General features: G+C 67.3%; 64 protein-coding genes and 1 pseudogene (1 of these 65 cut by a window edge). 40 read left to right on the top strand and 25 right to left on the bottom strand.

The genetic code is table 11. The annotated features are described in order from the left end of the window. A protein-coding gene (locus DR046_RS23200; RefSeq protein ID WP_135227247.1) for a hypothetical protein crosses the window boundary here: on the bottom strand, nucleotides 1-750 show its 5' portion. The gene continues 375 nt to the left of window position 1, outside the view; only the first 750 of its 1125 coding nucleotides appear in the window; its start codon is at nucleotides 748-750; the stop codon falls past the left edge of the window. Then, the gene (locus DR046_RS03075; RefSeq protein ID WP_135227246.1) at nucleotides 719-1918 is read right to left on the bottom strand and encodes a hypothetical protein; all 1200 of its coding nucleotides are present in this window, start codon (nucleotides 1916-1918) and stop codon (nucleotides 719-721) included. The genes DR046_RS23200 and DR046_RS03075 overlap by 32 nt, the downstream gene beginning before the upstream one ends. Nucleotides 1919-2143: 225 nt before the next feature. On the opposite strand from DR046_RS03075, the gene DR046_RS03070 reads away from it, so the two are divergent. From DR046_RS03070 to DR046_RS03035, 8 genes are all read left to right on the top strand, one after another. Further along, complete coding sequence (locus DR046_RS03070) at nucleotides 2144-2350, top strand: DUF6511 domain-containing protein (RefSeq protein WP_115379868.1); 207 nt, start codon at nucleotides 2144-2146, stop codon at nucleotides 2348-2350. Continuing rightward, nucleotides 2350-3096, top strand: a complete 747-nt coding sequence (locus DR046_RS03065; protein ID WP_115379866.1) for a hypothetical protein — start codon at nucleotides 2350-2352, stop codon at nucleotides 3094-3096. Before DR046_RS03070 ends, DR046_RS03065 begins: the two co-directional genes overlap by 1 nt. Further along, nucleotides 3057-5450 carry a phage/plasmid primase, P4 family gene (locus tag DR046_RS03060; protein WP_209313542.1) on the top strand — a complete coding sequence of 798 codons (2394 nt, stop codon included), beginning with the start codon at nucleotides 3057-3059 and terminating at the stop codon, nucleotides 5448-5450. The genes DR046_RS03065 and DR046_RS03060 overlap by 40 nt, the downstream gene beginning before the upstream one ends. Before the next feature lie 145 nt (nucleotides 5451-5595). Further along, the gene (locus DR046_RS03055; protein ID WP_115379864.1) at nucleotides 5596-6084 is read left to right on the top strand and encodes a hypothetical protein; all 489 of its coding nucleotides are present in this window, start codon (nucleotides 5596-5598) and stop codon (nucleotides 6082-6084) included. Next, nucleotides 6081-6281, top strand: a complete 201-nt coding sequence (locus tag DR046_RS03050; RefSeq protein ID WP_115379862.1) for a hypothetical protein — start codon at nucleotides 6081-6083, stop codon at nucleotides 6279-6281. Before DR046_RS03055 ends, DR046_RS03050 begins: the two co-directional genes overlap by 4 nt. Then, nucleotides 6274-6654, top strand: coding sequence for a DUF6362 family protein (locus DR046_RS03045; protein WP_100929097.1), 381 nt, complete (start codon nucleotides 6274-6276; stop codon nucleotides 6652-6654). The genes DR046_RS03050 and DR046_RS03045 overlap by 8 nt, the downstream gene beginning before the upstream one ends. A gap of 406 nt (nucleotides 6655-7060) precedes the next feature. Then, nucleotides 7061-8389: a site-specific DNA-methyltransferase gene (locus DR046_RS03040; protein ID WP_115379860.1), complete on the top strand. Its 1329-nt coding sequence runs from the start codon at nucleotides 7061-7063 to the stop codon at nucleotides 8387-8389. After that, a complete protein-coding gene (locus DR046_RS03035; RefSeq protein WP_245190788.1) occupies nucleotides 8386-8676 on the top strand; it encodes a DUF7220 family protein in 291 nt (96 codons plus the stop codon). Before DR046_RS03040 ends, DR046_RS03035 begins: the two co-directional genes overlap by 4 nt. On the opposite strand, the pseudogene DR046_RS03030 reads toward DR046_RS03035, so the two are convergent. The 3 genes and pseudogenes from DR046_RS03030 to DR046_RS03020 form a co-directional block, all read right to left on the bottom strand. Then, nucleotides 8629-9009: pseudogene (locus DR046_RS03030) on the bottom strand (YkvA family protein); the annotation flags it as partial. The gene DR046_RS03035 and the pseudogene DR046_RS03030 overlap by 48 nt on opposite strands. 91 nt (nucleotides 9010-9100) lie before the next feature. Continuing rightward, on the bottom strand, nucleotides 9101-9688 hold the full coding sequence (locus DR046_RS03025; RefSeq protein ID WP_115379856.1) for a DUF3489 domain-containing protein: 588 nt from the start codon (nucleotides 9686-9688) through the stop codon (nucleotides 9101-9103). A gap of 96 nt (nucleotides 9689-9784) precedes the next feature. Beyond that, the gene (locus tag DR046_RS03020) at nucleotides 9785-10093 is read right to left on the bottom strand and encodes a hypothetical protein (RefSeq protein ID WP_115379854.1); all 309 of its coding nucleotides are present in this window, start codon (nucleotides 10091-10093) and stop codon (nucleotides 9785-9787) included. A 113-nt stretch (nucleotides 10094-10206) separates the two neighbouring features. Here DR046_RS03020 and DR046_RS03015 point away from each other — a divergent pair, with 113 nt between their 5' ends. The 8 genes from DR046_RS03015 to DR046_RS02980 all read left to right on the top strand — a co-directional run bounded on the left by DR046_RS03015 (nucleotide 10207) and on the right by DR046_RS02980 (nucleotide 17952). Next, the gene (locus tag DR046_RS03015) at nucleotides 10207-10803 is read left to right on the top strand and encodes a hypothetical protein (protein ID WP_115379852.1); all 597 of its coding nucleotides are present in this window, start codon (nucleotides 10207-10209) and stop codon (nucleotides 10801-10803) included. Next, nucleotides 10751-12766 carry a phage terminase large subunit family protein gene (locus DR046_RS03010; RefSeq protein WP_115379850.1) on the top strand — a complete coding sequence of 672 codons (2016 nt, stop codon included), beginning with the start codon at nucleotides 10751-10753 and terminating at the stop codon, nucleotides 12764-12766. The genes DR046_RS03015 and DR046_RS03010 overlap by 53 nt, the downstream gene beginning before the upstream one ends. A gap of 2 nt (nucleotides 12767-12768) precedes the next feature. Beyond that, entirely contained in the window at nucleotides 12769-12978 is a 210-nt protein-coding gene (locus tag DR046_RS03005) for a phage head-tail joining protein (RefSeq protein WP_028030714.1), read from the top strand. Beyond that, nucleotides 12978-14534, top strand: coding sequence for a phage portal protein (locus tag DR046_RS03000; protein WP_115379848.1), 1557 nt, complete (start codon nucleotides 12978-12980; stop codon nucleotides 14532-14534). The genes DR046_RS03005 and DR046_RS03000 overlap by 1 nt, the downstream gene beginning before the upstream one ends. A 4-nt stretch (nucleotides 14535-14538) precedes the next feature. Continuing rightward, nucleotides 14539-16602: a prohead protease/major capsid protein fusion protein gene (locus tag DR046_RS02995; RefSeq protein WP_115379846.1), complete on the top strand. Its 2064-nt coding sequence runs from the start codon at nucleotides 14539-14541 to the stop codon at nucleotides 16600-16602. 77 nt (nucleotides 16603-16679) lie between these two features. Next, complete coding sequence (locus DR046_RS02990) at nucleotides 16680-17015, top strand: DUF2190 family protein (RefSeq protein WP_115379845.1); 336 nt, start codon at nucleotides 16680-16682, stop codon at nucleotides 17013-17015. Next, nucleotides 17015-17326 carry a head-tail joining protein gene (locus DR046_RS02985; RefSeq protein WP_115379843.1) on the top strand — a complete coding sequence of 104 codons (312 nt, stop codon included), beginning with the start codon at nucleotides 17015-17017 and terminating at the stop codon, nucleotides 17324-17326. The genes DR046_RS02990 and DR046_RS02985 overlap by 1 nt, the downstream gene beginning before the upstream one ends. Next, nucleotides 17323-17952 (top strand): DUF6441 family protein, encoded by a 630-nt coding sequence (locus DR046_RS02980; RefSeq protein ID WP_115379841.1) that lies wholly within the window; start codon nucleotides 17323-17325, stop codon nucleotides 17950-17952. The genes DR046_RS02985 and DR046_RS02980 overlap by 4 nt, the downstream gene beginning before the upstream one ends. Here DR046_RS02980 and DR046_RS02975 read toward each other — a convergent pair. Beyond that, entirely contained in the window at nucleotides 17949-18431 is a 483-nt protein-coding gene (locus tag DR046_RS02975; protein WP_135227245.1) for a hypothetical protein, read from the bottom strand. The genes DR046_RS02980 and DR046_RS02975 overlap by 4 nt on opposite strands. 84 nt (nucleotides 18432-18515) lie before the next feature. On the opposite strand from DR046_RS02975, the gene DR046_RS02970 reads away from it, so the two are divergent. The 14 genes from DR046_RS02970 to DR046_RS24740 all read left to right on the top strand — a co-directional run bounded on the left by DR046_RS02970 (nucleotide 18516) and on the right by DR046_RS24740 (nucleotide 31457). Then, complete coding sequence (locus DR046_RS02970) at nucleotides 18516-18935, top strand: acyl-CoA transferase (protein WP_115379837.1); 420 nt, start codon at nucleotides 18516-18518, stop codon at nucleotides 18933-18935. A gap of 24 nt (nucleotides 18936-18959) precedes the next feature. Next, nucleotides 18960-19901, top strand: a complete 942-nt coding sequence (locus tag DR046_RS02965; protein WP_115379835.1) for a phage tail tube protein — start codon at nucleotides 18960-18962, stop codon at nucleotides 19899-19901. Then, nucleotides 19901-20338: a phage-derived protein YdaY family protein gene (locus DR046_RS02960; protein ID WP_115379833.1), complete on the top strand. Its 438-nt coding sequence runs from the start codon at nucleotides 19901-19903 to the stop codon at nucleotides 20336-20338. The genes DR046_RS02965 and DR046_RS02960 overlap by 1 nt, the downstream gene beginning before the upstream one ends. A gap of 68 nt (nucleotides 20339-20406) precedes the next feature. Further along, a complete protein-coding gene (locus DR046_RS02955; protein WP_227417887.1) occupies nucleotides 20407-20565 on the top strand; it encodes a DUF7697 family protein in 159 nt (52 codons plus the stop codon). Beyond that, a complete protein-coding gene (locus DR046_RS02950; protein WP_115379831.1) occupies nucleotides 20558-22975 on the top strand; it encodes a phage tail tape measure C-terminal domain-containing protein in 2418 nt (805 codons plus the stop codon). Before DR046_RS02955 ends, DR046_RS02950 begins: the two co-directional genes overlap by 8 nt. Continuing rightward, nucleotides 22975-23601, top strand: a complete 627-nt coding sequence (locus DR046_RS02945) for a DUF2460 domain-containing protein (protein ID WP_115379829.1) — start codon at nucleotides 22975-22977, stop codon at nucleotides 23599-23601. The genes DR046_RS02950 and DR046_RS02945 overlap by 1 nt, the downstream gene beginning before the upstream one ends. Further along, nucleotides 23598-24482: a phage/gene transfer agent baseplate hub protein gene (locus DR046_RS02940; protein WP_115379827.1), complete on the top strand. Its 885-nt coding sequence runs from the start codon at nucleotides 23598-23600 to the stop codon at nucleotides 24480-24482. The genes DR046_RS02945 and DR046_RS02940 overlap by 4 nt, the downstream gene beginning before the upstream one ends. Nucleotides 24483-24490: 8 nt before the next feature. Beyond that, nucleotides 24491-24925 carry an NlpC/P60 family protein gene (locus DR046_RS02935; RefSeq protein WP_115380365.1) on the top strand — a complete coding sequence of 145 codons (435 nt, stop codon included), beginning with the start codon at nucleotides 24491-24493 and terminating at the stop codon, nucleotides 24923-24925. 9 nt (nucleotides 24926-24934) lie between these two features. Next, entirely contained in the window at nucleotides 24935-28900 is a 3966-nt protein-coding gene (locus tag DR046_RS02930; RefSeq protein WP_115379826.1) for a baseplate multidomain protein megatron, read from the top strand. A 10-nt stretch (nucleotides 28901-28910) separates the two neighbouring features. Then, nucleotides 28911-29987 carry a DUF2793 domain-containing protein gene (locus DR046_RS02925; RefSeq protein ID WP_115379824.1) on the top strand — a complete coding sequence of 359 codons (1077 nt, stop codon included), beginning with the start codon at nucleotides 28911-28913 and terminating at the stop codon, nucleotides 29985-29987. Between the two features lie 19 nt (nucleotides 29988-30006). Continuing rightward, nucleotides 30007-30294, top strand: coding sequence for a DUF6127 family protein (locus DR046_RS02920; RefSeq protein WP_085378178.1), 288 nt, complete (start codon nucleotides 30007-30009; stop codon nucleotides 30292-30294). Between the two features lie 74 nt (nucleotides 30295-30368). Further along, nucleotides 30369-31043, top strand: a complete 675-nt coding sequence (locus DR046_RS02915) for a YcbK family protein (RefSeq protein ID WP_115379822.1) — start codon at nucleotides 30369-30371, stop codon at nucleotides 31041-31043. Next, nucleotides 31040-31297, top strand: coding sequence for a hypothetical protein (locus tag DR046_RS02910; RefSeq protein ID WP_115380363.1), 258 nt, complete (start codon nucleotides 31040-31042; stop codon nucleotides 31295-31297). The genes DR046_RS02915 and DR046_RS02910 overlap by 4 nt, the downstream gene beginning before the upstream one ends. A gap of 28 nt (nucleotides 31298-31325) precedes the next feature. After that, nucleotides 31326-31457, top strand: a complete 132-nt coding sequence (locus DR046_RS24740) for a hypothetical protein (protein ID WP_306418022.1) — start codon at nucleotides 31326-31328, stop codon at nucleotides 31455-31457. A gap of 50 nt (nucleotides 31458-31507) precedes the next feature. On the opposite strand, the gene DR046_RS02900 is transcribed toward DR046_RS24740, so the two are convergent. From DR046_RS02900 to DR046_RS02890, 3 genes are all read right to left on the bottom strand, one after another. Continuing rightward, nucleotides 31508-32137 carry a transmembrane anchor protein gene (locus DR046_RS02900; RefSeq protein WP_115379818.1) on the bottom strand — a complete coding sequence of 210 codons (630 nt, stop codon included), beginning with the start codon at nucleotides 32135-32137 and terminating at the stop codon, nucleotides 31508-31510. A 16-nt stretch (nucleotides 32138-32153) separates the two neighbouring features. Next, entirely contained in the window at nucleotides 32154-32798 is a 645-nt protein-coding gene (locus DR046_RS02895) for a HupE/UreJ family protein (RefSeq protein ID WP_115380361.1), read from the bottom strand. Between the two features lie 146 nt (nucleotides 32799-32944). Beyond that, nucleotides 32945-33298: a hypothetical protein gene (locus tag DR046_RS02890; protein WP_115379816.1), complete on the bottom strand. Its 354-nt coding sequence runs from the start codon at nucleotides 33296-33298 to the stop codon at nucleotides 32945-32947. A gap of 86 nt (nucleotides 33299-33384) precedes the next feature. Here DR046_RS02890 and DR046_RS02885 point away from each other — a divergent pair, with 86 nt between their 5' ends. Then, entirely contained in the window at nucleotides 33385-33645 is a 261-nt protein-coding gene (locus DR046_RS02885; RefSeq protein ID WP_115379814.1) for a metal-sensing transcriptional repressor, read from the top strand. 8 nt (nucleotides 33646-33653) lie between these two features. Continuing rightward, on the top strand, nucleotides 33654-34973 hold the full coding sequence (locus DR046_RS02880) for an MFS transporter (RefSeq protein WP_115379812.1): 1320 nt from the start codon (nucleotides 33654-33656) through the stop codon (nucleotides 34971-34973). A 15-nt stretch (nucleotides 34974-34988) separates the two neighbouring features. On the opposite strand, the gene DR046_RS02875 is transcribed toward DR046_RS02880, so the two are convergent. From DR046_RS02875 to DR046_RS02845, 7 genes are all read right to left on the bottom strand, one after another. Beyond that, the gene (locus tag DR046_RS02875; RefSeq protein WP_115379810.1) at nucleotides 34989-35462 is read right to left on the bottom strand and encodes a DUF411 domain-containing protein; all 474 of its coding nucleotides are present in this window, start codon (nucleotides 35460-35462) and stop codon (nucleotides 34989-34991) included. Nucleotides 35463-35494: 32 nt separating this feature from the next. Next, the gene (locus tag DR046_RS02870) at nucleotides 35495-36721 is read right to left on the bottom strand and encodes a permease (RefSeq protein ID WP_209313541.1); all 1227 of its coding nucleotides are present in this window, start codon (nucleotides 36719-36721) and stop codon (nucleotides 35495-35497) included. Nucleotides 36722-36809: 88 nt separating this feature from the next. Next, entirely contained in the window at nucleotides 36810-37442 is a 633-nt protein-coding gene (locus DR046_RS02865; RefSeq protein WP_115379808.1) for an SCO family protein, read from the bottom strand. After that, nucleotides 37442-37900: a copper chaperone PCu(A)C gene (locus DR046_RS02860; protein WP_115379806.1), complete on the bottom strand. Its 459-nt coding sequence runs from the start codon at nucleotides 37898-37900 to the stop codon at nucleotides 37442-37444. The genes DR046_RS02865 and DR046_RS02860 overlap by 1 nt, the downstream gene beginning before the upstream one ends. Nucleotides 37901-37931: 31 nt before the next feature. Further along, the gene (locus tag DR046_RS02855; protein ID WP_115379804.1) at nucleotides 37932-38585 is read right to left on the bottom strand and encodes a DsbA family protein; all 654 of its coding nucleotides are present in this window, start codon (nucleotides 38583-38585) and stop codon (nucleotides 37932-37934) included. Continuing rightward, on the bottom strand, nucleotides 38582-39004 hold the full coding sequence (locus DR046_RS02850; RefSeq protein ID WP_115379802.1) for a disulfide bond formation protein B: 423 nt from the start codon (nucleotides 39002-39004) through the stop codon (nucleotides 38582-38584). The genes DR046_RS02855 and DR046_RS02850 overlap by 4 nt, the downstream gene beginning before the upstream one ends. Further along, nucleotides 38997-39602, bottom strand: a complete 606-nt coding sequence (locus DR046_RS02845) for an SCO family protein (RefSeq protein WP_115379801.1) — start codon at nucleotides 39600-39602, stop codon at nucleotides 38997-38999. Before DR046_RS02845 ends, DR046_RS02850 begins: the two co-directional genes overlap by 8 nt. Before the next feature lie 167 nt (nucleotides 39603-39769). Here DR046_RS02845 and DR046_RS02840 point away from each other — a divergent pair, with 167 nt between their 5' ends. The 7 genes from DR046_RS02840 (at nucleotide 39770) to DR046_RS02810 (ending at nucleotide 44481) form a co-directional block, all read left to right on the top strand. Further along, on the top strand, nucleotides 39770-40195 hold the full coding sequence (locus DR046_RS02840; protein WP_115379799.1) for a MerR family transcriptional regulator: 426 nt from the start codon (nucleotides 39770-39772) through the stop codon (nucleotides 40193-40195). 1 nt (nucleotide 40196) lies between these two features. Further along, entirely contained in the window at nucleotides 40197-40523 is a 327-nt protein-coding gene (locus tag DR046_RS02835; RefSeq protein ID WP_115379797.1) for a YnfA family protein, read from the top strand. Nucleotides 40524-40591: 68 nt separating this feature from the next. Continuing rightward, nucleotides 40592-41359 (top strand): transglutaminase-like domain-containing protein, encoded by a 768-nt coding sequence (locus DR046_RS02830; RefSeq protein WP_115379795.1) that lies wholly within the window; start codon nucleotides 40592-40594, stop codon nucleotides 41357-41359. A gap of 36 nt (nucleotides 41360-41395) precedes the next feature. Next, nucleotides 41396-42196: a ZIP family metal transporter gene (locus DR046_RS02825; protein WP_115379793.1), complete on the top strand. Its 801-nt coding sequence runs from the start codon at nucleotides 41396-41398 to the stop codon at nucleotides 42194-42196. Further along, nucleotides 42186-43142: a cation diffusion facilitator family transporter gene (locus DR046_RS02820; protein ID WP_115379791.1), complete on the top strand. Its 957-nt coding sequence runs from the start codon at nucleotides 42186-42188 to the stop codon at nucleotides 43140-43142. The genes DR046_RS02825 and DR046_RS02820 overlap by 11 nt, the downstream gene beginning before the upstream one ends. Then, nucleotides 43123-43485, top strand: coding sequence for a SpoIIAA family protein (locus DR046_RS02815; protein WP_115379789.1), 363 nt, complete (start codon nucleotides 43123-43125; stop codon nucleotides 43483-43485). Before DR046_RS02820 ends, DR046_RS02815 begins: the two co-directional genes overlap by 20 nt. 510 nt (nucleotides 43486-43995) lie before the next feature. Next, complete coding sequence (locus DR046_RS02810) at nucleotides 43996-44481, top strand: cell wall hydrolase (protein ID WP_115380357.1); 486 nt, start codon at nucleotides 43996-43998, stop codon at nucleotides 44479-44481. A gap of 308 nt (nucleotides 44482-44789) precedes the next feature. Here DR046_RS02810 and DR046_RS02805 read toward each other — a convergent pair whose 3' ends face one another. From DR046_RS02805 to DR046_RS02790, 4 genes are read right to left on the bottom strand one after another with little or no spacing between them, the layout of a single operon-like run. After that, nucleotides 44790-45704: a LysR family transcriptional regulator gene (locus DR046_RS02805; RefSeq protein ID WP_115379787.1), complete on the bottom strand. Its 915-nt coding sequence runs from the start codon at nucleotides 45702-45704 to the stop codon at nucleotides 44790-44792. Between the two features lie 10 nt (nucleotides 45705-45714). After that, entirely contained in the window at nucleotides 45715-46995 is a 1281-nt protein-coding gene (locus tag DR046_RS02800; protein WP_115379785.1) for a TRAP transporter large permease, read from the bottom strand. Further along, a complete protein-coding gene (locus tag DR046_RS02795; protein ID WP_115379783.1) occupies nucleotides 46992-47495 on the bottom strand; it encodes a TRAP transporter small permease in 504 nt (167 codons plus the stop codon). The genes DR046_RS02800 and DR046_RS02795 overlap by 4 nt, the downstream gene beginning before the upstream one ends. A 7-nt stretch (nucleotides 47496-47502) precedes the next feature. Beyond that, nucleotides 47503-48447: a DctP family TRAP transporter solute-binding subunit gene (locus DR046_RS02790; RefSeq protein ID WP_245190787.1), complete on the bottom strand. Its 945-nt coding sequence runs from the start codon at nucleotides 48445-48447 to the stop codon at nucleotides 47503-47505. A gap of 272 nt (nucleotides 48448-48719) precedes the next feature. Between DR046_RS02790 and DR046_RS02785 the strand changes: the two genes are divergently transcribed. Beyond that, a complete protein-coding gene (locus tag DR046_RS02785) occupies nucleotides 48720-49604 on the top strand; it encodes a polysaccharide deacetylase family protein (protein WP_115379778.1) in 885 nt (294 codons plus the stop codon). A 464-nt stretch (nucleotides 49605-50068) separates the two neighbouring features. Here DR046_RS02785 and DR046_RS02780 read toward each other — a convergent pair whose 3' ends face one another. The 5 genes from DR046_RS02780 to DR046_RS23930 all read right to left on the bottom strand — a co-directional run. Further along, complete coding sequence (locus DR046_RS02780; protein ID WP_115379776.1) at nucleotides 50069-50458, bottom strand: cupin domain-containing protein; 390 nt, start codon at nucleotides 50456-50458, stop codon at nucleotides 50069-50071. A 122-nt stretch (nucleotides 50459-50580) separates the two neighbouring features. Beyond that, entirely contained in the window at nucleotides 50581-50967 is a 387-nt protein-coding gene (locus DR046_RS02775; RefSeq protein WP_115379774.1) for a ParB/RepB/Spo0J family partition protein, read from the bottom strand. Next, the gene (locus DR046_RS02770) at nucleotides 50964-52274 is read right to left on the bottom strand and encodes a recombinase family protein (protein ID WP_115379772.1); all 1311 of its coding nucleotides are present in this window, start codon (nucleotides 52272-52274) and stop codon (nucleotides 50964-50966) included. The genes DR046_RS02775 and DR046_RS02770 overlap by 4 nt, the downstream gene beginning before the upstream one ends. Beyond that, nucleotides 52271-52723 carry a DUF2924 domain-containing protein gene (locus DR046_RS02765; protein WP_115379770.1) on the bottom strand — a complete coding sequence of 151 codons (453 nt, stop codon included), beginning with the start codon at nucleotides 52721-52723 and terminating at the stop codon, nucleotides 52271-52273. The genes DR046_RS02770 and DR046_RS02765 overlap by 4 nt, the downstream gene beginning before the upstream one ends. Nucleotides 52724-52937: 214 nt before the next feature. Beyond that, nucleotides 52938-53353 (bottom strand): hypothetical protein (locus tag DR046_RS23930; protein WP_209313540.1); only part of this gene is annotated, 416 nt, incomplete at its 5' end.

Here is a 53353-nt window from a genome sequence, read left to right as displayed (position 1 = left end):
TCGCGCGTCTGTCGGCAGCGCCCACGCCAGATTGGACACTGCGTGATCCATCCCGCCCGTAATCTGTCCGCGGAGATCGGCGAACACTACGGTCGATGGCTGGCAGAGCTGGAAATGCCCGCGGTCGTCAAGGTCGACCAGATCCTCAAGTCCCATGCGCACGACGCCTTCGCGATCCAGAGCGGTGGCAAGTTGCGCGGGGATTGAGGACAAGGTCGGGGCAAGCAGCAGTTTGGGACCCGGGTGGGTGATCACCTCGTCAAATTGCGCCGCGTCCTCGCGTGCCAGCGGCCCCGGCACCGTCAGGAAAACAGGAAAGCCTCGGCCTGCAAACACATCATGTGTGCCGATCCTGAACACCGGTCGACGGTCGAAACTTGCAGGCCGGTTGGACAGGTCGAGTGCGGCAGCAATGCTTCGCGCCAATCCGACACGGTCGAGGCCGTAGATCATGATGTCGTTCTTGTTCAGGTCGAGATCGGCGCAGGCCTTAGGGCTGTCACCACAGACAGCGCGGATGGTGCCGTCGTCGTGGTGCACGACTTGGCGGGGGCAACCCTCGCCGCCCGGTGAAGGACAGGCGATGCTTGTCGCTGGCGTTCCGGTCGATCGCACCAGTGGCAGAGGACAGCCGGGCTCGTTGACAACCACGCAGCCGAATTCATTGCCCAACAGGCAGGCCCATTCGCGCCGGTCTGTCGCTGCATCGGTCAGCGCATCAAGCGCTTTCCAGAACTTCGAAATCCGCATCGTCATCCGCCCCTGCCGGAATCGCCCAGAACCCGCGCGCTTTCAGCCAAGCTTCGATGACTTCTTCGTCCGAGTCCCGTTCATACCTCGCGATATTCGCGGGCCTGATCGTCACGGACCGCTCCTTCTTGCTGTCCTTGAACGCGAACTTGAACGTTGCATGCGTGAACGAGCCGCCAGAAAGCCGTTTCTCCCAATTCTCGTCAAACGACTTGAACAGATCCTCGCACTTGCGGATCTCCATCTCGGAGATCTTACCCGGCCAACGACGACCGAACTCCACGAAACGCACACCGGCAATCCCCTCGATATCCCCATACGCCATTGCGGCCGGTCCCAGTTCGCGCAGCGGATCGAGTGTGTAGCGCTCGGAACGATCGAAGTAATCCTCGCTGCCGAACAGCGTCTCGCCAAAGGTCCTGAGGTAAAGTTCCCGCTCGCCCTTCGTCCCGGCGTTCACGCCGATCTCGTCGGTCACGCTGTCGTAGATCAGCACGTCATGTTGTTGGGGCCGATAGAACGCGATCCCGCTTTCACCGTCGTCCTGGTGCTTTCCTTCCCGGCGCATCGGCATGCCGTGCCGCACGAGCAGCCAGATCTTCTCGCCTCGCGGGAACGCGAATATCCGACTGTTGCGCCCCCTGCGCTTCACCTCGAACCAGTTGTCCATCCGGTCCTGCATGGTCTTCGCGATGGCGTCGGTAATTACCGGGAGTTCGGCAGCCTTTCCCATTGGGCGGGAACCGGCGAAATACATGAAGTTGGAACGCTGAAACGCCACCGTTTCGGCATGCTGGCGCTGCAGCAGCATGGGTTGAGCAAGCCAGATCTGGACCGAAACATCGGCCACCGAAACCTCGTGATCCTTGTCGATCTCGATTCCGGCAGCTGCGGCACGGTCGAGCAGTTCGTCCATAGCCTCATGGGACGCGGTTTCGTGCACGTAATAGAGCGCGTTGACCATGTCCTCGGGCACCGACGCGTCCGGATTCATCAGGACACCCGCGATGGCTTCGAGCGGCATGTCATCTGTCGACCATGCGGCGACGTCGAGTTTGCGGGACTGAAAGTAGTCCTTCCAAGGCTCAAGAAATGCCTTCAGTCGCGCGGGCGCGATCTGCTTGAGGCGATCCGGGTTGCTGAAAATCCTCGGGTTAAATGCTGGCATCGGCCTCGCTGCTCCTGAAATTGTCGTCGGTTCGCAAGATTAGGAAGGAATCGCGCTCGCCACAAGATTGTGTTCCCGTAAGGTTCCCTAAGCGCGATCCGACAGTCCGAGACCCCCGCCGGTAGGTGAGGAGAGCATCTGGAGCTCTCCCATGAACAGCATCTATCCGGCGCGCCGCGCCATCCCGCATTCCCGCATGCCAGCGCCCACTAGCGGGGTCGGCGCATGATCGATCCCGACGAACGCGAACAGGCAGCCCTGCGCGCCGCCCTCCGCAACATGGCCGAACTGATGGCCGAGATCGGGTGGACCACGCGGTTCGCCGATCTCACCGAGGCGCAGGCGCTCGCACTCTCGACGGCCGCCGTCGACGGTTTCCAGGAGGCGATGCAGATGAGCGCGCCCCGGCCCGATCCGGAGGTGCCGTTCTGATGGACGCCGGTTTCGATTTCAACCATCGGGAGAAGCCGCCCAGTTTCGCGGACGGCGTGAACGCCTGCATCGACACCGCCCTCGTCGCGGAACAGGCCGAAGGTCCCCAGCGCGACTATCTCGGGGGAAGCCGGCTGGGCGACATCTGCCAGCGCAGGCTGCAATACGAATACCTGAAGTCGCCGAAGGACCCGGGCGCCGGGTTCTCGGGCAAGTCCCTGCGGATCTTCGCGCTCGGGCACGTTCTCGAGGACCTGGCCATCGCCTGGCTGCGCAAGGCCGGGTTCGACCTTCGCACGCGCAATCGCCATGGCGATCAGTTCGGCTTTTCGGTCGTGGGCGGACGTGTGCAGGGCCATGCCGACGGGGTGGTCGTCGCCGCGCCGAACGGCATGACGGTTCCGGCGCTATGGGAGTGCAAGTCGGCCAACGCCAAGAACTGGCGCGAGATCGCGAAGCACGGCGTCGGGAAGGCCAAGCCGGTCTACGCCGCGCAGATCGCGCTCTATCAGGCCTATCTTGGCCTGACCGAGGCGCCCGCGTTCTTCACGGCGATCAACAAGGACACCTGCGAAATCTGGCACGAACTCGTGCCGTTCGATGCCGCACTCGCGCAGTCCGCCAGCGACAAGGCGGTGACGATCCTGCGCGCCTGCGATGCCTGTGAACTTCTTCCCCGCCACACCGCCGACCCCGATCACTTCGAATGCCGCTTCTGTGCGTGGCGGGAACGGTGCTGGGCATGACGGTCCCATCCGATACCAGCGTACCCGACGACGTCGCGGCCGACGCCGAAATGATCGCGATCTATGCCGACGTGGTGTTCGGCTACTGCGATGGCTGGGTGCCAGTCCGTGCGCTGGCCGAGAAAGGCGCGGGCGATGGTCCGCCGCATGTGCCCTTCATCGAAGCGGACGCGACGCTCGCCGCAAAACTCGCGCTTCAGGCGACATGGGCGAGCGACGCCGGCATGGCCCTGTTCGTGGCGCCCGGTACGGTCGCGGCTCCCGGCGACGCACGGGCCGAGAGCATCATGCAGACGCAGGTGGTGCTCGTCGATCTCGACAATGGCGACATTTGTGCGAAGCGCGACCATCTCGTGCAGCATCTCGGATGCCCGACGCTGGAGGTCGCGTCCGGGGGCGTCACCGCCGTGGGCCAGCGCAAGCTGCACCTCTACTGGCGTCTGACCGAGCCCGCCGAAGGCGAAGACATCGCCACGGTCTGCCGCGCCCGACACATGATCGCCGCGAAGGTTGGCGGCGACCCTTCCTTTCGGTCCGCACACCAGCCGATCCGCGTGGCGGGATCGATCCATGCCAAACAGGGTCTTCGGCGGCTGGTGCAGATCCTGAACCACGATCCTCGCGATCACGACCTTGGCGAGCTGCTCGAGGCAATCATCGCGATGCCGCCGCTCGAAGGCGAGAACGGGCTCGACTTCAACATGGCCGCCACCGAGCGCGGCAGCGTGACCGAGTTGTTCGGCCGCCAGGTCCGCGAAGGCGGCGTGGATGGCACCACCCGGTTCGACGCGCTGTCGCGCGTGATCGGCTACTGGATCCGCCGTGCCCGCGAAGGCCACGTGCCGCGCGAACAGGCGTGGGAGGAAATCGTCTCCTACAACACGGCCCGCGTTGTCCCTCCCTGGCCGGAGGATCGGCTGCGCGAGGAAGCCGAACGCCTCTGGAAACGCGACGCCGCACGCAACGGCGAGATCGATGACGAGGATGACGGTCCCGATGGCGGCGGCCCTGCTGGCGGGGGGCATGATGGGCCAGTGCCGGTTCGCTTCACCGAGGATGCGCTCGCCGCAATCTTCGCAGCCCGACATGCCGAGACATGGCGCTACGTCGCCGGCTGGGGGCAATGGCTGACCTGGTCGGGCAAGCTCTGGCGGCGCGAGGAGACGCTGCAGGCCTTCGATCTGGCCCGGATGATCTGCCGCGAGGCGGCGTCGCGCGCCGGGTCTGCGCGACTGAAGGCGAAGCTTTCAAGCGCCGCGACCGTCTCTGCTGTGGAGCGGCTTGCCCGTTCCGACCGCCGCCATGCAACCACGACCGAGCCGTGGGATCGCGATCCCTGGCTGTTGAACACGCCCGGTGGCGTGGTCGATTTGCGCAGCGGCGCCTCGCTGCTCCACGACCCCGGCCTCTTCATGACCCGCATTGCCGGGGCATCGGTCGCCGACGCCTGTCCGGTCTGGCTCGTCTTTCTCGAAACCGTCACGGGCGGGGACGGCGAACTGCAATCCTACCTGCAGCGAATGGCGGGCTACTGCCTGACCGGCGTCACGACCGAGCACGCGCTGTTCTTCCTCTACGGCACCGGCGCCAACGGGAAATCCGTCTTCGCCAACACCCTGACCGCCATCCTTGGCGACTACGCCACCGTCGCGCCGATGGACATGTTCATGGCCACGCAGGGTGATCGCCACCCGACCGACATGGCCGGGCTGCGCGGGGCACGCATCGTCACGTCCATCGAGACCGAACAGGGCAGCCGCTGGGCCGAGAGCAAGCTGAAGGCGCTGACCGGCGGCGACAAGATCACGGCCCGTTTCATGCGGCAGGATTTCTTCGAGTTCATCCCGCAGTTCAAGCTGCTGATCGTCGGCAACCACAAGCCCTCCATCCGCAACGTCGACGAGGCGATGAAGCGTCGCCTGCACATGGTGCCGTTCACGGTCACCATCCCGCCCGCACGGCGCGACAAGCACCTGGCGGACAGGCTGCTGGCCGAACGCGACGGGATCCTCGCGTGGGCGCTCGAGGGCTGCATCGAATGGCAGCGGACAGGGCTGCGCCCACCGCCCGCAGTGATGGCCGCGACAGAGGACTACTTCGAGGCGGAAGACGCCATCGGTCGCTGGATCGACGAGCGCTGCTCTGTCGGGTTGCACCTCAGCGCCAGCACCTCCGCGATGTTCGCCGACTGGAAGGCGTGGGCCGATGCGAACGGCGAGTTCGCAGGCTCGGTCAAGCGCTTCTCGGAAGCCCTGATCGTCCGGGGATTCGAGCGTCACAACACCCGCGCCGCGAAGGGATTCCGGGGCATCGCCCTCGATGACAGCAACTCTGACCTTTTTTCGGGAGAATAGGAAAATGCCTATGAAATCAGAGAGTGTGACGGATGTGACGGATCATAACTATAAGACCGTTACGCGCGCGCATGTGCGCGCCTGTGGAGCGGATAGGGAACCATCCGTCACATCCGTCACACCCGTCACCAACCCTCCTGTTCGGATGGAGGACGGCGGCGGACTGCTACCTTGCATCCTCGCGCTCGACCTCGGCACTTCGACCGGCTGGGCGATCCGCGGCCATGACGGTCTGATCACCAGCGGCACCGTCTCGCTGCGTCCCGGCCGCTTCGATGGCGGCGGCATGCGCTACCTGCGCTTCACCAACTGGCTCACCGAGATCGACCGGCTCTCCGGGCCCGTCGCTGCCATCTGGTTCGAGGAAGTCCGCCGCCACGCGGGCACCGACGCGAGCCACATCTACGGCGGGCTCATGGCCACGCTGACCGCATGGGCGGAACTGCGCGGCGTGCCCTACGAGGGCGTACCGGTCGGCACGATCAAGCGCCACGCCTCGGGCAAGGGCAACGCCGACAAGGCCGCGATGGTCGCCGCCGTCCGCGCCCGCGGCTTCAGCCCGGCCGACGACAACGAGGCCGACGCCATCGCCATCCTGCTCTGGGCGATCGAGACGAAGGGAGGCGTCGCATGAGATGGCACCCCCACGGCTACGGCGGCCGCCGCCGGGATCCCGAGCAGGTCAAGCGCGAGGGCTGGCAGGAACAGGGCGTCCTCGCGGTCTCCGCCGATGACGACCGCCTCACCTGGCCCGAGCGTGAACTGGTCCGCCAGCTGGGCGAGAAGCTCTACGGCCCGCGCCCTTCCGAACGGGAGGTGCGCCATGGCTGATCGCGAATGGACCGCCGAGTGCGTGGCCGATCATTTCGAGGAGGCGTTCCGCACCCTGCGCAAACTGCCGCCGGTGAAGGCGCAGGGCTACTTCAACACCTGGCCCGACATCGTGCGGACCAGCCGCGAGATCGCGGCGATGGAACCGCAGCCGATGCGGGTCTGGCCCTCGGCCGCCGCGATCACTCGGCTCGAGCAGACCTTCGACTGGGTGCTCTGGATCGAGGAAGCAGAGCGCAAGCTGGTCTGGTCGCGCGCGGCCCGCGTGCCGTGGAAGCAGATCAGCGGTGAGCTCGGCTGCGACCGCACGACCGCATGGCGTCGCTGGCAGCTGGCGCTGACCAAGATCGCTGCGCGCCTGAATGCGCAGTGACTCCAATGTGTTGCAACACTTTTCCCTTCGACATCTGCAACAAATCCATGCTATTCCGAAGGCAAGATGGGGAGAGTGCGCTGGAAAGCTCGCTCTCCCCTTTGCGTTGACGGGGGCCTTCTGGACCCCGGTATCCAGCGAGGGTCCGGCCGGGGTCCAGCCCAGGGCAGTTTCCGGTTCCTTCCTGGCGATATTCGTATGCTGGCGGGCGAAGCGCGGGACATCGCCAGCGACAGGGCCGGATTTTTGGGAAGCCACCCGGAAGCCGGAGCCGCTCGCGCCCCGCGCAAACACCAATGAACGCTGGCCTTCCGACCGGACACCTCTGGTGGCCGCTGGACCCCGCTTGGAGTCCAGCCCGGCATCCGGAGTCCGGAAGCCGCCTAACCTAGGAACCTTGCCCACCATGACGCTGAGCTTCGCCCCGGACGCGATCGAGACGTGGCCGCTGTCGCGCCTGCAGCCCTACGCGAAGAACGCGAAGGCGCACGGCGCGGACCAGGTCGCGAAGATCGCCGCCAGCATGGCCGAGTTCGGCTGGACAGTTCCCTGCCTTGTGGCCGAGGACGGCGAACTGATCGCGGGCCATGGGCGGGTGCTGGCCGCGACGCAGCTGGGGCTGACCGAAGCGCCAGTGATCGTGCTCGGGCATATGACCGAGGCGCAGCGGCGGGCCTACCGGATCGCGGACAACAAGCTGACCGAACTCGGCAGCTGGGATGAGGCGCTGCTGTCGGCCGAACTGAACGACCTGCTGGCCGAAGACTTCGACCTGTCGCTTGTCGGCTTCTCCGACGGCGAGTTGGACAAGCTGCTGGCGTTCGTGCCGGAGGGCGAAGGCGACGAAGGGAGTGGTGGTGCCAGCGTGCCGCCGGTGACCATCCCCGAACCGCCGCGCAATCCGGCCTCACGGACCGGCGATCTCTGGATCCTCGGTGACCACCGGCTGCTCTGCGGCGACAGCACCAGCGCGGCCGATGTGCACCGCCTGATGAACGGCGAGCGGGCGATCCTGTTCGCCACCGACCCGCCGTACCTCGTGGACTACGACGGCTCGAACCATCCGACCCGCAACAAGGATTGGTCCGCGTCCTATGGCACGACCTGGGACGACTCTTCGCAGGGCGCGGAACTCTACGACGGCTTCATCGCGGCGGCCGTTGCCGAGGCCATCGCCGAGGATGCGGCCTGGTACTGCTGGCACGCCTCTCGCCGCCAGGCGATGCTGGAAGCCTGCTGGGAGAAGGCAGGCGCCTTCGTCCATCAGCAGATCATCTGGGTGAAAGACCGCGGGGTGCTGACCCGGTCGCATTACCTCTGGAAGCACGAGCCCTGTTTCATGGGCTGGCGCCGCCCGAACCGCCCGCCGAAGGTCGCCGAGGAAACGCTGCCGTCGACATGGGCGCTGCCCAGCTTCGCGAAGGACGATCGCCCCGATCACCCGACGCCGAAGCCGCTCGACGCGTTCGGCATCCCGATGCGCCAGCACGTCGCCCGCGGCGGGCTCTGCTACGAGCCGTTCTCGGGCTCCGGCTCGCAGATCATGGCGGGCGAGGCAAACGGCCGCCGCGTCTTCGCGATGGAGATCAGTCCGGCCTATGTCGATGTCGCCGTGGAGCGCTGGCAGGCCGAGACCGGACGCGAGGCGGTCCTCGACGGTGACGGGCGGACATTCGCGCAGGTGAGAACCGAGCGGCTGGGTGAGACCCCGCAAGATCAGGACGCGGCTGCATGAAGCAGTCACGCCTCATGTCGCTGGTCGAATCCGTCGCCAACGTGATCGTCGGCTACGGCGTCGCGGTCGTCACGCAAATCCTGATCTTCCCGGTCTTCGGGCTGCACACGACGCTGGCGCAGAACCTGAAGATGGGCGCGGTGTTCACGGTGGTGAGCATCGCCCGATCCTTCGCCCTGCGACGTCTTTTCGAGGCGATCCGGGTGCGGCACGTCCCGGTGCGGGGCCCGCGGGTCGGATCACCCACCCGTCGCGAGAGCTTCGGGCCAAAACAGCCACAGGAGTAGTCCGCCGCTGAGCAGCCAGACGCCGACAATCACCGCGACCGCGATCCGGCTGTTCGGCCGCCCCTCGATCAGGAGAGCTTCCTGCCGGAACTCTTCCATCAGGTCGGCGGGGATCATGCGGACGACCAGCAGGATACCGATCGGCAGCAGAAGCAGGTCATCGAGATATCCGATCACCGGGATGAAGTCCGGAATGAGATCGATTGGAGACAGCGCATAGGCCGCAACGGCGGCTGCCATCGCCTTGACGTACCAAGGCGTCCGCGGATCGCGTGCTGCGATCCACACCGCGATGACGTCGCGCTTGACCTCGCGCGCCCATTGTTTGGCTCGATCGATCATGACGCATTCTTACGCTGTTTGACGAAGTGGCGGGAAGCTCCCTCCCGAGAGCCTCCCGCGTCGTGACCCCGGCCCGGATGCGTCAGGCGGCGGGGAGCTTGTAGACCCGTCCGCGCCCCTCGACCTTCTCGGAGGTGACTTCAAGCCCGAGCTTCTTCTTCAGCGCCCCGGCGAAGGCGCCTCGAACCGTGTGCGGCTGCCAGCCGGTGGCGGCGACGATCTCGTCGATGGTGGCGCCGCTCTCGGCGCGGAGCATCTCGATCAGCTTCGCCTGCTTCGTGCCGGTGCGCGGCGTGCGCGCCTTGGGCGCGGGGTCGGTTTCGGCGGGAGCGTGCTGCGAAGCCTCGGTGCTCGGCACCTCGTCGGCGCCCGTGAGCTCGCTGTCGCCGCCTTCCGGCTCTACCCCTATGGCGGCGAGGCCGGCGTCGGTGATGTGCAGGAGGATGGCGCGGCCGTCCGCGTCGTTGCGCCAGATGCGGTTGAGCGCGGCGTCGGCCTTGGTCTGGGTGTCGGACGTTGTCTCGGCGATCAGCGCGCGCGAGAGCAGCGCACTGACCACCTTCGCTGCGGCGCCGCCGCGAAGCGAGCCGGGAAGCGGCAGGACGTTCCGGTCCTCGCGCTGCGCGGCGGCGCTGAGGATCACGAGTTGGGTGTCTGAAAGCTTGGTCATGGGGTCGTCTCCGTCATCGGGGCCGCGACCGTCGCGACCCTTCTACGACCCCGAGCCGCGCAGGGCGCGCGGCGGGAGTTCCGGCGGTGCCGGAGATCAGCGGGCGTGCTCGCCCTCGCCGAAAGCGCTGTCGGTGATGCGCTTCAGGAGGCAGGCATAGTGTTCGAGAGTGCCGACCATGGCCCAGCCCGCCTCGTCGGGAGCGCAGTTGAAATGATCGTCGCTGAGCGCCTGCAGGCGGGCGAGCATCTCGTCGATCTCGCCCTTCTTGCCGATGAAGGCGGCGAGTGCGTTCGACCGGTTCCTCGAACCGGTGGCGGAACCGGTCTCACCCTTGTTCCGGCGCGCCTTCTCGGCGCGGAGATTAAAGCGCGGGGTGGTTATCGGGTTCAGGCGGGTTGTCATCGTGGTGGCTCCGTGGCTGAGTTGCATCGTCCTTATGGGATGGACGTTCGCTCCACGCGCCCGGCTTATCAACTCGATAAGCACATGATCTTGAATGATAAACGGAGCCGTCGATGCAGGGCGTGAGCGAGCGCCAGTACGCCGCCCACGTCGGGTTGTCGCGGGGCGCGATCCAGAAAGCAAAGGCCGCCGAGCGGCTGGTCCTCTATCCAGACGGCAGCATCAACGCGGCCGCCAGCGACGCCAGGCGTGCCGAGACGACGGACCCGTCCAAGACCCGCAAGCCGCCCGCGCCGAAACTGAAGCCCGTCCCAGAGGCGGCGGTGGCAGCTGTCGGCGACACGCTCCGCGAACAGGGTCTGGCGGTCCCCGCCGTCGGCGGCGGCACGACCTTCCTGCAGGCCAAGACCGCGAACGAGGTGCTGAAGGCGCAGGAGCGGCGCATCCGTCTGCAGAAGCTGAAGGGGGAGTTGATCGAGCGGGCCCGGGCGCTGGCGCTGGTGTTCCGGCTGGCGCGGGAGGAACGGGATTCATGGGTGAACTGGCCCGCGCGCGCGGCGGCGCTGATGGCGGCCGAGCTCTCTGCCTCTTGCAGCGAGGCGACGGGCCAGCAGATGACCGTGGAGCCGGCAGCGATGCAGAAGGTCCTGGAGAAACATGTACGCGCCCACCTCGACGAACTCGCCGAGGTCCGGCCCGACTTCCGATGAGCGTGACGATGATCTTGGCGGCCTGACGGACTTCGACGGCGCGGGCGAGATCCTGCGCGCCTGGGGCAACGGGCTGCGGCCTGACCCGGACCTGACCGTCTCGGAATGGGCGGACCGGCACCGGATGCTCTCGGGCCGCGCCTCGGCCGAACCGGGGCGGTATCGCACGGTGCGTACGCCCTACATGCGCGAGATCATGGACCGGCTGTCGCCCGGCGATCCCACGCAGCGTGTCGTGTTCATGAAGGCGGCGCAGGTGGGCGCGACCGAGGCGGGCAACAACTGGATCGGGTTCGCCATCCACCAGGCGCCGGGGCCGATGCTGGCGGTCCAGCCGACAGTGGAATTGGCCAAGCGCAACTCGCGCCAGCGGATCGACCAGCTGATCGACGAGAGCCCGGAGCTGCGGGAGCGGGTCAAACCGGCGCGGTCCCGTGACGCGGGCAACACCATGCTGTCGAAGGAGTTCGCGGGCGGCATCCTGATCATGACCGGGGCGAACTCGGCCGTCGGGCTGCGCTCGACTCCCGCGCGGTACATCTTCCTCGACGAGGTCGACGCCTATCCGGCCTCGGCCGACGAGGAAGGCGATCCTGTAACGCTGGCGGAAGCCCGGTCGCTGACCTTCGCCCACCGGCGCAAGGTGTTCCTCGTCTCGACGCCGACGATCCGGGGCCTGAGCCGGATCGAGCGGGAATACGAGGCCAGCGACCAGCGCCGGTTCTTTGTGCCATGCCCGCATTGCGGTGCGATGCAGTGGCTGAAGTTCGACCGGCTGCGTTGGCAGAAGGGCCGCCCGGAGACAGCGGAGTATCACTGCGAGGGTTGCGACGCGGCAATCGCGGAGCACCACAAGACGGCGATGCTGGAGGGCGGCGACTGGCGGGCGACCGCCACGGCCGCCGATCCGACCACGGTCGGGTATCACCTCTCGGCGCTCTATTCGCCGATCGGCTGGCTGAGCTGGGAGCGGATCGTGCGGGCATGGGACGCAGCGCAGGGGTCCGACGAGGCGATCAAGGCGTTCCGGAACACGATCCTCGGCGAGACTTGGGTCGAGACCGGCGAAGCGCCTGACTGGCAGCGGCTCTACGACCGCCGCGAGCGCTGGACATCCGGCACGGTGCCTGCGGGCGGGCTGTTCCTGACCGCCGGGGCCGACGTGCAGAAGGACCGGATCGAGGTCGATGTCTGGGGCTGGGGTCGCGGGCTGGAAAGCTGGCTCGTCGATCACGTCGTGATCGAGGGCGGGCCCGACCGGCATGACGCATGGTCGGAGCTGACGGCGCTGCTCGACCGAAGCTGGCCGCATGAACGCGGCGCGCATCTCAGAATCGCGCGGCTCGCCATCGACACGGGCTACGAGGCTCCGGCGGTCTATTCCTGGTCGCGGGCGCAGGGGTTTGGGCAGGTGTCGCCGGTCAAGGGCGTCGAGGGGTTCAGCCGCTCGAGCCCGGTGTCGGGGCCGACCTTCGTCGACGCGACCGAGGGCGGAAAGCGCCTGCGGCGCGGGGCGCGGCTCTGGACCGTGGCGGTGTCGACCTTCAAGGCCGAGACCTACCGGTTCCTGCGGTTGGCGCGGCCGACCGAGGAGGAGATGGCCGACGGGGCCGCGTTCCCGCCCGGCTCGGTGCATCTGCCGCACTGGGTCGAGAACGAATGGCTGAAGCAGTTCGTCGCCGAACAGCTGGTGACGGTGCGCACGAAACGCGGCTTCGCCCGGCTGGAATGGCAGAAGCTCCGCGAGCGGAACGAGGCGCTGGACTGCCGGGTCTATGCCCGCGCCGCCGCCTGGATCGCGGGCGCGGACCGCTGGCCCGACGAGAAATGGCGCGACCTCGAGGATCAGCTCGGGGCCGCGCCCACCGACACCGATCCCGCGGGACAGATCAACCGGCCGGGACAGGCCCCGCAGGGCAAGCGCCGCTCCGACTGGCTCGGGCGGCGGGAGGGATGGTTCTGAACATGACCGACTGGACGGAAACCGAGCTTTCGGCGCTGCGCCGCGCCTATGCCAGCGGCACGACCCGGGTCAGCTATGACGGCAAGTCCGTCGACTACGGCTCGGCCGAGGATCTGCTGGCGCGCATCCGCACCATCGAGCGCGCCATCGCGGGCACCACACGGCCGCTGCCGGTGGCGGGGCTCGCGGGCTTCTCGCGCGGGGATCGGTGATGTCGGCGACCTGGTTCGACCACGCCATCGCATCGGTGGCCCCGCGCATGGCGGCCCGCCGCGTGCTGGCGCGCCAGGCCTTCGAAACACTGACGCGGGGCTATGACGGCGCCGCACGCGGACGGCGCACCGAGGGCTGGCGCGCGCCCGGATCCTCGGCCGACACCGAGATCGGCGTGGCCGGGGCGCTGCTGCGCGACCGGATGCGCGATCTGGTGCGCAACAACCCGCATGCGGCCAAGGCCGTGGCGGTGCTGGTGAACAACATCATCGGCGCGGGCATCATGCCGCGCGCCGCCAGCGGTGACGACACGCTGGACCGGAAGGTCGATGCGCTCTTCGAGCGGTGGACGGCGGAGTGCGACGCCGACGGTCAGCTCGACTTCTACGGCCTGCAGACGCTGATCTGCCGCGAGATGGTCGAGGCTGGCGAGGTGCTGGTGCGCCGCCGCCTGCGGCGAGCAAGCGATGGCCTGCCGGTACCGCTGCAATTGCAGGTCCTGGAGGCCGACTTCCTCGACGCCACGAAATCCGGCGCTATCGGCGCAGGACGCCTTGTGCAGGGCATCGAGTTAGACCCGGTCGGCAAGCGCCGGGCCTACTGGCTCCACGCCGAGCATCCGGGCGACGCCTATGGGGCGTTGCAGAACGGCCTGCAAAGCCGCCCGGTCCCGGCGACCGAGATCGCCCATGTCTACGAGAAGCAGCGCACGCAGGCGCGCGGCGTTCCCTGGGGCGCGCCAGTGATCCGCAGCCTGCGCGATCTCGACGACTACGAGGTGGCCGAACTGGTCCGCAAGAAGACCGAGGCCTGCGTGACGGCCATCGTCTTCGGCGACGAGGAGGCGCAGCAGGGCATCGCGCCCTCCGTGGTCGATGCCGACGGTAACCGGGTGGAGCAGTTCGAGCCGGGGCTGATCGCCTATGCGCGGGGCGGCAAGGACATCCGCTTCAACCAGCCTTCGGCCACCGGGGGCTATGGAGAATACAAGCGGGCCAGCCTGCACACGATCTCGGCCGGGTTCCGGGTGCCCTACGAGCTGCTGACCGGCGATCTCAGCCAGGTGAACTATTCCTCGATCCGGGCGGGGCTGGTGGAGTTCCGCCGCCAGATCGACGCCGTGCAATGGCAGCTGTTCATCCCGATGTTCTGCGCGCCGGTCTGGCGCTGGTTCACCGAGGCTGCATGGGCGGCGGGGCTGATCCCGTCGCCGACCGTGCCGGTGGAATGGTCGCCGCCGAAATTCGAGGCGGTCGATCCGCAGAAGGACGCGATGGCGAACCTGCTGTCGATCCGGTCCGGCACCATGACACTGGCGGAGGTGATCGCGAAACAGGGCCGCAACCCCGACGCGGTGCTGGCCGAGATCGCCGCGACCAACGCCAAGCTCGACGCGCTGGGGTTGGTCCTCGACAGCGATCCGCGTCGCGTCACCAAGACCGGCAGCGCACAGACCGGCGATCCGGCGAACGATCCGGCCACGGACGAACCGGACACCGACGACCCGGCCGCCGACGCGGAAAATGACACGGCGCAGGCCGACCAACAGGACTGACCTCATGGACACGATGATCGAACTGCCGGCCATGCGCCGGTCGGCGGAGCTTGCGCCCAACACGGCCGATGCAGACAGCCGCACCGTCGAGGTGGTCTGGTCGGCCGGGGCCCGCGTCCGTCGCGCCACCTTCTTCGGCGAGCCCTACGACGAGGAACTGAGCCTCGACCCCACCCATGTCCGCCTCGACCGGCTGAACGCGGGCGCGCCCTTCCTGAAGGTGCATGAGCTCGACACGCTCGACGCGGTCATCGGCTCGGTCGTGCCGGGGTCGGCGCGGATCGAGAATGGACGCGGCATCGCCCTGGTGCGGATCAGCGAGCGCGCCGATGTCGAGCCGATCTGGCGCGACATCCAGGCAGGGCACATCCGAGCGGTCTCCATCGGCTACCAGGTCCACCGCTTCGAGGTCTCCAAGCCCGAGGCCGCCCGCGAACTCTGGCGCGCGGTGGACTGGACGCCGTTCGAGGTCTCCGCCGTCGCGGTCGGCGCCGACCCCGCCGCCGTCTTCCGCGCCCAATCCTCCCTTCACGACTGCGTCCTCCACCGCCGGGACGCCCCCACACCGCAAGGAGCATCCCCGATGACGGACAAGACCCAGACCCCGGCGAGTGACGCCGCCGTACCCGCCACCCAGCAGCCGACCGAGCCGGTCGAAACCGAGGACACCATTATGACCGAGCCGAAGGCCAACACGACCGAGCCGCAGCGTGGCGAGGTTGAAACTCGCGCGCAGACGAAACCGCAGAAGCCTGACGCTGCCCCCGCGCCCGACACCGAGGCGGTCGCCACCCGCGCCCGCGAGGCCGAGCGCGACCGCGTCTCCACCATCTACGATCTGGCCGGGCGGCTGAACCTCGAGCGAGGCTTCGCAGAGGACCTGGTCAAGCGCGGCGTCAGCGTCGACGAGTCCCGCCGCCTGATCCTCGACCAGGTGGCCGCGAAGTCCGACGAGACCCGGACCTTCGGCCATGTCTCCGTGCCGCTCGGCGGCCGGGACGAGCGCATCACCCGCCGCGATGCCGTGGCGAACGCGCTCCTGCATCGCTACAGCCCCACGCTGTTCCAGCTGGAGGACGCCGCCCGCCAGTACCGCGGCATGACGCTGCTGGAACTGGCCCGCGAAAGCCTCGGCAATGCCGGGGTCAACACGCGGGGGCTCTCGCGCGACGAGGTGGCGACGCGGGCCCTGCACTCGACGTCCGACTTCCCCGAGATCCTCTCGGCCGTCACCAACAAGACCCTGCGGCAGGCCTACGAGGCCTATCCCCGGACCTTCATGCTGTTCTGCCGCCAGGTGCTCGCCACCGACTTCAAGGCGATGCACCGGGTGCAGCTCGGCGAAGCTCCACAGCTGCTGGAGGTCGGCGAGAGCGGCGAGTTCAAGCGCGGCACGCTCGGCGAGAGCAAGGAGAGCTACAAGGTCAAGACCTATGGCCGGGTGGTCGCGATCACCCGGCAGACGCTGATCAACGACGATCTCGACGCCTTCACCCGGATCCCGGCGATGTATGGCAACTCCATCGCGCAGCTGGAGTCGGACGTGGTCTGGGGCGTCATCACCGCCAACCCGGCGATGGCCGACGGCAACGCGCTGTTCCACACCACGCACAAGAACCTCGCGGGCACCGGTGCGGCGCTGGCGGTCGATGCGGTGGGCGCGGCCCGCGCCGCGATGGCCAAGCAGACCGGGCTCGACAAGAAGACGGTGCTGAACGTCCGCCCCGCCTTCCTGATCGTGCCCGCCTCGCTGGAACTGAAGGCCGAGCAGCTGGTCGCCCAGAACCTCGTGCCCGCCGCGACGTCCAGCGTCGTGCCGCAATCGATCCGCACGCTCGCGCCGATCAGCGAGCCGCGCCTCGACGCCGCCAGCGAGACCGCCTGGTATCTGGCGGCCAGCCCGAACCAGATCGACACCATCGAGTACGCCTATCTCGAAGGTCAGCAGGGCGCGTACATCGAGACGCGCAACGGCTTCGACGTCGACGGCGTCGAGATCAAGTGCCGTCTCGACTTCGGCGCCAAGGCCATCGACTGGCGCGGCCTCTACAAGAACCCGGGCGCGTAACCCGCACCCCATCCTGAACCCTGACACACGGGCGGTCCTGATGGGCCGCCCTTCGTCTTTCCACGAGGATCCTCCCTATGAAAACCTACGTCCAGCCCGGCAACACCATCACCCTGACCGCGCCCTATGCCGTCGCCTCCGGCGATGGCCTGCTCGTCGGCTCCATCTTTGGCATCGCGTCCGGAGATGCCGCTCTCGGCGATCCCATCGAGACTGCGCTCGTCGGCGTCTTCGACATCACCAAGGCCGGCTCCCAGGCCTGGACCGTCGGCGCCAAGGTCTATTGGGACGACACCAACAAGCGCACCACCAACGTGGCGACATCGAACACACTGATCGGCGCGGCCGTCGAGGCGGTGGCCAGCGGCGCGGGCGACACAATCGGCCGGGTGCGGTTGAACGCGGCCTTCTGATGAGTGCCTTCGCCGCCGCCGTCGGCGCGCTCTTCGCCGATCCGAACATCGGCCGGGACGCGGTCTACATCGCTGACGGCGGCGCGCCCGTGCTGGTGCGTGTCGTTGCGCGGCGCGCGGATGCGGTCACCGACTTTGGCGACGCGCGGCTCTGGTCCGAGACCACCCGGATCGATCTGCGCGTCGCCGAGGTGGCGAACCCGCGCCCCGGCGACCGGATCGAGATCGACGGCGACGCCTTCCTCATCCAGGGCGAGCCTGTCCGCGACCGCGAGCGGCTGGTCTGGACCGTCGATCTGAGGCCCGCGTGAAACTGAAGCTCGACATCGATCCCGACATCGTCGCGATGATGGCGGCCGAGGTCGCGGCGGGCGAACGCGCTGTCACGGCCGCCATGCGCGAGGCCGGGACCGGGCTGAAGTCGGCGTGGCGGTTGCAGATCACCGGCGCGGGGCTCGGCCCCCGGCTCGCCAACTCGATCCGAAGCCAGAACTTCCCGAGATCGGGCGAGAGCCTCGACGCCGCCGCTCTGGTCTGGTCCAAGGCCCCGGTGATCGTCGGTGCCCATGACACCGGGCCGCTGATCCGCTCCAAAGACGGGTTCTGGCTGGCGATCCCGCTGCCTGCGGCGGGCAAGTCCCTCCGCGGCGGCCGGATCACCCCCGGCGAATGGGAGCGCCGCCGTGGCCTGCGCCTGCGCTTCGTCTACCGCCGGACGGGTCCGAGCCTGCTGGTGGCGGAGGGCCGGCTGAACGCCAAGGGTCAGGCGGTCGTGTCACGCTCGAAGACCGGGCGAGGCAAGGTCACCGCGCCAATTTTCCTGCTGGTGCCGCAGGTCAAGCTGCCGAAGCGGCTGGACCTCGCCCGGGATGCAGACCGGGCGCTCGACAGCGTGCCCGGGTTGATCGTGGCGAACTGGGTGGATCAGCGGTTCTAACGCAACTCATGCATCACATCTTCGCATTCAGCCCGAATGTTTTTGGCACCGGCAGCTGACGACCAATCAGCCCAGCCAATGTGCGCCAGCCCGGTCGCCTGCCTCTTCTTCTCGTAGAGTTCCCGAGCGACGAGCTTGGGGAGCATGACCGCGTCGTAGAGGGCATAGTTGCGGTGCCACCGAACTGCCGCGAACCAGTCCGCCTTATCGAGATTGTGCTGCTTCAACGAAACGCGGGGGTAAGGGCCATCGGTGCCGAGGATCCGCGATTTAACCTCAATGAGGCCAAATTGCGGGGAGCGAACATCGGATCCGCGGTTGTTGCCGCCAATAACCTCGCCGCCGGTTGCGATCGAGACCAGGAGTTCAGCCAAGATTTCGTGGCTGATCTTGTCATAACGAGCCATGCATTTCGCTGTCTGAAGTATGTTCCAGATCTCTCGCGCGTCTTCGGCCGCATGATCCTGTTTTTCGGACAAGAGACTATCTCCAATGCTCTCGGTTGAAGTTGCTGAATAGGCGGAGCGCGAAGAGCTAGCAACGCATCCCTAGGGGTTTTCCGCATGCCCACTTCCCGAGAAACCGTCCTCGCCGCGCTCCACGCGCGGCTATCGCCGCTGCCCGCCACCGCCCTTCGCGGCGACGTGCTGCCCGAGCGCATCCCGGCCGAGGGGCTGCTGATCCTGCGCGATGGCGAGCCGGGGGAGCCCGAGGTGACGCTATCGCCGCTCGCCTACCACTACCAGCACCGCGCCGAAATCGAGGCACTCGTGCAGGGCGCGGCGCGTGACGCCGCCTTCGACACGTTGACCGCCAGCATCGGCGCGGCGCTCGCAACCGACCGCACGCTGGGCGGCCTCTGCGACTGGGTCGAGGCGGAAGCGCCGCGCCCGGTCGATCTGCCCGTCGAGGGCGCGGCAAGCCTGAAGGCCGCCGTGATCCCGGTCGTGCTGCACTATTCCACGGCCGATCCGCTCGGCTGACCCCGACAACCCAAGGAGAACACCATGGCACGAGCCCAGGGGTCGCGGGCGCTGATGGCGCTTGCGTTCGAGACGACCTATGGAACGCCGCCCGTCAGCGGCTTCACCCGCATGCCTTTCGCCAGCACGTCGCTCGGCGCAGAGCAGCCGCTGCTGAACTCGGAGCTGCTGGGCTACGGCCGCGATCCGCTGGCGCCGATCAAGGACGCCGTCACGGCGGACGGCGATGTCGTCGTGCCGCTCGACGCCGAAGCCTTCGGCTTCTGGCTGAAGGCGGCGTTCGGCGCGCCCTCGACCACGGGCGCGGAGGCGCCGTACAGCCACGAGTTCCAGTCGGGGTCCTGGACGCTGCCCAGCATGTCCATCGAGACCGGCATGCCGGAGGTGCCGCGCTACGCGATGTATTCCGGCTGCGTTCTCGACCAGATCACCTGGCAGATGCAGCGCTCGGGCCTGCTGACCGCCACTGCGCGGCTGGTGGCGCAGGGTGAGACGGTGGGCACGACCACCAGCGCCGGAACGCCCGCCGCGCTGGAGCTGAAGCGCTTCGGACATTTCAACGGGGCGATTACCCGGAACGGCTCGGCACTCGGCAACGTGGTCTCCGCCGAGATCACCTATGCCAACAACCTCGACCGGATCGAGACCATCCGGAGCGACGGCCGCATCGACGGGTCGGACCCGTCCATCGCGGCGTTGACCGGCCGGATCGAGGTGCGCTTCGCCGACCAGACGCTGGTGACGCAGGCCATCAACGGCGAGGCCTGCGAGATGGAATTCGCCTACGTCCTCCCCTCGGGCGAAAGCTTCACCTTCACCGTGCACGCCGTCTACCTGCCGCGCCCCCGGATCGAGATTTCCGGGCCGCAGGGCGTGCAGGCGACCTTCGACTGGCAAGCGGCGCGCGACAGCGTGGTCGGCCGGATGTGCACCGCAACCCTCGTGAACGATGTGGAGACCTACTGATGCTGACGCTCGACCTGACCAACGCCCCGCGCTGGCATGACCTCGCTCCCGGCGTCCGGGTGCAGCTGCTCCCGCTGACCACGGCGCTGATGGTGGCGACGCGCAGCGACCCGGCCGTCGAGGCGGTGCCCGAGGAGGCTTCCGATGAAGAGCGGGCCGTCGCTTTCGCCAAGGCGCTTGCGCGGCGGGCGGTGCTCGGCTGGGACGGCATCGGCGACGCCGACGGCAACCCCATCGACCCGAGCCCCGAGGCCATCGACGCGCTGCTCGACATCTGGCCGATCTTCGAGGCGTTCCAGTTGACCTACGTCTCGAAAGGCCTGCTCCTGGAACAGGAAAAAAACGCCTCCGCGCTCTCGCCGAATGGTCCTTCGGCGGGGGCGAGCGCTACTGCCAAGCCTGCACGCAAGCCTGCCCGGACTGCCCGGCGCGGCTGAACCGCCCGGAAACGCCGGAGGGTTGGCAGGTCTGGGACCTGGTCGGCCGTCTCGGCGGCCAGCTCCGCGTGCTGCCGGGCGCGGTGATCGGCTGGGACATGTCCGCCGCGCTGGCGCTCGGTGACGCCCTCGGCGTGCCGCCGCTCGCCATGGCCGAACTGCTGCCCGTCATCGAAGCGGTGATGGTCGCCAAGCTCAACGAACAGATGGAACGTCCCGATGGCTGAAAAGCGTGTGTCCGTCCGCCTCGCCGCGGTCGGCGGGGGGCAGGTGCGCGCCGAGCTCGAAGGCGTGGGAGAAGCGGGATCGCGCGGCTTCGGACGGCTGAGCCGGGAGATGGAGGCTGCGAACGCCCGGCTGGCGGCCTTCTCGCGGCGGGTCCGGGTCGCGGCGGCCGCCGCCGTGGCCGCCGCTGCCGCCGCTGGCGTGGCGATGATCCGCTCTGGCCTGCAGACGGTCGATGCGCAGGCCAAGCTCGCGCAATCGCTCGGCACCACCGTTGCCTCGATCCAGACGCTCGAGCGGGCGGGAGAGCTGGCGGGCGTGTCGATGTCCGGCATCGAGCAGGCGACCAAGGATCTGACGCGTCGGCTCAGCCAGGCGGCCGCCGGGACGGGCCCCGCCGCCGATGCGCTGGACCGGCTGGGCCTTTCCGCCAACGAGCTGATCGCCCTGCCGCTGGACCAGCGCGTCGGCGCCGTCAACGCCGCCATCGAAAGCTTCGTGCCCGCCGCAGAACGCGCGGCTGTCGCAGGCCAGCTTTTTGGCGAGGAAGGCTCCATCGCCATGTCGCGGATCGACACCGCGACGCTGCGCCAGGCGACGGAAGACGTCCTCGCCTTCGGTGTCGTCGTTTCCGAACAGGATGCCGACCAGATCGAGCGCACGAACGATGCCATCTCCCAGCTCGGACTGACCTGGCGCGGTCTGTCGAACCAGCTCGCCGTCGCCGCAGCGCCTGCGCTCGAGGCCGTCGCCAACGCCATGGCTGCGGTCGCGAGCCGCACAGGTCCGCTCGGCATCGCGATCCGCGGGCTCTTCGACAACATCGGCCGCCTGACCACCTATGCCGCCACCTTCGCCGCGTTCCTCGCGGGACGTTGGGTCGCCGGCATGGCCGCTGCCGCCCTCTCGGTCCGTGGCCTCGCCACAGCGCTCGTCCTTCTGCGCGGCGCATTGATCCGCACCGGCATCGGGGCGCTGATCGTCGGCGCGGGCGAGCTCGTCTACCAGTTCACCCGTCTCGTCTCCGGCGCGGGCGGCTTCGGCGAGGCGATGTCGCTCCTGAAGGACCTCGCGGTCGAGGTCTGGGAGCGGATCAGGATGGGCGCGGCTGCGGCGGGTGCAGCCGCCACGGCGATGTTCTTCGACCTGAAGGCCGACGCCGCGTCGGGCATGCAGAGCGCCATTGAGAGTGTCGTCGGATTCGGCAACACCGCGGCGAACACCTTCGAAGGCGCCTACGAGGCGATCAAGGCGATCTGGGGTCTGCTGCCCGCCGCCATCGGCGATCTGGCGTTCCAGGCGGCCAACAGCCTCGTCGACGGCGTCGAGGCGATGCTGAACGGCGTGGTCTCGCGCATCAACGGCTTCATCGGCGGCATCAATCAGGGGCTGGAAGCGCTCGGGTCGGAGCGCCGCATCTCGCTGGTGCCGGACCTCGACCTCGGCGAGATCGAGAACCGCTTCGAGGGCGCGGCCAGTGCCGCCACGACGGCGGCGCAGGCGGCCTTCGACCGGGCCTTCGAGGACAACCCGCTCAGCGCGCCCGATCTCGGCCTGACCGAGGCGGCGAACCGGGCGCTCGAGTCCGCGAATGTCTACCGCAGCGCCGCGCGCGATCTCGCCGAGGGCGCTCGCGCGCCCCTCGAAAGCTGGCAGGCGCTGCGCGATGCGGTGCGGGGTGCCGACGAAGCCAGTGCCGATGTATTGACCGAGGCCACCAGCGCGGCCGAGCGGCTGGAGACGGCGCTCGGCGATGCCGGACGCGCCGCCACGGGTGCTGGGGCGGCTGCCGGAGCTGCTGCTGCGGTAGCGGAGCCCGCGACCGAGGCCGCCGTCACCGGCTGGCAGGCCGTCACCGCAGCGCTCTCCGACTACGCCAGCAAGGCCCGCGACATCGGCGGTGACATCGGCCAGAGCCTCGTCGGCGCATTCCAGTCGGCCGAGAACGCGGTGGGCCAGTTCGTGAAGACCGGCAAGCTGAACTTCCGCGACCTCGTCACCTCGCTGCTGGCCGACCTCGCCCAGCTCGCGGCGCGGCGGTTCATCCTCGGGCCGATCGCAAACGCGCTCTCCGGCGTGTTCTCCGGGGCGGGCGGCATCTTCGCCAACGTCCTGCATGCGGGCGGGATGGTCGGATCGGCCGGGCCCTCGCGCATGGTCCCGGCCATGGCTTTCGCCGCCGCCCCGCGCATGCATTCAGGCGGCATGGCGGGGCTGCGTCATGACGAGGTGCCCGCGATCCTGCAACGCGGTGAGCGGGTGCTGTCGCGGCGGGAGGCACAGAGCTACGGCGCGGGCGGCGGGGTCAACGTCACCATCATGGCCCGCGACGCCGAGAGCTTTCGCCAATCCCGCACTCAGGTCGCGGCCGACATTGCCCGCGCCGTGTCGCTCGGGCGGAGGGGCATGTGATGGCGTTCCACGAGGTCCGGTTCCCAGACAATATCAGCCGCGGCGCGCGGGGCGGGCCCGAGCGGCGCACGCAGATCGTCGAGCTCGCCTCGGGCGACGAGGAACGCAACGCCAGCTGGGTCAACTCGCGCCGCCGCTACGACGTCGCGTACGGCATCCGCCGTGCCGACGATCTGGCGGCTGTGGTCGCCTTCTTCGAGGCGCGGAACGGTCGCCTCCATGGCTTCCGCTTCAAGGATTGGGGCGACCACAAGTCCTGCCTTCCTTCGGGCACGCCGTCGCCGACCGATCAGTCGATCGGCACAGGCGACGGCACGACGACCGCCTTCCAGCTGGTGAAGCGCTACGCCTCCGGCGCCCAGTCCTGGACGCGCGCCATCGCCAAGCCGGTCGCCGGGACCGTGCGCATCGCGCTGTCGGGCGTCGAGCAGCCCTCCGGCTGGTCGGTCGACACCGCCACTGGCGTCGTCACCTACACCAGCGCGCCGGGCGCTGGCGTCGCGATCACCGCGGGGTTCGAGTTCGACGTGCCGGTGCGCTTCGACACCGACGTTCTCGATGTAACGCTCGACCTCGAGCGGCTCGGCTCGATTACCTCCATTCCGCTGCTGGAACTGCGCAGATGAAGACTCTCGCTCCCGCCCTGCAGGCCCATCTCGACGAGGGCACGACGACGCTCGCCTGGTGCTGGCGGATCGCCCGGGCCGATGGCGTCACCTTCGGCTTCACCGATCACGACCGGACGCTTTCCTTCGACGGCACGGACTTTGAGCCGGAGAGCGGGCTCACGGCGTCCGAGGTCCGTTCGGGCTCGGACCTGTCCGTCGATGCACAGGACGCCGAGGGTGTGCTGACCTCGGATCGCATCACCGAGACCGACATCCTGGATGGGCGCTGGGACAACGCCGAGGTCGAGGTCTGGCGGGTGAACTGGGCCGACACGAGCCAGCGCGTGCTGATGCGGCGAGGCGCCATCGGTCAGATCCGGCGCGGGCGGCTCGCCTTCGTCGCCGAGGTGCGCTCGCTCGCTCATATCCTCGGCCAGACGGTGGGGCGGACGTTTCAGGCGACCTGTGACGCCGCGCTCGGCGATGCACGCTGCGGCGTCGATCTGGAGGATCCCGCCTTCAAGGGCACGGGCGCCGTTATCGATCTTCTGCGCGACCGGGCCTTCACCGCGTCGGGGCTCTCTGGGTTCGAGGCCGGCTGGTTCACCTTCGGCACGCTGAACTGGACGAGCGGCGCGAACGCGGGGCGGCGCACCGAGGTTTTGGGCCATGACGTGACGGACGGCATCGCCGTGCTGACCCTGCTCGAGGCGCCAGTGCGTGCGATCGCCGAGGGCGACGCCTTCACTATGCGCGCGGGCTGCGACAAGCGGATGGAGACCTGCGGGGCGAAGTTCGCCAACACCGCCAACTTCCGCGGTTTCCCGCACATCCCCGGCCAGGACGCCGTGCTGCGCTACGCCACGAAGGATGGCGGGCACGAGGGCGGCGTGCTGTGACGCAACCCCTGGCATTGGCCGACCCCGCGCGCGTCATCACCATCGCGCGCGCGTGGCTCGGGACGCCGTACCACGACCAGGCCAGCCTGCGCGGCGTCGGCTGCGACTGCCTCGGGCTAGCGCGGGGCATCTGGCGCGATGTCGTCGGCCCCGAGCCTTTCCCGATCCCGCCCTACAGCCGCGACTGGGGTGAGACAGGCCCGCGCGAAGTTCTGGCCGAGGGCGCGCGCGCCATGATGATCGAAGTGGAACCCGCGGCAGCCGGTCCCGGCGCGCTGGTTCTCTTCCGCATGAGGCCCCGCGCCATCGCCAAGCATGTCGGGATCCTCACCGGTCGCGAAAGCTTCCTCCACGCCTACGAGCGGCTCGGCGTGATCGAGGAACCGCTCACACCATCCTGGCGGCGGCGCATCGCCTTCGCCTTCCTGTTTCCGCAACGCTGAGACCCCGACATGGCCACCCTCGTTCTCGGTGCCGCCGGCGCCGCCATTGGCGGCAGCATCGGCGGCGCGATCCTTGGCGTCAGCGCCGCGACCATCGGCGGCTTCATCGGCTCCACCATCGGGTCGGTCGTCGACAGCTGGATCATCTCGTCGCTGGCGCCGACGCAGCGCATCGAGGGCGCGCGGCTCGACACGCTGCGCATCACCTCGGCAATCGAGGGCGCGGTCATCCCGCGGCTCTACGGCCGCATGCGCATGGGCGGCAACATCATCTGGGCGACGGATTTCCGCGAGGAGACCAAGACCACCACCCAAGGCGGCGGGAAGGGCGGCGGAGGCGGCAAGGTCAAGACCACGGAGTATCTGTACTATGCCTCATTCGCGGTCGCTCTCTGCGAGGGTCCGAACACCGGCATCGGCCGCATCTGGGCCGACGGCAAGCCGATGGACCTCTCCGGCGTCACCTGGCGCTGGTATCCCGGAGACGAGGCTCAGACCGCTGATCCCTTCATCGCCGCGAAGATGGGCGCGGCCAGCACGCCCGCCTATCGGGGCACCGCCTATGTGGTCTTCGAGGAACTGGCGCTCTCGACCTATGGCAACCGCCTGCCGCAGCTCTCCTTCGAGGTGTTTCGGCCGCTCGCCGACCCCGACACCGCCGAGGGACTGACCCGCGCCGTCACCATGATCCCGGCCTCGGGCGAGTTCACCTATGCCACGCAGGCGATCCGCAAGACCGATGGCGGCGCGACGGTGCCGGAGAACCTGAACGCGCTGGCCGACTCCACCGACATGGTGGAGGCGCTCAACCGGCTGCAGGCGATGGCGCCCGCGATCGAGAGCGTCAGCCTCGTCGTCGCCTGGTTCGGCGACGATCTGCGCGCGGGATCGTGCAAGGTGCGGCCGGGCGTCGAGGTTTCGGCCAAATCCACCACGCCCGCCAGCTGGTCGGTCAACGGCGTGAGCCGCGCCAGCGCCTTCCTCGTCAGCCGCGACGACGAGGACCGCCCGGTCTATGGCGGCACGCCCTCCGACTTCGCCGTGGTGCAGGCGATCCAGGAGATGAAGGCGCGCGGGCTGCGGGTGACATTCTATCCCTTCATCCTGATGGACGTGCCGCCCGGCAACACGCTGCCGAACCCGTATTCCGACAATGCGGCCGGGACGGGCCAGCCTGCCTTCCCGTGGCGGGGGCGGATCACCTGCTCGCCCGCAGCGGGGTTCGCAGGGACGGTGGACAAGACCGCCACGGCGGCCACGCAGGTGGCGGCGCTGTTCGGCGCGGCCACGCCCGCCAGCTTCAGCGTCTCGGGTCAGTCGGTTTCGTGGACCGGGCCGTCCGGCGACTGGGGCCTGCGCCGCATGGTGCTGCACTATGCCTATCTCTGCGCCGCCGCAGGCGGGGTCGATGCGTTCCTCATCGGCACCGAGATGCCGGGGCTGACGACGATCCGCTCGGGCGTCAGCGCCTATCCGGCGGTGCAGGCCTACCGGGACCTCCTCGCTGATGTCCGCTCGATCCTCGGTGCCGGGACGAAGATCGGATACGCGGCGGACTGGAGCGAGTATTTCGGGCACCAGCCGGGCGATGGCAGCGGCGACGTGTTCTTCCACCTCGACCCGCTCTGGGCTGATCCGGAGATCGATTTCGTCGGCATCGACAACTACATGCCGCTCTCCGACTGGCGCGATGGCTTCGAGCATACGGACGCGGCCGAGGGCTGGCCCGCGATCTACGACCGGGCCTACCTGCAGGGGAACATCGCGGGCGGCGAAGGCTTCGACTGGTTCTATGCCAGCGCGGCGGACCGCTCTGCGCAGGTCCGCACGCCGATCACGGATGGCGCGGCCAGGAAGCCGTGGGTCTTCCGCTACAAGGATCTGCGCGCCTGGTGGTCGAACGCGCACTACGACCGCCCCGGTGGCGTGGAGAGCGGCAGCCCGACGACGTGGGCACCTCAGTCCAAGCCGGTCTGGTTCACCGAGCTCGGATGCCCCGCCATCGATCGCGGCACCAATCAGCCGAACGTCTTCTTCGACCCGAAGTCGTCGGAGAGCTTCACGCCGCATTTCTCGCGGGGCTGGCGGGACGACGCGATCCAGCGGGCCTATCTCGAGGCGACATACCTCTGGTGGGGCGAAGCCGCGAACAACCCGGTGTCCTCGGTCTACGGCGGCCGGATGGTCCATGTCCCCGAATGCGCCGCATGGACCTGGGACGCGCGGCCCTATCCGTTCTTTCCGGCACTGACCGACGTCTGGACAGACGGCGCGAACTGGAGGCTTGGCCACTGGCTGACCGGGCGGCTCGGCGCGGTGTCGCTGGCGGCTCTGGTCCGGCACCTCTGCCTGCGCGCCGGGCTCCCCGAGGACCGCGTCGACGTCACGGGCCTCTGGGGCGCGGTCGAGGGCTACGCCATCACGGCGCTGGAGAGCCCGCGCGCCTCGATCACCACGCTGTCGCGGCATTTCGGTTTCGACGCGGTCGAGACCGAGGGCGTGATCCTGTTCCTGATGCGCGGCCGGGCCTCCGTCGCCACCCTCGCGCCCGACGATCTGGTGGCCGCCCGCGAGGGCGACATCCTCGAGCTCACGCGCGGCCAGGAGACCGAACTGCCGCAGGCGCTGAAGTGGCAGGTCGCGCGGGCGGACGAGGACTACGATGCCGCCCTCGTCGAGGCGCGGCGCATCACCGTGGACACGACGCGGATCGCCTCGGAGAGCTTTCCGATGGCCGTGCCGCCCGAGGAGGCCGAGCGGCGCTGCCGCCGCGCGCTGATGGAGGCGTGGGTGGGGCGCGAGACGGCGGCGTTCCGTCTGCCGCCCTCGCGGCTCGCGCTTGACCCGGCCGACGCGATCCGGCTCGCGCATGACGGGCGGTTGATCGAACTGCGGCTCGTCTCCATCGCCGACGCCGAGGCGCGCGGGATCGAGGCGGTGCGCCAGGACCGGGCGACCTACGACCTGCCGCCCGGCGATCCCCGCGCGGCGTCGCTGACGCGGGCTGTCGTTTTCGGCGCGCCGGACGCGGTGCTGATGCACCTGCCGCAGCTGACCGAGGACCAGCCCGCGCATCGACCGCTGGTCGCCGCGCACGCGGTTCCCTGGCCGGGCGAGATGGCGGTGTTCCGCAGCCCCGCGACCGATGGCTTCGAGCTGCTGACGACGTTCGGCAGCCGCGCCCGGATCGGGGCGCTGGTCTCGGACCTCTATCCGGGCCCCACATCCCGCTTCGACCTCGGCAATGCGCTGGTGGTCGATCTGCTGACCGGCACACTGGAAAGCGTCACGGACCTGACGCTCTTCGGCGGCGCCAATGCGCTCGCCATCGAGAGCGTGCCGGGCGTCTGGGAGATCGTCCAAGCGGGCGCGGCCGAGCTGCTGGCGCCCGGTCGGTATCGGCTGACCCGCTTGCTGCGGGGCCAGCGCGGGACCGAGGGCGCCATGGGCAACCCGACACCTGCGGGCGCGCGGGTCGTGGTGCTCGACGCAGCGCTGGCATCGCTGCCGATCGCAGAGGCCGATCTCGGCATCCCGTGGAACTGGCGCATCGGCCCGGCGAGCCGTGCAGTCAGCGACGAGACCTATGTCGCGCAGACCTTCACGCCCGTGGGAGTCGGGCTGCGGCCGTTCTCGGTCGCTCATATCGAGCAGCCATGGCGCAGGCCGCGCGTTCCCGGCGATCTGACCATCCGCTGGACGCGCCGGTCCCGCGCGCTCGCCGCCGACAGTTGGGGCGGGCTGGAGGTGCCGCTCGTCGAGGAGCTGGAAGCCTACGAAGTCGATATCCTCGACGGCACCACGGTGAAGCGGGTGCTGTCTTCGACCACCGCCAGTGTCCCCTATACCGCCGCTCATCAGACGACCGACTGGGGGGCGCCGCTCGGCCCCGGCGACACGCTCAATGTGCGCATCTTCCAACTCTCCGCCCTCGTCGGGCGGGGCGCTCCGAAAACCGTCACGCTCACGTTCTGAAGGCCATCCCATGTCCGACGCCACGACCCATCTCCTGCTGCCCTACATCCTCGCGGCGCAGGCCCAGAAGCACGTCACCCACAACGAGGCGCTGCGGCTGCTCGACGGGCTCGTGCAGCTCTCCGTCCTCGACCGGGACCTGACCGCGCCGCCCGGAAGCCCCGCCGATGGCGACCGTTACATCGTCGCCTCCGGCGCAACGGGCGACTGGGCAGGCTGGGACCTGAACGTCGCGATCTGGACCGATGGCGCCTGGCTGCGTCTGCCACCACGCACCGGCTGGCGGGCGTGGGTCGAGGACGAGGGACTGTTGCTGGTCTACGACGGGTCCGGCTGGGTCGGGACGACTCCGGCCACGCTGCAGAACCTCGCGCTGTTGGGGCTCGGGACGACGGCGGATGCGTCGAACCCGTTCTCGGCCAAGCTGAACGCGGCGCTCTGGACCGCCAAGACCGTGTCCGAGGGCGGGACCGGCGATCTGTTCTACACCATGAACAAGGAGGCTGCGGGCGATGATCTCGGTCTGACACTCCAGACCAACTTTGTCACTAAGGCGCTGGTGGGGCTGTTCGGTTCCGACCGCTTCCGCCTCGCGGTATCCGCCGACGGCAGCACCTTCTTCGACGGGCTTAGCGTCGACAACGCCACCGGCATCGTCGATCAGCCCCGGCTGCCGCGCTTCAAGGCATACACGAACTACGACAACTATGTCGGCGTCGGCACCTGGACGAAGATCGGCCTGAACAACACCGACTATAATGATCAGGCAGCCTTCGACGCCGCGAACAACCATTTCGTGGCGCCTGTGGACGGCACCTACCTCTTCGGCGCGACGCTGCTCTACAAGATCAACGCCAGCGCCACGGCCCGCATGCGCGGGCGGCTCGTGCTGAATGGCACGACGGAAATCCGCGGCTCCCTCGGCGAAATCTCCGCGACCCACGTCTCGCTCGCCACCGCGATCTGGCTGCAGACCATGGTGCCCCTCACAGCGGGCGATACCGTCGAGTTGCAGGGGTATTTCCGGGTCGCGGACGGTTACTTCGCCGCCGATCACACGTCATTCTGGGGCTGCAAGATCGGTTGAGCGGCGGGAGGAGGACTCGATGACACCACCCCGATCCGAGGGCTTCGTCCGCATGCCCGACGCCGAGTTCGAGGCGATCCTGACCCGGGCGGCGGAGGAAGGTGCGAAGCGTGCGCTGGCCGATGTCGGCCTCGACGGCGACGAGGCCGCGCTCGACATCCGCGATCTGCGCTCCCTGGTCGACTGCATCCGGCTGGTGCGCCGCACCGCCATGCAAACCGCCGTCCGCATGATCACCACCGGCGTCATGCTGGCGCTGCTCGCCGGCATCGCCATCAAGCTGAAGATCTTCGGCGGCAGCCCGTAGCCGCGCCCAATCCCCGTTCATCAGCGCAACCGCACCCGCCCTCGTGGCGGGTTTTTCGATTTTGGAGGACCCTCATGACCACGACCTTCTACCGCCATTGGCGGGACGTAGCCGAGAGCGGGTGGCGCTGGCCGAATTTCAGCCCGGCCGAAATCGCCTGCCGGGGCACCGGCAAGCTGCTGATCAACGAACCCGCACTCGACAAGCTGCAGGCGCTGCGCGACCTGCTCGGCAAGCCCCTGATCGTCCGCTCCGCCTATCGCAGCCCCGAGCACAACCGTGCTGTCGGCGGCGCGACCCGGTCGAAGCACCTCGACGGCGCCGCCTTCGACATCGCCATGTCGAACCACGATCCGGTGGCGTTCGAGGCCGCGGCGCGCGAGGTCGGGTTCCTCGGCTTCGGTTTCTATCCGCGCTCGGGCTTCATCCACGTCGACCTCGGCCCCGCGCGCCAGTGGGGCGAGCGGTTCCCGGTTCGGGCGACGGCCTTCGCGGCTGAGACGCCGCCCGCGCGCGAGGTGCTCGCTGACAGCCGCACGATGAAGGGCGGCGGTGCGGCGGGTGTGGCGACGCTCGGTGCGGCAGGGGTCGAGGTGGCGCAGCAGGTGCTGGCGGAGACCCAATCCGCCATCCTGCCGCTCGTGTCATATCTCGACACCCTGCGCTGGGTGTTCATCGCCGTGGCGCTCGTCGGGATCGCGGTCACCATCTACGCCCGGCTCGACGACTGGAAGTGGGGGCGGCGGTGATCGGCGGGATTGTCGCGACCCTTTCGGGGTCGGGATGGGCGCGTGCGGCGCTCCGCTACGGCGTCACCGCCCTGTCAATCCTTCTGTTCCTGCTGGCCCTGCGCCGCTCCGGCGAGCGCGCCGGGCGGCTGGCCGAGCATCTCGAGACCATGGAGAGAGCCAATGACGCGCACCGACGGATGCTCGAGGCGTCGGTGCGTCGCCCTCGTTCTCGCGACGATCTGGCTGAGCGGCTGCGCGACGGGCGCTTCTGACCTCGGCAACCTCGGCGCATGTCCGCCCGTGGTCGAGTACAGCCGGGAGTTCCAGGCCCGGGCGGCCGAGGAACTGGCCCTGCTGCCTGAGGACTCGGCGATTTCCGAGATGCTGGCCGACTACGCCGTGATGCGGGAACAAGCCCGTGCGTGCGATTGAGGTTCAAGCAGAAGGCTGCGCCTGCGGAGAACCGCAGGCGCAGCCAGGCTTCAGTTCGTCTGGATGGTCTCGCTGTACTCGCCGCGCACCTGTACGGTCACGGTAGCAGGCTGGCTGTCGCGATTGCGCCAGAACCAGCCGTGCTCGCCGTCGAAAGCGGCGACAATCTCGCCTTCGTCTCCGGTCGACCCGCGGCCCTTTTCGTAGGTCACCGACTGGCCGCCACCATGACCGTGCAGGTCGAAATTGACGCGGCCGCCTTCGACCAGCATCCGGTATTCCGCGGTCTGGCCCTCGGTCATCACGAGCTTCCACTCGGCGGAGTCCCCGGGCGCCAGTGTGAAGGTGGTCTCGTCGCGCCAGACCTCCGCTTCCTGAGCATGGGCCGCCCCGACGAACAGGCCGAAGATGCCATCGAGGAAGCTGGACTGGTCGCCGCTGGTGGCCTCCAGCTCCAGCAACCGGTCGGCCTCCGCCTCGTCCGCGAGCTGGGTCTTGATCTCGCCCATCTCGGTCAGACCAAGGACGCCGCCCGCGCCGGTGGGGTCGATCCCGTATTCGGCGGGAAGCACGACCGCGACGAGGATCGCCGCCGCCGAAACCGCCGCGATTACCGTGGAGCGGAGCAATTGAGCGGAGCTGGGCAGGTCTTGAAGGCTGGGCTTCTGTGCATTGAACATGTGTCTCTCCAATTCGTTAGGCGGCCACGAAGTAGCCGGTGATCTGGTAGCCCATCAGGATGAACCCCATGGACATCATGACGACGTTGGCGGTGTAGGCCTGGCGGAAGAAGTTCGGGCTTTTCCGCCAATAGCCCATGACGATGAGGATGACGCCGAGCGCGAGTAGCTGACCGATCTCGACGCCGACGTTGAACGCCAGCAGGTTGGCCAGCAGACCCTCCGAGGCGATCTCGTAGTCGAGGATCTTGGTCGCGAGGCCCGTGCCGTGGAAGAAGCCGAAAATCAGCGTTGCGGCCTTGGTGTTCGGCTGGAAGCCGAACCAGCGCTGGTAGGCGCCGAGATTGTCGAGCGCCTTGTAGACGACCGACAGGCCGATGATGGCGTCGATGATGTAGGCGTTGATGCCCCAGCCGAACCAGACGCCCAGCAGCATCGTGGTGGAGTGGCCGAGGGCGAAGAGGCTCACGTAGATGCCGACGTCCTTCATCTTGTAGAGGAAGAAGACGACGCCGAGCAGGAACAGGATGTGGTCGTAGCCGGTCACCATGTGCTTGGCGCCGAGATAGATGAAGGGGATGATGTTCACCCCCCAGATTTCCTGGATGTAGCCGGCGTCGCCTTCGGTCACGTTGTGAGCGAGCGCCTGGCTGGGGCACATGGCCAGCGTGGTCAGGATGAGGCCGAACAGAAGGGCCGCTTGCAGCAGCCCCTGCCTGTCCGGACCCCATGAAGTCAGGGTCATGGATTCTCTCCGCAGGTAATGTCTCTGATCGTTCAAGTCGCGCCGAACGGGCGCAGGATCGATCAGGCGCGCGGAGGTCGTTCGATTCTGAAGATGGCCGAGGGGCCGCCTGACGAGGCAGCCAATCGCCATGCATCGCTGGACCCGAACAGCGGCCCGGAACGGTTGCCGAACTGGAGAAGCGCCTGACCGTGATCGTGGTCGGCTGCCTCGTGGCTGTGACCGTGCATGGCCCAGTAGAGATCTTCTTCGAAGCCATGCGAATGGCCGTGATCGGCGATCATCTCCAGATGATCCTGAAGCGTCTCGAAGATGGTCGGCGCATGGGTCGCGGCCGGCATAACGGACCAGACCGCCAGCGACAGGCAGAGCAGCGCCGCGAACGCATGTCGTCCGTATGTCCGCAGAAGTGTCACCGATCTTGCCTGTCTACTCGTTCTTCGTCGTGGCCCATTCATGGAGCCATCTTGTTCTATCCCCCCTGGGGGGATAACGTCCTTCTATGACAAAGCCCCATGTCCATGCAACCCATCCTGCCCTTGTCGCACGGCTGAAGCGCGCCGAGGGGCATCTTCGTGCCGTGATCGAAATGATCCAAGCAGGCAAGCCCTGCCTGGAGATCGCGCAGCAGCTTCACGCGGTCGAGAAGGCGGTGGTGAACGCCAAGCGCGCGCTGATCCACGATCACCTGGACCATTGCCTCGATGCCGACCATTTCCCCGCGGACCGCGACGAGCTGAAGGCCATCGCCCGCTACCTTTGAGGCCGCCCATGCTCGACATCCTCGCCGACCGCACCTACCGCCACCTGTTCCTCGCGCAGGTCGTGGCGCTGCTCGGGACCGGTCTTGCGACGGTCGCGCTCGGGCTGCTTGCCTACGATCTGGCCGGAGACGGGGCGGCGATGGTGCTGGGCACCGTCTTCACCATCAAGATGGTAGCCTATGTCGGGATTGCGCCGATCGCCGGGGCCTTCGCGACCCGTGTGAACCGTCGCGCGTTGCTGGTGGGGCTCGACGTCGTCCGCGCTGGCGCCGCGCTCTGCCTGCCGTTCGTCACCGAGATCTGGCAGATCTACGTTCTGATCTTCCTGCTGCAATCGGCCTCGGCGGCCTTCACGCCGACCTTCCAGGCGACGATCCCGGACGTTCTGCCCGACGAGGCGCGCTACACCCGCGCGCTCTCGCTGTCGCGGCTGGCCTACGATCTGGAGAACATCGTCAGCCCGACGCTCGCGGCAGTCCTGCTGGCGGTGATGAGCTACAATTCCCTGTTCCTAGGCACCATGGCGGGCTTCGCCGCCTCGGCGCTGCTGGTGGTGTCCGTGCTGCTGCCCAGTCCGAAGGCGTCGGAGCCGCGGGGCATCTACGATCGCACCACGCGGGGCATCCGCATCTATCTCGCGACGCCGCGGCTGCGCGGGCTGCTGGCGCTGAACTTCGCCGCCGCCGCGGCGGGCGCGATGGTGCTGGTCAACTCGGTGGTACTGGTGCGCGGCACGCTGGGGCTGGCTGAGGCCGCGCTCGCCTGGACAATGTTCGCCTTTGGCGCGGGCTCGATGACGGCGGCGCTGGCGCTGCCGAGACTGCTTGACCGCATTCCGGATCGGCCAGTGATGGTCGGCGGCGCCGCGGTCATGGTTCTAACGCTCCTGGCGCTTGCTGGAGAGGTCGCCGCCATTGGTCTCGACTGGCCTTTCCTTCTCGGCGCATGGCTGCTCGTGGGCTTGGGCTACTCGGCAGCGCTGACGCCGTCCGGCCGCCTCTTGCGCCGCTCGGCGCATGCCGAGGACCGGCCCGCGCTCTTCGCCGCCCAGTTCGCGCTCAGCCACGCCTGCTGGCTGGTGACCTATCCGCTCTCCGGCTGCCTGATGACGCGGTTCGGCCCCGTCGTGGCGCTGGGGCTGCTCGCAGCGCTGGCAGGCGCCGGGGCGCTGCTGGCCCTGCGCCTCTGGCCGAAGGAGGATCCAGAGGTCCTCGAGCATACGCATGACAACCTGCCGCTCGATCACCCGCACCTCCAGGGCGCGCGGAGCCACGCGCATCCGTTCGTCGTGGACGATCAGCATCCGCGGTGGGCCTCGCAGCTTTGACGTCAGGAGCAGAATTCAGGACGCAGCTTCGTAGCGCGTGAACACCTCGGTTCTGCCGTCGCGGCGGATCAGGAACACGTCGTAGGCCTCGCGACTTTCCTCCGGCCCCATCCCAGGCGAGCCGTAGGGCATGCCGGGTACGGCGAGGCCCACGGCGTCCGGACGCTCGGACAGAAGCCTACGGATGTCGGCTGGCGGGACGTGACCCTCGATGAAGTAGCCGTCGATCTCGCCAGTATGGCAGGAGATCATTTCCTGCGGAATGCCATTGTCGAGCTTGTGGCGAATAAGGAGCGTGCCGAAGCTGGTCTCGGTGGTCACCTCGAAGCCTTCGGCCTGCAGGATACGCACCCAAGCCTCGCAACAGCCGCAGTTCGGATCTTTCAGGACGTGGATCCCAAGCGAAGTCTGCGCGACGCCCAGTTGCGGGGCGAGAACGGCAAGGCTCGCGGCGCCAGAGAGAAAGCTGCGTCGGGTAAAGTTGGGCATGGCGTTTCCTCCGTTCGTATTCGTTCGCATCGTCATCCCGCGGCGTTCAGGGCCCAGCCGATCAAGAGGACCTGCGGCACCGTCAGGAGTGGCAGAAGAAGCGCTGCTTTCAGCCGCCCCGTGACCTCGCGCAGGACAAGGATCTCGGTGTAGTCCGTGGCCGCCCCCGCCATCAAGAAGGTGAAGGCATTGCCGGGCGCGGCGGCGCGCGTCATCAGATCGGCCGCGAGCGGGACGGAGCCTTCCGAACAGACCTCGATGATCGTAGCCGCTACAAGTGTGGTGAAGAGGCCGAGCAGTGTCGCACCGAACCAGGTCTCGAAGAGCTCCGTTGGCACAGTCGCCTGGATCAGCGCCGCCAGCACTACCCCGAAGAACAGCCAGCGCAGGACCATGCGGCTCGCCGGAAAGGCGCGGCGCGCGATGTCTTGCGCGAAAGCCGCGTCGAAGCGCGTGGCGCGCAGTCCTGCCCTCGCCTCGCGCCAGACGTGGAAGTCGGAGGGCAGGTCCACGCGGTTGGGGTTCGGCTTCACGCGGCCCGCGCGCTCCAGCGCCTCGACGGCGAGGCCCGTCACCAGCGCGATCAGCAGCGACGCCACAAGGAAGACCACCATCCACTCCCAGCCCATCAGCACGCCGAGGATGATCGTCAGCGACAGCGAGTTCCAGGGCGAGGCGATGAGGAAGGCGAAGACCTGGCCCAAGCTCGCGCCGCGCTCGTAGAGCTTCGCGCCAACCATCAGGACGCCGTGGTTGCAAAGGTCGAGCAGCACACCCGCGAGCACGGCGCGGACGAGGCTTTTGGCCCCTTGGTCGCGGCCGATGATCCCGATCACGAACTCGCGCGGCACGCGGTCTATGAGGCCTACCGCGAGCATGCCGACAAGGATGCCCCACCACATCAGGTTCATCATCTCCTGCACACCGTGCGTGAAGACGCCGAGCCCGAAGGCTGCGTCGTGGGGCAGGAAGAAGGCGGCGATGTAGGCGACGGCGATCACCGCGCCGGAGCCCCAGAGGAGCCAGTCCACACGTCGCCAAGAGGCGGCATCCGCGCCCGCCGCGGGACCGCAACAGGAGGAGGCCATCGTCGCGGAGGGTCCACCGCAACAGGACGCGACAGCCGTCTCGCCGCCGCAAAGGGACGCCGCCTTCGCGGAGGCCAGACGCGGCGGCGGATCGCCCGGCAGGACAAAGCTGCCCGCATCGAAGGAGGAGGTCGCGGTGCGGGACTTGGCCCGCTGGCTGATCTCGTTCATGTCGCCGTCTCCGTCATCTGGCCTGAAGATGGGACCTCCAGCAACTGTAGGTTCAAGAGGGTTTCGGAGGAATCTATCATGAGGTCGTTCATCCCGTCCCGGGCACGCTGCGCTCCATGGCGCGGCGGATCTTCGGCAACGCGAACTCGCGCGGCTCGTGATAGTCGATGATGCTGACGAGCGCCCCTGTTGCGTCGAAGAGGAAGACACCGGCGGTGTGGTTCATCGTGTAGTCGCCGCCGTCGAGCGGGACCTTCTCGTAGCGCACCCGGAAACCGTCCGCCGCGCGCGCGATCTTCGGGGGGCTGCCGGTCCAGCCGCGGATCTGCGAATGGAAGTAGCCGACATATTCGGACATCGTCTCGACGGTATCGCGCTCGGGATCGACAGTAATGAGCACGACGTCGAGCGCCTCCGCCTCCGCGCCGAGGCCGTCGAGCCAATGCGAGATGTCGGCCAGTGTGGTCGGGCAGACCTGCGGGCACCAGGTGAAGCCGAAGAAGACGAGCGAGGCGCGGCCGAGCAGCGTCTCCGGCCCGACCGGTTGCCCCTCGTGGTCGGTCAGCGCGAAGTCCATGGCGGTCAGCGGCAGCGGGCGCCCGGCGGCCGTGGCGGTCTCCGGCGCACCGGGGCCATCGATCTGCCACCAGCCCACGAAGAGCGTGGCCGCGAGTGCGCCAAGCCCGAGCGCGCAATACCGCAGGAGCGCGCGCCGCCGCATCATTCCGCCGGACCCCGCGCCGCCATGCCGAGGATTGGCACCTCGACCGAGGCTTCCGCGCCATCGGCGAAGACCAGCGACAGAGTATAGCTCTCGCCCTCGACCATCGGACGCTGCAGGTCCATGAGCATCACATGCAGGCTGCCGGGCTCGAGCGCGACCGTCTCGCCAGCGGCGATCTCCACCTCCTCCATGTGCGCCATGCGGGTGACGCCCTGCGCATCGGTGGTTGTGGCATGGATCATCGGCATCACCGCTAGGTCGGTGCGAAGCCCCGTCACCACGGCCGGCTCCGTTCCCTCATTGCGAAGCGTCATGTAGGCGACGCCGGGCCGGCTCGTGCCGATCGAGGCGCGCGACCAGGCGTCCTCGATCACCACGTCGTCCCCGCCGGCAAGTAGAGGCGGCGCGGCGGCCAGAAGGGCAAGGGCCAGTACGGCGGTCGCAAAGGGTCTCATGTGTCGTCTCCAGAATCTGTGCTGCATCCGGTCAGGACCCCGCACGGCGAACCTCGTCCGCAACGAGCGCGCGGAGTTCTGCTTCGCCGAAGGGGTCGAGCGGACGATTATTCACGAAGAAGGTGGGCGTGTAGCGAACGCCTACCTCCTCCACGTCGGCTCGGTCCTGGTTCAGAACCGCGACGACATCGGGCGAGCGGATCTGCGCTTCCGCCGCCGCGACGTCCAGCCCGACCTCACCGGCGATCTCGATGATCAGGTCGGGTCGCAATCCGCCATGGGAGGCCCAGCGAGGCTGCTCGCGCATCAGCGCGTCCATCACCGGCTCGAACACGCCCTGCATCCGGGCGGCTTCCAGAACGCGAATGGCGACCTCGGACACCTCGCCGTGGAACGGCGTGTAACGAACCACGACGCGCACGGCGTCGCCGTGTTCGGCCATGATGTCCTTCACGATCGGGTGGAAGGCGCGGCAGGCCTCGCAGGCCGGGTCGAAGAACTCGACGATGGTGACTGGTGCCTCCTCGGGCCCCAGAACCGGCGACCACGGGCGCACCAGCGCCTCGGCCACTTCCAGCGGAACGGTCGCGACCTGCGCGTCCGGGCGTGAGACGACCCACGCACCACCCGCGAAGAGGACGAGCGCGAGCGCGAGGATCGAGAGGATGAGCGGTCTGCGGGTCATGCGGGAGTACCCTTTCGCGAGAGGGCGCAAAGCGCCGCGATGGCAAAAAATGACAGAAGGGCCAGGGCCGGGATCGGCACGCCGAGGATCAGCTGGTTGGCGTCGGTGCAGGAGGGCCCGGTCGCTGCACAGGGCTGGATGCGTTCAGGGATCAGCCCGACATAGAGCGCCAGGTGCCAGACGGCGACTGCGCCTCCGGCCAACGCCAGGACGATGCCATAGCGACCGACGGCAAGGTCGCGCCACCAGAGCCCGAGCCCGAGCAGGACGGCGAGCGGGAACATGAAGGCGCGCTGGAACCAGCAGAGCGAACAAGGCATCTGGCCCAGCACCTCGCCGAGGAACAGCACCGCGAGCGATGCCCCGAGTGCCAGAAGCCACGCCAGCCACAGCGCCGTCTCGCCGCGCAGTCTATCCATGCGCGTCGATCCGGGCGCTGAGGTCCGCAGTTATATCCGGGGCGGGCGTGCCGTAGCCGTAGAGCCGCACGAACGCGCCCTCGGGGTCAAACAGGAATACCTGGCTCGTATGGCCCATCGTGTAGCCGTCAGGCGCGGCCTCCTCGGGGACGCGTTCGTAGAAGATCTTGAAGGACGCGGCGGCGGCCTCGATCTGTTCCGGCGTGCCGGCGAGCCCCAGGATCGACGGATGGAACTGGGGCACGTACTCGGCCAGCGCCTCGGGCCGGTCGCGTTCGCTGTCGACCGAGATGAAGAGCGGCTGCACCGCGTCCGCCTGCGGACCGAGGTCGTCCATGACCTGCGCGATCTCTGCCAGCGTGGTGGGGCAGATGTCGGGGCAGTTGGTAAAGCCGAAGAAGACGAGGCTCCACTGACCCCGGAAGTCCTCGGCCGTGCGGACAACGCCGTCATGGCCCGTCAACTCGAACTCGGCCACCACCGAGGACGCGGCGCTTTCCGTCACCTCCGGTGTGCGTGCGCCAAAGAGCGCCAGCCCAACCGCCCCGAGCGCGGCGACGGCCACCACCGCCCAAAGTCCCTTCTGAAGTCCCGTCATCTGCCCGGATTGCCTCGCAATTCACCTGCTTGATCGCCGCTTACAAGCTACAGTGGGTAGAGGTTCAAGCACTTTTTGAATCAGGGCAGCCGTCCTGACGTCCTCGTGAAGCCTTGTCCGCCATCGAAGGAAAATCTACACAGACTGTAGCACTTAGGAGGCATCCCATGCTCGCCATCGGCACGCTGGCCAAGCGCACCGGCACCAAGGTGCAAACCATCCGCTACTACGAGCAGATCGGGCTGTTACCGGAGCCCGGGCGGACCGAGGGTGGACAGCGCCGCTATGGTGACACTGATCTGGACCGTCTCGCCTTCATCCGGCACGCGCGCCAGCTCGGCTTCACGCTCGAAGCGACCCGGGAGTTGCTGGATCTCTCCGACAACCCGGACCGTTCCTGCGCCGAGGTGGACGTCATCGCGCACCGCCAGTTGAAGGAGGTCGAAGTCCGGATCTCTCGGCTTGAAGCCTTGCGCAAGGAACTCAAGCGCATGCTTCGGGAATGCAGTCGCGATACTGTCTCTGACTGTCGGGTGCTCGAAGTCCTTCGCGATCATTCCGCCTGCCTTGCGAACCACGACAAGGGCGTCTGAAATGCCGGCGGTGCTGATCTATCCGCTGGCCGCGTTGGCCGAGATCGCCGGCTGCTTTGCCGTCTGGGCCTGGTGGCGGGGCGGTGCGTCCGCGCTTTGGCTTCTGCCGGGCATGGCCAGCCTCGCGCTCTTTGGCTGGCTGCTCGCCCAAGTCGAAGCGGGCTTCGCGGGGCGCGCCTTCGCGGCCTATGGCGGGGTCTACATCGCGGCGTCGATTCTCTGGATGTGGAGCGCCGAGGGGCAAAGGCCGGATGGATGGGACTTGGCCGGTGGAGCCCTCTGCCTCCTTGGTGCCGCCGTCATTCTCGCCGCACCGCGCGCCGTTTGAGATATGGCTTGAAGCTACAGTCGCTGTAGCAATTACACAGATCATGACCCGATTCGAAGGATACGATCATGATCGACAAGACCCGTCTGCTTGACCCTACGCCGCTTCTCGACTTCCGATCCGAAGGCATCGTCCGTCTGATCGATGAGCGAGGATGGCGAGCGCTGACGGAACATGAGCGCATCGGCGCCGCATACGACTTCGTCCGGAACGAGATTCTTTTCGGGTACAACCGTGCCGACGACATTCCGGCCTCCCACGTGCTCGCGGATGGCTACGGCCAGTGCAACACGAAGGGGACGCTCCTGATGGCGCTCCTCCGCGCGCTCGATGTGCCGTGCCGTCTGCACGGTTTCACCATTCACAAGGCGCTCCAGCGCGGCGTCGTGCCGGAAGCGGTCTACCCGATCGCGCCGGAGGAGATCGTGCACTCCTGGGTCGAGGTCTTGACCGGAGGTCGGTGGATCGAGCTCAAGGGGTTCATCCTCGACAGCGCGTTCCTCGGCAGCTTACAGCAGGCTTTCGGCGACACCGAAAGCCTATGCGCCTACGGCGCCGGAACCGACTGCCTGAGCGCGCCGCCGGTCGAATGGACCGGCGGAAACACCTACATCCAGAAGACAGGCATTACCCGCGACTTCGGAACATTTGACACACCGGACCTGTTCTACGGAAAACACCGGCAGGCTTTTGGTCCGCTCCGCGACGCGATCTATCGCAGGATCGTCAGGCACTGGATGAACGCGCGGGTGCGCGCGATCCGCGAGGGGAGCCTCCTACCGGTTCCGGTCCCCAAAGAAACAGAGTTGGCGTCTTCGGGGTTGCCTCAACCATGACGGAGCGTCGCGACTGTTGCTGAGGAGAAAGCGTACATGGACGGATTATGGCTCATCATCGGCCTCGCGCTTCTGCCGGGGCTCGGCAACTTCGCAGGAGGCATGGTTGCGGAATTCGTGCAAACGACGCCGCGATTGCTGAACCTCGCCCTGCACGCCGCCTCGGGCATCGTTATCGGTGTCGTCGCAATTGAGTTGATGCCGGAAGCGCTTGACAACCTCGCGGGCTGGTGGATCGCCCTGTCCTTTGCCCTCGGCGGCGCAGCCTACGTGGGAACCGAGATGCTGATCGGGCGGCTGTCCTCGTCGTCGGGCGGCAGTTCGATGTGGTTGATCTACGCCGCCGTGGCTGTCGATCTTTCGGGTGACGGCCTGATGATCGGGTCCGGCTCCGCCGTCGCCACGTCGCTCGCCATCGTCCTCGCTGCCGGTCAGACCCTGGCCGATTTTCCCGAGGGTTACTCGGTCATCGCGAATATGCGCCAGAAGGAGGTAGCTCGCAGACGGCGCATCCTCGTCTCGCTTTCGTTTCCGCTCTACTGCCTCGGCATGGCGCTGATCGCATGGTTCCTGCTGCGTGATGCGCCCGACGCCGCAAAATATGTCGCCCTGAGCTTCGTCGCGGGTCTCCTCACGGTCGCCGCCGTCGAGGACATGCTTGAGGAGGCGCACGAAGCGGCGTCCGACAACCGCATCTCGACCCTCGCCTTCGTCGGGGGGTTCGCACTCTTCGCGCTCGTCTCCGCCGGTCTCGAAACAGCGTTCGGCGAGGACACCGCAGAAGAGAGCGACGAGACCGCCCTTTCGGCTCAAGAGGAAATCAACCATGCCGCATGATCATGGTCACGCCCACATCGACCCGAAGTCGGGAGACCGGCGCGTCTCCATCGCGATCTGGGCGAACGGTCTTCTGACGGTCGCGCAGATCGCCGGCGGGATCCTCTCGGGCAGCCTCGCCCTGATCGCCGACGCGCTTCACAACTTCTCGGACATGGCGTCGCTCGTCATCGCCTTCGTTGCGCGCAAGATCGCGCGGCGCCCGGCGGACGAGCGCATGACCTTCGGCTACGGCCGGATCGAGATTGTCGCGGCGCTCATCAACTACACGACGCTGATCCTTGTCGGATTCTATTTGATCTACGAAGGCGTGATGCGGTTCATCGAGCCGACGGAGGTGCAGGGCTGGACCGTGGTGATCCTCGGCGGCGTAGCCCTTGTCGTGGACACGCTGACCGCGGTTCTCACCTACTCGATGCAGAAGGGCAGCGTGAACATCCGCGCGCTGTTCCTGCACAACCTCTCGGACGCGCTGGCCTCGGTCGCGGTCATCGTCGGCGGAACGCTCATTATCCTCTACGACCTGCTCTGGGTGGACCCGGCGATCACGATCGGTATCGCGCTCTACATCCTCTACCTCGCCCTCACCGAGATCGGCGGGCCGGTCCGGACGCTGATGCTGGGAAGCCCGCCGGATATCGACAGTACGGCCGTCATCGAGGCGATGCGGAGCGTGGACGGCGTTGCCGACGTTCATCATGTACATCTTTGGCAGATGCAGGAGCACGAGGCGGCACTCGATTGCCACGTGGTCGTCACCGCGGATGGCTGGAAGCGAATCGAGGCCATCAAGGTCGATATCAAGGATCGGCTGAACGAGCGCTTCGACGTCACCCATTCCAGCCTTGAGTTCGAACACGAAGAAAACGCACACCAGAACGCCGACCTCTACGGTCACGGAAAATCGGCGCGAAAGGAGGGAAATCATGTTCACGGAGACGCTTAAAGATTATGAAGACGTCGTCGGAATTGCCTGCGAAGGCAAGCTGACCAAGGACGACATGGAGAGCATGCACGCTCTGCTACACGAAAGACTGGCGTCGGCCGACAAGCCGGGGATGGTCGTCGACCTGACCGGCTTCCAAGGCTACGAGGGTCTATCTGCGCTCCGCGAAGACATGCAGATGGACACCGCGCACCGCAACGACTTCTCCCGCATCGCGGTTGTCGGCGACAGTAAGTGGATGGAATGGGGCACGTCGCTCGCCAACGCAGTGACCCGAGCAGAGATGCGGTGGTTCGATGCTGGCGAGGCGGAGGCGGCAAAGGAGTGGGCACGCCAGCGCTGAGCTCGCTCATCGTCGACTCGGAAAGTCGAACGTGCATGAAAACAATGACTTGGATGGTGGAGAAGGTTGGACGTCAGACCCATCCCCTCCGCCACCTGCCTTCGCGAAAGCGTTCTCCCGATCCGGCTGCGGCCGTATTTTTCCGTTGTTTTCGAGGGTTATGCGGGAGCGGCTGAGCACCGGCCCTGGTGCCAGGACGCTTGAAAACGGTCTCTCACAGCTGATATTCTCTGGACCTCATGACTGCGCCATTTTGGTGAACAGCTTGCAAGTACCGGTCTGCGAACGGTTTTCCAAGCGATGATGCTGAACACTTCGACGCCGGGGGCAGTCGCGCGCATGGAACTGGGATCGAACATTCGCCGCAGGGATGAGGCTCGAAAGGGAGCAGCCTGAGGGGCTAGCCCGGTGTTCGGCATTGAGGCGGGGCCCGTGATCTGTGTAGCCTCGTTTCGAAGAGCCAGAGAACTCGACGAGCAGTACCGCGGATCCACTATGAGCATCTCGACCATGAGCCGGTCGCTCGGAAAGGGCTTCGCCGCCCTGTTCCTGCTAACGGCGTGCGGCTCACTCCAGAGGCCGAGCGAGACCGAGTGCATGGAGCGGGCGATGTACTTCGAGTCTATCCGCTCGAGCCGGGACGGCCTGATCGCCGTCGGCAGCGTGGTCATGAACCGGGTCGCCTCAATCGACTACCCGAACACCGTCTGCGGCGTCGTTTCTCAGCCTAACCAGTTCGCGCCGGGCGTGATGACCCGCCCCATGGACAGCCGGTCGATGCCGCTCGTTCAAGAGGCGGCCCGGTCGGTCCTGGCCGGGCAGCGGCATCCTCTGATCGGCAACGCCGAGTTCTTCCACGCGGCCACCTACGACGCGCCGTACGACAACATGCACTACGTGCTCGTCGCCGGGGGCAACGCCTTCTACGAGCGGCGGCGACCAGAGCTCGTCACCCAGCCGGTCCCGCCTCCGCCTACGGAGGGGATGGTGAGGTGACGCGGGAGGGGCCCGTAACTTGGCGGGTGCCTGATCGACATCCGGCTCGCGTGTTGAGACCTGTGTCGCCACGGAGGTCAGGGTGCAGGAAGGGCGGGGGCGGACATTCGCTGCGCCGACCGCCAACGACAGCAATGCGCAGGAAGATAGCGATGCGAAGCTGGTTGCAGCACTCTGGCCGACGCGCGCGACCCGCGCTGAGCAGCCGAACGGCGATGCTGCAGTCCACTATACCCAGCAGCTTCCGCAGCGCCATGGCGGCCTGCGCGGCCGCCTGCCAACCGAAGCCAATGCTAATTTCAGTGATATTAGGAACGTCCAACCGACGAGAAGGTATTCAAGATTACGCTTCTCAGCCATTTCTGACCTGGTTCCCGCTCCGTCCTGAGGTCCCAGCAAAGATCAAAGGAGAAAACAACCTCCTCAAGTGGCAGCGGAGCTGAAACTAAACGGCTGAGACGCGGGTCCAGCGACAAGAGCCGTCGTGGTGCGATGGCGATGAGATCGGAATTCGCCACGATGTCCGGAATGTCAAACCAGCTAGCGACCGTCATTGGCAAATCGCGCCGCAAACCGCGGGCTGCAAGCGCGTCGTCGATGACCGTGGTCCCTGTCGCCGACTGCGACAGCTTTACGTGCGGTAGTGCGGCGTAGAGCTCGGCTGTCATGGGTTCGTCAGCGCGTGGGTGGTCGGGGCGCATGAGCACGACGATATCGTCGGCCAGCAATCTCTGGCTCCGGACCATCTCGGGCTTGAGCCGGCCGGGCGTCAGGCGCACCTGCATGTCAACGCGATCCCATACGCTCTCGGAGGAAACCGAGAAGGGCAGGATGTCGATGGACACGCCTGGCGCCTCGGCCTGAAGACGGCGGGCCAGCTTGGGCAGCAGGAACCCTGAGACGTAATCGGCTACCTGGATGGTGAAGACCCGCTCGGCTTCGACTGGAACGAACAGGTGCTGCTGAGAAATCGCCGTCGAGATGAAGCCCAGCCCGCGCTCGATATCGGCATTAAGATCGCGCGCCCGGTCGGTAGGCCGGACACCGTCAGCGGTGCGGAAGAACAGCTCGTCGTTGAGCATGACACGCAGTCGCCCCAGCGCGTGGCTGACTGCCGATGGCGACAAGCCTACTTCGTCCGCCGCGCCGGCAATCGAGCCACGGTTCATGATTGCGCGGAAAATGACCAGCAGGTTGAGGTCGAAGTTGCGCAGGTTCACCATCGCCCGGCGCTCATCGCAGCAGGTCGACGATGGCCAGCGTCACCGGCGGCACGAAGGCCACCAGCAGCAGAACCACGATCATCACCCCCAGCATCGGCACCAGCGGCCGCGCGATCTGGCCGATGCGCAGCCCGCTGATCGCCGCGCCGACGAAGATCGTGTAGCCGAAGGGCGGTGTTGCCATGCCGATCGTGAAGTTGATCGCGATCATGGCGCCGAATTGCACCGGATCCATGCCCAGCTGCTCGCCGATGGGCACCAGGAACGACGCCAGCACGATCATCGCGGCGAGGTTGTCCATCACGCACCCGATGGCGAGCAGCGTCAGGTTCAGCATCAGCACATAAAGCACGGGTGTGTCCGAAAGCCCCGCGAGGCTGTCGGTGACGCGGCCGGGGATCTGCTGGAAGGCCATGATCCAGCCGAAGCCATTGGCCAGCGCAATGATGAACATCACTATGGTCATCGTCCGGAGAGAGCCACGGGTGACCGGGCCGATGTTGGCGGGGGTCAATTCGCGATAAAGGCCGAAGCCGAGGATCAGCGCGAACACGGCGGCAACGATGGCCGCTTCGGTCGGGGTGACGATGCCACCGTAGATGCCGCCCAGCACCACGATCGGTCCGCAGAGCGCCCACTTCGCCTCGTTGAAGGCGCGCCACACCTCGGCGCGGTTGGCCTTGGGCTGGGGGGCGATGCCGTGACGGCGCGCGTGCCACCAGCACAGGATCATCAGTCCTGCAGCCAGCAGCAGTCCCGGCACGATACCTGCCAGGAACAGGTCGCTGATCGACGTTTCCGACATGACGCCCCAGACCACCATCGGGATCGAGGGCGGCAACATCGGACCGATGATCCCGCCCGCCACGGCCAGCGCGGTGGCGAAAGCTCGGGAATAGCCGCGCTTTTCCATCTCCGGGATCATGATCGCGCCGATGGCAGCCGTGGTGGCGGGGGCCGAGCCCGAAAGGGCGGCAAAAAATGCCGCCGCCAACACCGCGACCATGCCAAGTCCGCCGGTGCGGTGCCGCACCAGCACATCAGCGAAGCCGACCAGCCGTCGCGAGATACCGCCCGCGGTCATCAGGTCCCCCGCGAGGATGAAGAAAGGGATCGCCAGCAGGCTGAACGATTGTGTGCCCGACACCATCCGCTGGGCAAAGATAATCATGTCGATATCCGCCGTCCAGAATGCGGCGATCGTGGCGAGTCCGATGGCCAGCGCCAACGGCACACGCAACAGAAGCATGGCGGGCAGGCCGACGGCCAAGGACAGAACGGTCAGGGTCATGTGGCGGTCTCGCTGGTTGTCGGGGTGATCGCCGGTCCGATCAGGAGGGCCGTCGCATGCAGGATGAACAGCGCACCACAGACCGGCACGGCAAGATAAAGCACCTCGATCGGCAGCTGGAGCGCGGCGGTCTTCTGCCCGGATGTGCGCCCCACATAGGCCATGCCTGCCGTGAGCGTGACGCAGCCGAACAGCAGTGCCAACAGCGCCACGAAGCGATCCGCCCAGACGCGCAGCCGCGGCCAGCCTGCCGGAACGGTCTCGATGGCGACATGGAAGCCCTCACGCAGCCCGACCGTCGCGTAGAGCAGCACCAGCCAGGCGAAAAGGATGATCGCGGCCTCTTCGGTCCAACTGGGCGGTGCGCCGAGAAAGTAGCGCATCAGCACCTGCGTCACGAGCAGGCCGAGCATGATGTAGATGATCCCCATGCACAGCGTGGCCACGAGCCGCGATGTCACGCGGCTCGTGGTCGAGATCAGCGATGCGACGGCGCGCATGACGTGCTTACTCGGCCGCGACGGCGTCGAGAGCGGCCTGCATCAGATCGGCCCCAATGGTCGGCTCGAAGCGCTCGTAGACGGGACCGACCTTCGCGCGGAAGGCGGCCACGTCTTCGATGTCGTTGATCTCCATGCCTTTCGCCTTCAGGGCGGCGACCACCTCGGCCTCGGCTGCGGCGACGGCAGTGCGCTGCGCCTCAATCGCGACCTCGGCCGCGTCGAGCACCGCCTGCTGGACGTCCTCGGGCAGCCCCTCGAAAGTGCGCTCAGCCATCAGCAGGTGAATTGCGGAATAGGTGTGGCGCGTGAAGCTGAGATACCTGGTCACGTCGGCATAATTGTTCGAGTTTACCACCGAGGTCGGGATCTCGAGGCCGTCGACGGTGCCTTGCTGCATGGCGGTAAAGACTTCGCCCCATGCCATCGGGATGGGACTGCCGCCCAGCGACGAGAACATCTCGATGAACACGGGATTCTGCATGGTGCGATACTTGACGCCTTCGACATCCTCGGGCGTGCGCACCGGGCGCATGTTGTTGATCATGTTGCGGAACCCGCCCTCAGCGGCGCCCAGCGACACGACGCCATGCTGGCGCAGGTTTTCAGCCAGTTGATCGCCGACCGGCCCGTCCAGCATGTCGTGCGCCTGCTCTGCGCTGCCGAACAGGAACGGCAGATCAACCAGCTGGTAGGTCGGCTCGATGTTGGCGACCACAGCATTGGTGATGATCCCCATGTCGATCGTGCCGAACTGCAGACCCTCGAGGATTTCCTTGTCGTCGCCAAGCTGCCGGTTGGGGAACAGTGCCACCTCGACCCGGCCTGGCATGGCGGCCTCGATGGCATCCTCGAAGGCATGCGCGGCGATGGCGTAGGGGTCCGTAGGACTGTCCGCGGTCAGCCAAGCAAGCTTCAGCTCGATCTCGGCCGCAGGCGCGGCGGTGGCCAAGGCGGCGGTCGCGGCCGCGGCGCAGGCCAGCCGATGTGCAAGGTTTGTAGTCATGTCTTCCTCCCTTGATCCGCCGGGGTCAGGTTCGGCGGGACTGACTACACGCTACAGGCGGACAATGCCCTGCACGAAGTGCATAATCAGCAGTTCTGACTGCATCCCGTTCATGAACTACCATGCACCCGGTGCAGCTTGTGCTGCAAGGATTGTAGTTCTTGCATGTTCTGACGGCCGCTAAACGGGGACAAAGCCGTACCCGAGGGAGCCTGCACATGACCGATGTAAAGACCACTTTCGAGACGCGCGCGCTTCAGGGCGACCTATGCTGGCCCGGCGGGCGGCGCATCGCGGTTGTCTTCAACGTCGCGTGGGAGATGTGGCGTGACGGCGCGACCTCGGGGGTGGGCCCCATGGGTAACGTGCTGCCAGACGGCATGCTTGATCCGAACGCAGACTCCTATGGTCGCTACAATGTTGCAGCGGGTAGCCGAAGGCTGCTGGACATTCTAGAAAGGCATGGCATTCGCGCCAGCATCCTGACTTCGGGTCTGGTGGCCGAGCGCCAGCCCGATGCGCTGCGCCGCGCAGCGCAGAGCGGGCATGACATCGTTGGCCACGGGCTGGCACAAGACATGCTGGGTCCTGCGTTGAGCGCCGAGGAAGACGCAGCATCCATCGCGCGCAGCACGGCCGCGATTGAGGCCGCAACCGGCGCGCGCCCCTCTGGCTGGGTCAGCCCGCGTGTCACATCCGGGCCGGATTCCCAGCAGAGGCTGGTCGAAGCGGGCTATCGGTGGCATGGCGACGCTCTCGATGCCGACCGGCCTTATGTCCAGGTTTTCCCCGAAGGCGAGATCCTGGCCGTTCCGATGTCGGTCGAGTTCAATGACTTGCCGCATGCGATGCGCTTCGGCCGCACGCCAGGGCAGTTCGTCCAGATGGTGACCGAGGCGATCGAGGGCATCCGCACGCAGCCGGCCGAGACTATCATTCTCGACATATTTGCGCATGGCCACTGCTACGGCCGCCCTGCCGCTGCCTGGGCGATCAACGAGATCGCAGCGCGTTGCGTTTCTGACGAGGCCCTTTGGCTGACGACGCGCACGCAAATTGCCGAACACTGCTTTTCTGAAATGGATGGGCGGCAGTGTATCTGAGCGACGAAGACGCGGCCAAAGTTCGATCGCAGGCACAACAGAGATGACCTCGGTCGCTTCACGGGAACTGTCAGCGCCGCGTAGCGGGCAAAAAATATGTAGTGTCTTGGCGATTGTCAGGCTCCTAGCCTCTGTCACAAGTGCGACGGCTGCGGCAGCAACGCGGGTTCACTACGGGCTGGCATAAGCCGTTCGCCGTATACTTAGCGAATGTCCGGACTGGGCCGTCCGTGTCGAGGCGCGCCTCGCTGCACGCGCGAACTCGCGGTGGCAGTCCGCTGTCAGCAAGCGCTCCAAGCCGACCTTGGCTGCGCGAGGCATGAAGGTCCGGTGAGGGCTGGTTCCGACCCGACTCGAGCAGCGCCGTAGCCGGCGGCTCGTGGGCGGGGACGAAGGAGACAATCAGCGCTTTGCACGGGAGGCGGGAGGATGCCCACGTGGGGCGGGAACCAAACCCCGCAATATTAAGCGAGATCGGTTTGTATCCAGCGCGGGGAATGATGTACGTCGATCGTCCGCAGCCGGCCCGGCCCGACGTTCTCGAAGCGATGCGGCACTCCCCTGGGGCCGAGAACCACTTCGCCGGCTCCAGCTTCGATAGTGGTCTCGCCGACGAAGAATCTCGCTCGACCCTCGATGATGATGAAGGTCTCGTCATAAGGGTGGACGTGCAGTCGCGGCCCCTCGCCTGGAGTGTCGTTGCCGTAAGCCAGCACGGTAACTGCACTCTGGATCAAGTCCCCGTTCATCGAGCCCTTCCAAGGTCCGGGCGCCTCCGGATCGAACAGGAGGGCCTTGCCTGGCGGCCGCTCGTCAGCTTGAACCGTGCTCGGGTCGAAGTCCTTCCGGGCCATGGCTGCCTCCGCTGTGATCTGAAGCCATCCTGTCCGTCGAGCGCAACAAGCACAACGTGTTCGTCTATGCGGCGGTGGCTTTCATGATCGGGCTACGGAAGGTCAGTGGCTGCGGTAATCCTTCAACGCAGAAGCGCCGCGAGTTGGCCATACCACTCCACCGAAAACGGCTCCATCACTCGCGCCAGCGTGACCTCCGACCCCTGCTTCCCGTCCAGGATCGTCTCGACCATGTCGGGCGCGAGCAGTGTCAGCCGCAGAACGCGGGTCATGTAGGACGGTGCGATCCCCTCCCGCTCAGCCAGTTCGGCGATGGTGGCGAACTCACCGGCTTCCAACATCCGCTTCCAGCGGAATGCGCGCGCAAGTGCCTTGACGAGGGTGGTGTCTGTCCTGCGTGGCTGGGTGGCCCCCTCCGGCAGATGCATCTCCCTGCGCCCGCCGCGCTTCACGACGCGAAATGGGACGTGGAGCGTCACCAATTCGGAGGTCGGAGCCGCGCGAGTCATGCAGCTTCTCCGATGCCGCCGGCCAGCATCTCGCGCGTGAGGCCGACCAAGCCGTCCACGCGCAGCCGTACGTTCAGCCCCTCAGTGCTGATGTCCACGCGCTCGACCAGCAGCGCCACGATGCGTGCCTGCTCGGCGGGGAAGAGTTCGTCCCACAGCGGGTCAAGCTGCTGCAGCGCTGCGCGGGCGTCGGCCTCGGTGATGCCGTCAGCATGGGCGCGCGCCGCTTTCCACGTGCCCGCCACGATCTCGGACTGGCGGAACACGGCGCGCAGCTGGTCGATGACCGCAGCCTCGATCTCGCCTGCGGGCACCCGACCGACCGCACACGCCCCCGCGCCATGCTTCAGCACCGTCTGGCTCACGTAGTACCGATAGAGCCGGTCACCCTTGCGCGTGTGGGTCGGCGAGAAGGCCGCGCCGTCTGGCCCGAACAGCAGCCCCTTCAGCAGCGCGGGCGTCTCGGCGCGGGTGTTCGCGGCGCGCTTGCGCGGGCTCTCCGTCAGGATGGCGTGGACGCGCTCCCACGTCTCGCGGTCGATGATCGCGTCGTGCTCTCCGGGATAGCTGTCGCCCTTGTGGACCGCCTCTCCGACGTAGGCGCGGTTGTTGAGCAGCCGGTAGAGGTACTTCTTGTCGATCCGGTTGCCGCGCGGCGTCCGGAGGCCCCGCGTGCCGACCTCCCGCGCCAGTTCCGTGCAGGACCCGATCTCAAGGAAGCGGGTGAAGATCCAGCGAACTTGCGCGGCGCGCTCGTCGTCGATGACCAGTTTTCGGTTTTCGACCCGGTAGCCGTAGGGCGGCACTCCGCCCATCCACATGCCCTTCTTCCGGCTGGCTGCGACCTTGTCGCGGATGCGTTCGGCGGTGACCTCCCGCTCGAACTGGGCGAAGCTGAGCAGGATGTTCAGCGTCAGCCGCCCCATCGACGTGGTCGTGTTGAAGGACTGGGTCACCGAGACGAAGGTCACCCCATTCCGGTCGAACACCTCGACCAGCTTGGCGAAGTCAGCCAGCGAGTGGCTGAGGCGGTCGATCTTATAGACCACGACCACGTCGACCAGCCCGTCCTCGATGTCCTCCAGCAGCCGCTTCACGCCAGGGCGTTCCAGCGTGCCGCCCGAGATGCCGCCGTCGTCGTACTGATCGCGGACCAGCACCCACCCCTCGGATCGCTGGCTGGCGATATAAGCCTCGCAGGCCTCGCGCTGGGCGTGGAGACTGTTGAATTCCTGCTCGAGTCCTTCTTCGGAGGACTTGCGTGTGTAGATCGCGCAGCGCTGTTTACGGAGGATCGGCTTCGTCATGTCCGCCCCCGCCGGTTCTTCAGTCCGAAGAACACCCAGCCATTCCAGCGCGTGCCGGTGATGGCGCGGGCGATGGCGGAGAGCGACCTGTAGGGCCGCCCCTGCCATTCGAAGCCGTCCGCGGTGACGGTGACGACATGCTCCACGCCTTGCCACTCGCGGATCAGCCGCGTGCCGGCGATTGGCAGCGTGTCGGCACGAACGCGGCTCTTCTTTCGGTCGCCGCCGTCCAGTTCCTCGCCCAGTCGCTCCAGTCGCCGGATCGTCTCGGGCTTCAGTCCGCCGTAGGCCAGTTCCTGGATGCGGTAGGCCAGCCGGCTCTCCAGGTAGCGGCGGTTGAAGGGCGGCGGCGCGCTGTCGAACAACTCGCGCCATTGCGCCTTCAGATCTGGCGTCGGCGTGGTCTTCAGCGCGGCCAGGCGCGCCGGGATCGGGTCGTGCGTCGTCATGCGGGTCTCCTCTGCGTCGGAGTTGCATGACCGCTCCGGTCGGGCGGAGAGTGTAGCGGAACGTCTCCGCCAGCCGCGATGTCGACCGCGTCTGTGCGCATCCGGAGACGGATCAGGCCGAGCGCGAGCAGCCGGCAGAGTTCGGCGCGGCGCTCTTGCGGGGTCATGGCGGCGGGCGGGAGCGGGTTCGAGCCGCGGGCGGAGCATCGGTGGGTCATCGCAGCCGCAGCCCCTTGAGGCCGCGATAGTCGCTGCGGCGCCCCTCCTCGAAGCCCCGGGCCTTGAGTTCCTTCACCAGGCTGCGCTGCGTCCAGCCGGCGAGCCCCTGCCTCTCGGCCCAGTGGTTGAAGCGGAGGATCAGATCGGCCCCCGAGACGACGGCTTCGGGATCGTCGATCGCAGACCCTACTCGATGGACCTTCGCGAACGGATCTGGCGCTACATCGCCGCAGGTCATTCGCGACGGGCAGCCGCGCAAGTCTTCGGTGTAAGCGCCAGCACGGCGGTCTGGTTGGCGGCCGCTCATCGCGACCAGGGGGTGATAACACCGAAGCGGCAGGGTCGCGCAGCGGGGACCGCGGGCAAGCTTTCGCCCCACATGGCGTTCTTGACCGAGATCGTCCGTGCGGA

This window comes from Jannaschia formosa, from assembly GCF_003340555.1.
Lineage (GTDB): Bacteria > Pseudomonadota > Alphaproteobacteria > Rhodobacterales > Rhodobacteraceae > Jannaschia > Jannaschia formosa.
Note: the sequence above shows the minus strand (reverse complement) of the source record. Positions and strands in the feature narration are given on the sequence as shown.

Bases quoted from the DNA above. Each gene is read 5' to 3' on its own strand.
- DR046_RS03025 (WP_115379856.1), bottom strand. From the start codon at position 9,688: ATGACCAAGCTTTCAGACACCCAACTCGTGATCCTCAGCGCCGCCGCG.
- DR046_RS02825 (WP_115379793.1), top strand. From the start codon at position 41,396: ATGGACGGATTATGGCTCATCATCGGCCTCGCGCTTCTGCCGGGGCTC.
- DR046_RS02845 (WP_115379801.1), bottom strand. From the start codon at position 39,602: ATGACGGGACTTCAGAAGGGACTTTGGGCGGTGGTGGCCGTCGCCGCG.
- DR046_RS02805 (WP_115379787.1), bottom strand. From the start codon at position 45,704: ATGGTGAACCTGCGCAACTTCGACCTCAACCTGCTGGTCATTTTCCGC.
- DR046_RS02985 (WP_115379843.1), top strand. From the start codon at position 17,015: ATGAGTGCCTTCGCCGCCGCCGTCGGCGCGCTCTTCGCCGATCCGAAC.
- DR046_RS02925 (WP_115379824.1), top strand. From the start codon at position 28,911: ATGTCCGACGCCACGACCCATCTCCTGCTGCCCTACATCCTCGCGGCG.
- DR046_RS02995 (WP_115379846.1), top strand. From the start codon at position 14,539: ATGGACACGATGATCGAACTGCCGGCCATGCGCCGGTCGGCGGAGCTT.
- DR046_RS02765 (WP_115379770.1), bottom strand. From the start codon at position 52,723: ATGACGACGCACGACCCGATCCCGGCGCGCCTGGCCGCGCTGAAGACC.
- DR046_RS02810 (WP_115380357.1), top strand. From the start codon at position 43,996: ATGAGCCGGTCGCTCGGAAAGGGCTTCGCCGCCCTGTTCCTGCTAACG.
- DR046_RS02830 (WP_115379795.1), top strand. From the start codon at position 40,592: ATGATCGACAAGACCCGTCTGCTTGACCCTACGCCGCTTCTCGACTTC.
- DR046_RS02915 (WP_115379822.1), top strand. From the start codon at position 30,369: ATGACCACGACCTTCTACCGCCATTGGCGGGACGTAGCCGAGAGCGGG.
- DR046_RS02895 (WP_115380361.1), bottom strand. From the start codon at position 32,798: ATGTGCCCCAGCCAGGCGCTCGCTCACAACGTGACCGAAGGCGACGCC.
- DR046_RS02775 (WP_115379774.1), bottom strand. From the start codon at position 50,967: ATGACTCGCGCGGCTCCGACCTCCGAATTGGTGACGCTCCACGTCCCA.
- DR046_RS02840 (WP_115379799.1), top strand. From the start codon at position 39,770: ATGCTCGCCATCGGCACGCTGGCCAAGCGCACCGGCACCAAGGTGCAA.
- DR046_RS02940 (WP_115379827.1), top strand. From the start codon at position 23,598: ATGAAGACTCTCGCTCCCGCCCTGCAGGCCCATCTCGACGAGGGCACG.
- DR046_RS02770 (WP_115379772.1), bottom strand. From the start codon at position 52,274: ATGACGAAGCCGATCCTCCGTAAACAGCGCTGCGCGATCTACACACGC.
- DR046_RS03010 (WP_115379850.1), top strand. From the start codon at position 10,751: ATGTACGCGCCCACCTCGACGAACTCGCCGAGGTCCGGCCCGACTTCC.
- DR046_RS02820 (WP_115379791.1), top strand. From the start codon at position 42,186: ATGCCGCATGATCATGGTCACGCCCACATCGACCCGAAGTCGGGAGAC.
- DR046_RS02785 (WP_115379778.1), top strand. From the start codon at position 48,720: ATGACCGATGTAAAGACCACTTTCGAGACGCGCGCGCTTCAGGGCGAC.
- DR046_RS02965 (WP_115379835.1), top strand. From the start codon at position 18,960: ATGGCACGAGCCCAGGGGTCGCGGGCGCTGATGGCGCTTGCGTTCGAG.
- DR046_RS03050 (WP_115379862.1), top strand. From the start codon at position 6,081: ATGAGATGGCACCCCCACGGCTACGGCGGCCGCCGCCGGGATCCCGAG.
- DR046_RS02875 (WP_115379810.1), bottom strand. From the start codon at position 35,462: ATGCCCAACTTTACCCGACGCAGCTTTCTCTCTGGCGCCGCGAGCCTT.
- DR046_RS02920 (WP_085378178.1), top strand. From the start codon at position 30,007: ATGACACCACCCCGATCCGAGGGCTTCGTCCGCATGCCCGACGCCGAG.
- DR046_RS02860 (WP_115379806.1), bottom strand. From the start codon at position 37,900: ATGAGACCCTTTGCGACCGCCGTACTGGCCCTTGCCCTTCTGGCCGCC.
- DR046_RS03040 (WP_115379860.1), top strand. From the start codon at position 7,061: ATGACGCTGAGCTTCGCCCCGGACGCGATCGAGACGTGGCCGCTGTCG.
- DR046_RS02960 (WP_115379833.1), top strand. From the start codon at position 19,901: ATGCTGACGCTCGACCTGACCAACGCCCCGCGCTGGCATGACCTCGCT.
- DR046_RS03065 (WP_115379866.1), top strand. From the start codon at position 2,350: ATGGACGCCGGTTTCGATTTCAACCATCGGGAGAAGCCGCCCAGTTTC.
- DR046_RS02835 (WP_115379797.1), top strand. From the start codon at position 40,197: ATGCCGGCGGTGCTGATCTATCCGCTGGCCGCGTTGGCCGAGATCGCC.
- DR046_RS03055 (WP_115379864.1), top strand. From the start codon at position 5,596: ATGGAGGACGGCGGCGGACTGCTACCTTGCATCCTCGCGCTCGACCTC.
- DR046_RS02885 (WP_115379814.1), top strand. From the start codon at position 33,385: ATGACAAAGCCCCATGTCCATGCAACCCATCCTGCCCTTGTCGCACGG.
- DR046_RS02780 (WP_115379776.1), bottom strand. From the start codon at position 50,458: ATGGCCCGGAAGGACTTCGACCCGAGCACGGTTCAAGCTGACGAGCGG.
- DR046_RS02900 (WP_115379818.1), bottom strand. From the start codon at position 32,137: ATGTTCAATGCACAGAAGCCCAGCCTTCAAGACCTGCCCAGCTCCGCT.
- DR046_RS02870 (WP_209313541.1), bottom strand. From the start codon at position 36,721: ATGAACGAGATCAGCCAGCGGGCCAAGTCCCGCACCGCGACCTCCTCC.
- DR046_RS02950 (WP_115379831.1), top strand. From the start codon at position 20,558: ATGGCTGAAAAGCGTGTGTCCGTCCGCCTCGCCGCGGTCGGCGGGGGG.
- DR046_RS02815 (WP_115379789.1), top strand. From the start codon at position 43,123: ATGTTCACGGAGACGCTTAAAGATTATGAAGACGTCGTCGGAATTGCC.
- DR046_RS03070 (WP_115379868.1), top strand. From the start codon at position 2,144: ATGATCGATCCCGACGAACGCGAACAGGCAGCCCTGCGCGCCGCCCTC.
- DR046_RS03035 (WP_245190788.1), top strand. From the start codon at position 8,386: ATGAAGCAGTCACGCCTCATGTCGCTGGTCGAATCCGTCGCCAACGTG.
- DR046_RS02930 (WP_115379826.1), top strand. From the start codon at position 24,935: ATGGCCACCCTCGTTCTCGGTGCCGCCGGCGCCGCCATTGGCGGCAGC.
- DR046_RS03000 (WP_115379848.1), top strand. From the start codon at position 12,978: ATGTCGGCGACCTGGTTCGACCACGCCATCGCATCGGTGGCCCCGCGC.
- DR046_RS03045 (WP_100929097.1), top strand. From the start codon at position 6,274: ATGGCTGATCGCGAATGGACCGCCGAGTGCGTGGCCGATCATTTCGAG.
- DR046_RS03020 (WP_115379854.1), bottom strand. From the start codon at position 10,093: ATGACAACCCGCCTGAACCCGATAACCACCCCGCGCTTTAATCTCCGC.
- DR046_RS03075 (WP_135227246.1), bottom strand. From the start codon at position 1,918: ATGCCAGCATTTAACCCGAGGATTTTCAGCAACCCGGATCGCCTCAAG.
- DR046_RS03015 (WP_115379852.1), top strand. From the start codon at position 10,207: ATGCAGGGCGTGAGCGAGCGCCAGTACGCCGCCCACGTCGGGTTGTCG.
- DR046_RS02865 (WP_115379808.1), bottom strand. From the start codon at position 37,442: ATGCGGCGGCGCGCGCTCCTGCGGTATTGCGCGCTCGGGCTTGGCGCA.
- DR046_RS02990 (WP_115379845.1), top strand. From the start codon at position 16,680: ATGAAAACCTACGTCCAGCCCGGCAACACCATCACCCTGACCGCGCCC.
- DR046_RS03060 (WP_209313542.1), top strand. From the start codon at position 3,057: ATGCCGCTTCTGTGCGTGGCGGGAACGGTGCTGGGCATGACGGTCCCA.
- DR046_RS02945 (WP_115379829.1), top strand. From the start codon at position 22,975: ATGGCGTTCCACGAGGTCCGGTTCCCAGACAATATCAGCCGCGGCGCG.
- DR046_RS02850 (WP_115379802.1), bottom strand. From the start codon at position 39,004: ATGGATAGACTGCGCGGCGAGACGGCGCTGTGGCTGGCGTGGCTTCTG.
- DR046_RS02970 (WP_115379837.1), top strand. From the start codon at position 18,516: ATGCCCACTTCCCGAGAAACCGTCCTCGCCGCGCTCCACGCGCGGCTA.
- DR046_RS03005 (WP_028030714.1), top strand. From the start codon at position 12,769: ATGACCGACTGGACGGAAACCGAGCTTTCGGCGCTGCGCCGCGCCTAT.
- DR046_RS02855 (WP_115379804.1), bottom strand. From the start codon at position 38,585: ATGACCCGCAGACCGCTCATCCTCTCGATCCTCGCGCTCGCGCTCGTC.
- DR046_RS02880 (WP_115379812.1), top strand. From the start codon at position 33,654: ATGCTCGACATCCTCGCCGACCGCACCTACCGCCACCTGTTCCTCGCG.
- DR046_RS02800 (WP_115379785.1), bottom strand. From the start codon at position 46,995: ATGACCCTGACCGTTCTGTCCTTGGCCGTCGGCCTGCCCGCCATGCTT.
- DR046_RS02795 (WP_115379783.1), bottom strand. From the start codon at position 47,495: ATGCGCGCCGTCGCATCGCTGATCTCGACCACGAGCCGCGTGACATCG.